This is a genomic window from Janthinobacterium lyxosi (assembly GCF_051380665.1).
Classification (GTDB): domain Bacteria; phylum Pseudomonadota; class Gammaproteobacteria; order Burkholderiales; family Burkholderiaceae_D; genus Janthinobacterium.
Genome location: NZ_JBNYXM010000004.1, coordinates 1 through 57,671, shown reverse-complemented (window position 1 = coordinate 57,671; position 57,671 = coordinate 1). Strand labels below are relative to the sequence as shown.

The following is a 57,671-nucleotide window of genomic DNA, read 5'->3' as shown; positions in this document are numbered from 1 at the left end:
TAATGCCGACGGTCTGCGCCAGATACCACGCGCCGAGCAAGATGAGTAAAAGGGCAACACCCAGCGGTTTTGCGTTAATGTCATTGCGCAGGCGCAGGGAGGAGGTGGCGATATCGGACATGGGGCGAAGGTGCGCAGGACGCGAGAAAGGGAGGATGTCATTTTGCCCTGTTTTGCTGTTTTCTGCCAGAAAGTGCCCGGATCTCCTGGCATATTCGTTCGCACTGCAATGGGCAGACTGGAGTGGATGGGCAACTGCATGGCACGAAGGTTTCCGTGTCATGGTGCGCCAGTAGGACATGGCTGGTTATTTATGGGATGCATGCAATATTGACACAGAGCAAGTCGCTCCGTATTCTTGAGTCAAATTACAGACTGAGGATATGGGATGAGCAGCTATTTTGATCCTAATGCATTAGCCCAGGCCAATGGCTACAGCCATGGACGCATCCACGGAGAGCGCGACGGCTACCGAAACGGGCACCGTCAAGGCTACGATGAAGGTTATGAAGCCGGCCAGCGGGACGGCCATGCGCTTGGTGCCGATGCTGGATGGAATGATGCGGTGCAGGTTGCCAATGTTGAGATGGGCAAGCAGGTTGCGTATACCAACCGGCATATCGCTGATAAAAAAGTGCTGACGCAACAACTGAGTGAGCAGGTAGCGTTGATCGAGTCGCTTAAGGCACTGCTAGACGAGGTGGAGAGTGAAAACGACCGTCTGAACACATCGGCCTTTGACATGTGGAATGCTGCAAACGCGCTTCAGGTATCGAATACTGAGCTTTTGGATACCATCGCTTCCTTGCATGCAGAGGTCGCTGAGAAAAAAAATCTGTATCACAATCAACTATGGCATCACAATCGGATCGTTATATTAATGAACTCCATGCGCGCCGTGCTGGAGGATTTGATTGCACGCGATGGAGTGGAGGCGCACCACGTTAGAGAGTTATTTGTCCAAAGCTATGCCGAATATCTCAGTACAGGATTACGCAAGGGAACGATCAGCGTGCCGCTAGATCAGGATCAAGCATTTGCAAGTACGCTTCCTCAAAGTCATAAATTCCTTCTCCGCATGCTCAATGGATAGCTGCGTTATTTGCGGACAGGAAGTTTCCCCTGCGGCCGAGATCGCGGCCAAGCCTTTCTGCCATAGCAGGAACGCCTGCCAGGTAGGGGGGAATGATTGCCAGTGAAAATGCAAAAATCGACCTTGTGCTACAACGTGTGTCCAGCCCCTGCGCAGAGTCCCCTCTGGCGCCTTGCTGTATATTCCTGCCCTGATCATCGTTCGCCTCTAGCTCCATGTCCCCAGTCATCCTGTTTGCCGTCGTCCTCGCGTATTTCCTGATCCTGCTGGGCGTGGCGTGGCGCACTTCGCGCCACGCCACCAACGACAGTTTTTTCATCGGCAACAAGGATAGCAACTGGATGCTGGTGGCCTTCGGCATGGTGGGCACCACGCTCACGGGCGTCACTTTCATCAGCGTGCCGGGCGCCGTGGGGCGCGATGGTTTCGGCTACATCCAGCTGATGATCGGTTACGTACTGGGCTACCTGGCCATCACCTTTATTTTGCTGCCGCTGTACTACCGGCTGCAGCTCACGTCGATTTACCGCTACCTGGAATTGCGCCTGGGACGGCGTTCCTACCAGAGCGGGGCGGCGTTCTTCATCCTGTCGCGCCTGCTGGGCGCCACGGCGCGGTTGTATCTGGTGGTCAATATCCTGCAGGCGACGATACTCGACAGCTTCGGCGTGCCGTTCTGGCTGACGGCCGGTGTCGTGCTGCTGCTGATTGTGCTCTACACGTATGAGGGCGGCGTCAAAACCATCGTCTGGACCGATACCTTGCAAACGGCCTGCATGCTGGCGGGGCTGGTGATTTGCAGCGTGTTTTTGCTGCGCGAGATGGACCTGTCCCTCATCGACAGCCTCGAGCGCATGCGCGCGCAGGGACTTACGCGCATGTTCAATGTCGACCCGGACAGCCCCGCGTATGTGTGGAAACACATCGTAGCCGGCATGTTCATCACCATCGCCATGACGGGCATGGACCAGGAAATGATGCAAAAGAATATCTCCGTGCGGACCTTGCGCGACTCGCAAAAGAACATGCTCAGCCTGACCGTGGTACTGACTGGCGTGCTGCTGCTGTTCCTCTTCCTCGGCGGCTTGCTGCACCTGTATGCGCCGCTGGCGGGCGTGACGGCCACAGGAGATAAACTGTTCCCCACCGTGGTGCTCGGGCATTTCCCCGCCGTGGTGCAGCTGATTTTCTTCATCGCCCTCATTTCCGCCCTGTTTCCCAGCGTGGACGGGGCGCTCACTGCCTTGACATCCACCTTCTGCATCGACATCCTGGGCCTGCAGCGGCGGGCGGATTTGAATCCGGCGGCGCAGATGCGCTGGCGCCGCAAGGTGCACCTGGGGTTTTCTGCACTGTTCTTGATCCTGATCATGGCCTTCAAGTGGATCGATAGTCCCAGCATGATCGTCGTCATCCTGAAGTTGGCCAGTTATACCTATGGTCCGCTGCTGGGCTTGTTCGCCTTTGGCCTGCTGAGCCGGCGCGGCGTGCGGGACCGCTGGGTACCGTTGGTGGCCGTGGCCGGGCCACTGCTGTGCGCGCTAATTGAAGGGGAGCAGGCGCTGTTGTTCGCACATTACCGCATCGGCCTGGAATTGCTGATCCTGAATGGCGCCCTGGTACTGGGCGGCCTGTTTCTCATTTCCACGCCGGCAGGGCAGGGGGGCCAAGGCGCGCCACACTTGTCAAAATAAGACGAATCCCAAGACGATCGCAGCCATTTTCAGCTATATTGATTTCCTTTAGGTACATAACCCCACGGAGCATCAATGTCACTCAACCCCTTTCCGCCGCTGCGCCGCGGCTTTGGCGCATTCTGGCGCGCGCTGGACGCCACCCGCCGCGCGGTCATCAATCTGATTTTCCTGCTGATCGTCATCGCCATCCTGATCGCCATCTTTGGCGGCGGCGCCAAGCCCCTGGCGGAAAAGACCACGCTGGTGCTGGACTTGCAAGGCCCGCTGGTCGAGGAAACCCCGGGCGGCGTGCGCGAAGCGGTGCTGGCCAATGTCAGCGGCGAAGTCAAGAAAAGCGTGCAGCTGCGCGACGTGCTGGCGGTGCTCGACACGGCGTCCAAGGACAAGAACATCGGTTCCATGGTGATCCTGCTCGACGAATTGCAGGGCGGCGGCCTGGCGTCGCTGCGCGAAGTGGCGGCCGGCGTGGAGCGCTTCCGCGCCACCGGCAAGAAAGTCACGGCCTGGGGTTCGAGCTACAACCAGCGCCAGTACCTGGTGGCGGTCAAGGCTGACGAGGTATACCTACATCCGATGGGCGGCGTCATGCTGGAAGGCTTTGGCCGCTACCGCAATTACTACCGCGACGCGCTCGACAAAGTGGGTGTGACTGTCAACCTGCTGAAAGTGGGCACGTATAAAAGCGCGGCCGAGCCTTTCATCGCCAACGGCCCCTCCGAAGCGGCGGCCGAAGCGGACCGTTACCTGAACAACGGCTTGTGGACCACCTACACGACGGACGTGGAAAAGGCGCGCAAGCTGCCGGCCGGCGCCATCATGCAAGCTATCGATGCGCTGCCCGCGATGATGACGGCAGCCGGCGGCGACCTGGGCAAGCTGTCGCTGGACGCCAAGCTGGTCGACGGCCTGAAAACGCGCGACGAACTGCGCCAGTTCATGATGGCGCGCGGCGCCAAGAACACGGAAGGCACGAACTTCCGCCAGGTGAACTATACCGATTACCTGGCGCGTTTGCGCCCCGTGCACATCGGCGACGCCGTCGGCGTGGTTATCGCCTCGGGTGAAATCGGCGACGGCATCGCGCCGCCGGGCGCCATCGGTGGCCTGTCCACCTCGCGTTTGATCCGCCAGGCACGCGAAGACAAATCGATCAAGGCCATCGTGCTGCGCGTCGATTCGCCGGGCGGCAGCGCCTTCGGCTCGGAACTGATCCGCCGCGAACTGGAGCTGACGCGCGCCGCCGGCAAGCCGGTGGTCGTCTCGATGGGCAACGTGGCCGCTTCCGGCGGCTACTGGATCAGCACCTCGTCCGATGAAGTGATCGCCGACGCGGCCACTATCACCGGTTCCATCGGCGTGTTCGCGATTTTGCCGACGGCCGACAAGGTGGTGGAAAAGCTGGGCATCCACACGGCCGGTTCGCCCACCACCTGGCTGGCCGACGCGGGCAACCCCTTGCGCCCGCTCGATCCCCGTTTTGCGCAAGTGATCCAGGGCTCGATCAACCACGTGTATGGCGACTTCCTGAAGCTGGCCGCCAAGGCGCGCAAGACCACGCCGGAAAAGATCGATGAAGTGGCGCAGGGCCGCGTCTGGACAGGCTTGCAGGCGAAAGAGCGCAACCTGGTCGACCGCATCGGCAGCTATGGCGATGCGCTGGCGTCGGCCGCCAAGCGCGCCAAGCTGGGCAGCGACTACCGCGTGACCTACCTGGAGCAGGAAACGTCGAACGTGGACCGCCTGATCGGCATGTTCGGCGCCAAGGCCATGGCCACACTGGGTCTGGGCGAGCACGTGAAGCTGGGCCTGGCCAGCACGGGCTTGCCGGCCGATGCGGCGCTGGGCATGGCGCAGGACCTGAGCTGGCTGTCGGGCATCACGCGCGAACGCAAACCGTTCATGGCCCTCACGCACTGCCTGTGCGAGGTGCCCCTGGGCGGCAAGTAACGGCAACATCAACAGCATATCCAAGCCGGCTTCGCCCGGCTTGTTTCATATGAGGAGCAAGGCATGGCCAACGACATGAGTACGCACACCGACACGGCGATCACCATTCGCCCTTGCGTGCAGGGCGATGAACAGGCGCTGGCGCTGGTGGGGCAATCGACCTTCCTGGAGGCGTTTGCCGGCATCCTCGATGGCGCCGACGTCATCGCCCATTGCCAGCGCCAGCATGACGCGCAGCTGTACCGCGACTGGCTGGCGCTGCCGGCCATGCGGCTGTGGCTGGCCGAGGCCACGCCCGGTGGCGCGCCCGTCGGCTACCTGGTGCTCAGTCCCGCCAGCCTGCCGGTGGCCAACCCGCAGCCGGACGACCTGGAAATCAAGCGCATCTACCTGCTGCACCGCTTCCAGGGCCAGCGCGTGGGGCAGCGTTTGATGCAGGCGGCGTTGGCGCAGGCGCGCGCCAGCGGGGCAGGGCGCGTGCTGCTGGGCGTGTACGCGGAAAACCACGATGCGTTGGCGTTTTATGCGCGCTGCGGCTTTGCGCAGCTGGGCCGGCGCACCTTCCGCGTGGGCCGCACCGACTATCAGGATGTCATCCTTGGCATGACACTGTAAAGCCAGGTAAAGAAACGCTGCCGTTTCCCCTCTGAATTCCCTCCGAAAATGCCTGCGCCGGCCCCTGTCAAGGCGGCTGGCGGGAATTTTGTAGCGAGTTTGTATCGACATGCCTGCCGCCCGCCGTGTGCCGCGGCTGCGCCGCCTTGCCCTGCAAGCCTGATTTTTCCATCGTTCCCTCTTGGCGGCCATGCCGCGGCGCCCGCTGGCTGTGCACGGCCGCCTGTGCAATTGTTTCAAGTAGAAATGAAACAGAAACATGACTATGCTAGAGTCGTTTCACGATGGGAGCGCGGCTTTTTCAGCTGATTTTCAGCTCTTGACTCCCGACGCTTTGTAGCGCATTTAACCCCGAAAAACGGTCGTCCGGCCTGAGTGTGTTCCACCTCGGCCGGCACCACAGACTCGCCGTGCCAGCGGCCTATACAAGGATAAGCGATGGATTCGCAGACAGCACCCAATACCCCACGGCGCAGCCGCCGCTCGAAAATCGTCGGCAGCGTCATCGCGCTGGCAGTGATGGCCGCGCTAGGCGGCGCTGCCTGGTATTTGACCCATACGGGCGTCAGCGCACAACCTGGCGCCGGTGGCCCTGGCGGGCCAGGCGGCCCCGGTGGACGCCGCGGCGGCCCCTCGACCACCGTTGGCGTGGCCACGGCCGTGAAGTCCGACTTGCCCGTGCTGCTCGATGCGCTGGGCACCGTGACGGCGGCATCCACCGTGACGGTGCGTCCGCAAGTGTCGGGCATTTTGAAAGAATTGAAATTCAAGGAAGGCGGCATGGTCAAGGCGGGCCAGGTGGTGGCGCAGATCGATCCGGCGCAGTTCGAGATGGCGCTGATGCAGGCCACGGGCCAGCGCCAGCGCGATGAAGCGCAGCTGGAAAACGCGCGCCTGACCCTGAAACGCTATCAAACCCTGCTGGGGCAGGACTCCATCGCGCGCCAGGATGTCGATACGCAGGCCGCCCTGGTCAAACAGCTGGAAGGGACCGTCATGACGGACCGCGCCGCCGAAGGCACGGCCAAACTGAACCTGGGCTATACCAGGGTGGTCTCGCCGATCAGCGGCCGCGCGGGCCTGAAGGTGGTCGATATCGGCAACCTGGTGAGCACCAGCGACGCGGGCGGCGTCGTGGTGGTGACGCAGCTGTCGCCCATCGACGTGCAGTTTTCCGTGCCACAGGATAAAGTGCAGACCATTCAGGAGCGCCTGAATGCCGGTTCGGCCCTGGCGGCGCTGGCGCTGGACCGCACGCGCACGCATACCCTGGACAAGGGCAGCCTGAGCGCGCTCGATAACCAGGTCGACGTGCAGACGGGCACCGTGCGCGCCAAGGCCCGCTACACGAATGACAAGATGGCCCTGTTCCCCAGCCAGTTCGTCAACGTGCGCCTGGAGCTGGGCAATATCACGGGCGCCGTGCTGGTGCCCGTGACGGCCCTGCGCCACAGTAACAATGGCGACTTCGTGTATGTGCTGAAAGCCGACAAGACCGTCACCGTGCGCATGGTCACGCGGGGTCAGGCCACCACCGACATGGTGGAAATCCGCGCCGGCCTGGAAGCGGGAGAGCAAGTCATCACGGAAGGTGCCGACCGTCTGAAGGAAGGCGCGAAAGTCACCCTGGCGGGCGACAAGCCTGCCGCGGGTGGCGCCGGCGCGGCTGGCGCAAACGGCGAACGCCGCCACCGCCGCCAGCACGCTGACGGCGCGGCCGGCGCATCGGCAGCGGCTTCCGCATCCGCACCGGCCAGCGTTCCAGCGGTACCAGCGAAGGGCGCAGCGCAATGAGTCCATCGACTCCCTTCATCAAGCGCCCTGTCGCCACGGCGCTGCTGATGCTGGCCATCGTGCTGGCGGGGCTGGTCGGCTTCAAGTTACTGCCGCTGGCCGCCTTGCCGCAGGTGGACTTCCCCACCATCCAGGTGCAGACGCTGTACCCGGGCGCCAGTCCCGAAGTCATGGGGCAGACCGTGACGGCGCCGCTGGAGCGCCAGTTCGGGCAAATGTCGGGTTTACAGCGCATGAGTTCCACCAGCGCTGCCGGCGTCTCCATCATCACCTTGCAGTTCACCCTGGGCCAGACCCTGGACGTGGCCGAGCAGGAAGTGCAGGCGGCCATCAACGCGGGCGGTTCCCTGCTGCCCACCGACTTGCCGGCACCGCCCGTGTACGCGAAGATCAACCCGGCCGACGCGCCCGTGCTGACGCTTGCCATTACCTCGGACACGATGCCGCTGACGCAGGTGCAGAATATCGTCAACACGCGCCTGGCGCTGAAGATCAGCCAGGTCAGCGGCGTGGGCCTGGTGTCGCTGTCAGGCGGCCAGCGTCCCGCCGTGCGCATCCAGGGCGATACCAAGCTGCTGGCCTCGTACGGCCTGGGCCTCGACAGCCTGCGCACGGCCATCGCGGCGGCCAACGTCAACAGCGCCAAGGGCAGTTTCGACGGCCCCACGCGCTCGTTTACCATCAACGCCAACGATCAGCTGGTGACGGCGGAAGACTACAAGCGCCTGATCATCACCTATAAAAACGGCGCGCCAGTGCGCCTGTCCGACGTGGCGAATGTGGTCGACAGCGCGGAAAACACGCGCCTGGGCGCCTGGTCGGGCAAGCAGCCGGCCATCATCCTGAACGTGCAGCGCCAGCCCGGCGCCAACGTCATCAAGACGGTCGACGCGATCAAGGCCCTGTTGCCCGACCTGCAGGCCAGCCTGCCGGCGGCCATGAAGCTCGACGTGCTGAGCGACCGCACGACGGGCATTCGCGCCTCGGTCGAGCACGTGGAAATGGAACTGTTATTGTCCGTGCTGCTGGTGGTGCTGGTGATCTTCGCCTTTTTGCACAGCCTGCGCGCCACGGTGATCGCCAGCCTGTCCGTGCCGATCTCGCTGATCGGCGCCTGCGGCGTCATGTATTTGCTCGGCTACAGCCTGAACAACCTGTCCCTGATGGCGCTGACGATCGCCACCGGCTTTGTCGTCGACGATGCCATCGTCATGATCGAAAACATCGCCCGCTACATCGAAGAGGGCGAAACACCGATGGCGGCGGCCCTGAAGGGCGCGTCGCAGATCGGCTTTACCATCATCTCGCTGACAGTGTCATTGATCGCCGTGCTCATTCCGCTGCTGTTCATGGGCGACGTGGTGGGCCGATTGTTCCGTGAATTTGCCATGACCCTGGCCATCACGATTTTGATTTCCGGCGTGGTTTCGCTGACCCTGGTGCCGATGATGTCGGCGCGCTGGCTGAAGAGCCGTGCCGATGAAAAGGTCAGCGCCACGGGCCAGCGCATCCAGGCTTTCCTCGACCGTGTCATCGTGCAGTACGACCATGCGCTGGTGTGGGTACTGAAACGCCAGGGACTGACCCTGCTGGTGGCTTTGGTCACCTTGCTGCTGACGGTGATTTTGTACATCATCATCCCGAAAGGCCTGTTCCCCACGCAGGACACGGGGCAGCTGAAGGCGCGCATCGAAACCTCGCAAGCCGTCTCGTACGAACGCATGGCCACCTTGCAGCAGGCTGCCGCCAGCGCGTTGCTGGAAGATCCCGCTGTCGATACCCTGAGTTCCCTGGTGGGCGTCGATGCGGCCAACAATACCATGCTGCACACGGGGAGCATGCTGATCAATCTCAAGCGTCCGCGCAGCGGCAAGCAGGATGACATCATGGAGCGCCTGCGCAACCGCGTGGCCAAGGTGGCTGGCGTGACCCTGTATTTGCAGCCGACGCAGGATTTGACCATCGATGCGGAATCGGGGCCGACGCAATACCGCGTCTCGCTCGAAGGGGCCGACACGGCCACCGTCACCGAGTGGGCCGGCAAGCTGGCGGCGCGCATGCGCGAAAAATCGCAGCTGCGCAACGTGGTCACGGACGCGGGAGCCACGGGCGCCGCCGTCGTGGTGGCCATCGACCGCGACAGCGCCGCGCGCATGTCCGTCACCACGGCCACCGTCGATGACGCGTTGTATAACGCCTTCGGCCAGCGCATCATCTCGACCATTTTCACGGAAACCAACCAGTACCGCGTGATCCTCGAAGCGCAGCCCGGCATCGTCACCACGCCGGCCGACCTGTCGGAACTGCAGGTGCGCACGGGTTCCGGCAAGTCGACGCCGCTGTCTGCTTTTGCCAGCGTCAGCGAAAAACAGGCGCCATTGCAGATCACGCACGTGGCGCAGTATCCGGCCACGACACTCGGCTTCGATACCACGCAAGGCGTGGCGCTGGGCAGCGCTGTCGACGCCATCCGCGCGGCAGCGAAAGACATCGCCTTGCCGCCGTCTGTGACCTTGACCTTCCTGGGCGCGGCCGGCGCGTATGAAAACTCGCTGTCGAACCAGCTGTGGCTCATTCTTGCCGCCGTCGTCTGCGTCTACATCGTGCTGGGCGTGCTGTATGAAAGCTACATCCACCCGCTGACGATTTTGTCGACCCTGCCGTCGGCCGGCGTGGGCGCCTTGCTGGCGCTGATGATTTCCGGGCAAGACCTGGGCGTGATCGGCATCATCGGCATCATCCTGCTGATCGGCATCGTGAAAAAGAACGCCATCATGATGATCGACTTCGCCATCGAGGCCGAGCGCGACGAGGGCAAGAGCCCGCAGGAAGCCATCCACCAGGCGGCGCTGCTGCGTTTCCGCCCTATCCTGATGACGACCCTGGCAGCGCTGTTCGCGGCCGTGCCGCTGATGCTGGGCTGGGGCGAGGGCGCAGAGTTGCGCCGTCCGCTGGGCCTGGCCATCTTCGGCGGCCTGATCGTCAGCCAGGTGCTGACCTTGTTTACCACGCCCGTCATCTACCTGGGCTTCGACCGCCTGGGCCAGCGCTTCGCAAGCAAGGCGAAGAACGGTGTCAGCCTGGACAAACCGGGTGCGGGGAGCGCCGCGTGAACCTGTCCGAACCGTTCGTCAAGCGTCCCATCGCCACCGTGCTGCTGACCATCGGCATCGCGCTGGCGGGCGTCGGCGCCTTCTTCGTGCTGCCCGTCTCGCCGCTGCCGCAGGTCGACTACCCGACCATTTCCGTCAGCGCCAGCCTGCCAGGCGCCAGCCCCGCGACCATGGCCACCTCGGTGGCCACGCCGCTGGAGCGGCGCCTGGGCGTGATTTCCGGGGTCAACGAGATGACGTCGTCGTCGGGCACGGGTTCGGCGCGCATCAATTTGCAGTTCGACCTGAACCGCAAGATCGATTCGGCCGCGCGCGAAGTGCAGGCGGCCATTGCCGCCGCGCGCGTGGACTTGCCGGCCACCCTGCGCAGCAATCCGACCTACCGCAAGGCCAATCCGTCCGACGCGCCCGTGATCATCCTGGCGCTGACGTCAAAGACGCGCACGCCGGGCCAGATCTACGATGCCGTGTCGAACCTGGTGCAGCAGAAAGTGGCGCAAGTGAAGGGCGTGGGCGACGTGGAGCTGGGCGGCGGCTCGCTGCCGGCCGTGCGCGTGGAACTGCTGCCTTACCAGCTCAATCACTATGCCGTGTCGATGGAAGACGTGCGCGCGGCCATCCAGGCCAGCAACGCCAATCGGCCCAAGGGGGCGATCTCCGGGGACGAGCGCAGCCTGCAAATCTATTCGGGCGCCAGCACCGCCTCGGGCGGGCGCAGCGCAGCCGACTACCGCAGCCTGGTGGTGGCCTGGCGCGATGGCGCCGCCATCCGCCTCGACGACGTGGCCGAGGTGGTCGACGGCGTGGAGAACAACAATACCCTGGGCCTGTTCAATGGCGACCCGGCCGTCATCGTGCTGATCACGCGCCAGCCGGGCGCCAACGTCATCGCCACCGTGGACGGCGTGCGCGCACTGCTGCCGCAACTGCAGGCGCAGCTGCCCGGCGACATCAAGCTGCAAGTGGCGTCCGACAGCACCAATTCCATCCGCTCGTCCCTGCACGAGATCGAATTCACGCTGGTCCTCTCCATCGTGCTGGTGGTGCTGGTGGTCAGCGCTTTCCTGCGCAGCGTGCGCGCCACCATCATCCCGGCCGTGGCCACCATCGTCTCCTTGCTGGGCACTTTCGGCGTGATGTACGTGCTGGGGTTCAGCCTGAACAACCTGTCCCTGATGGCGCTCACGGTGGCCACCGGCTTTGTCGTCGACGATGCCATCGTGGTGCTGGAAAACACGCAGCGCCACATCGAGGCCGGCATGGACCGTTTCAAGGCGGCCTTGCTGGGCGCGCGCGAAGTCGGCTTTACCGTGCTGTCGATCAGCCTGTCGCTGGTGGCCGTCTTCATCCCGCTGCTGTTCATGGGCGGCCAGGTGGGGCGCTTGTTCCGCGAATTTGCCGTGACCCTGTCGGCTGCCGTGATGATTTCGCTGGTTATTTCATTGACCACCACGCCGATGATGTGCGCCTGGCTGCTGAAAAGCGGCGAGCAGCACAAGCCGCCGGGTGCCGTGGCGGGCTGGTTCGAGCGGGGCTTCGAGCGCATGCTGAAAATGTATGAGCACTGCCTGGACTGGGCCCTGTCCAGCGCCGCGCTGGTGATGACCATCCTGGTGTTCGTCGTCGGCCTGAACGTGTATCTGTTTGCGGCCGCGCCCAAGGGCTTCTTCCCGCAGCAGGACACGGGCCAGATCAACGGCGGCATGCGTGCCGACCAGAGCATCTCGTTCCAGGCCATGCAGGGCAAGCTGCGCCAGCTGGTCGACATCATCAAGGACGATCCGGCCGTCGCCACCGTCGTCGGGTTTACGGGCGGCGGACGGGCAGGGGGCGGTTTCATGTTCATCGATCTGAAGCCGGCCTCTCAGCGCACCGACAAGGGCCAGGCCGTGATCGCGCGCCTGCGCCCGCAGCTGGCCAAGGTAACGGGGATTTCGCTGTTCCTCAACCCTGTGCAGGATTTGCGCATGGGCGGGCGTTCCAGCAATTCGACCTACCAATACACCCTGATCAGCGACAATCAGGCGGACCTGAAGAAATGGGCAGCGAAACTGGCCGACCAGATGAAGCTGCAGCCAGCCCTGATCGACGTCGACACGGACCAGGCGGAAAACGGCGTGGAAACCTTTGTCAGCATCGACAAGGACCGCGCCACCCAACTGGGCGTGCAGGTGCGCGACATCGACAATGCGCTGTACAACAGCTTCGGCCAGCGCCAGGTGGCGACCATCTACGATGAGCTGAACCAGTACCACGTGATCATGGAAGTGGCGCCGCGCTATGCGCAAAGCCCGGAAGCGCTGCGCTCCGTGTATGTGCCGGCTTCCAACGCGGCCGGCGTCAGCACGACCACCAGCGCCATCACTTCGGCGGTAAGCGCGACGACGTCCAACACGACGGCAGCGCGCGACCCGTCCAGCGGCTCTGCCCTGTCCACCACCCTGGCGCACATGGTGCCGCTGTCGTCGTTCAGCAGTTTTGCCGAAAGCTCGACGGCCACCTCCATCAACCACCAGGGCGGCGAGCTGGCCACCACCGTGTCGTTCAACCTGGCCGACGGCTATCCGCTCAGCGACGGCCAGGCGGCCGTGGCCCAGGCGGAGTCGGAAATCGGCATGCCGGTGAATGTGCGCGGCAGCTTCCAGGGTTCGGCCAAGAGTGCGCAGGACAGCAACAAGGAGCAGCCGCTCCTGATCCTGGCGGCCATCGTGGTGATCTATATCGTGCTGGGCATCCTGTACGAAAGCCTGATCCACCCGATCACCGTGCTGTCAACCTTGCCGTCGGCGGGGGTGGGCGCCGTGCTGGCATTGCTGATGTTCCGCATGGAGTTTTCCATCATCGCCCTGATCGGCGTGTTCCTGTTGATCGGTATCGTCAAGAAAAATGCTATATTGATCATCGACTTCGCGCTGGAGGCCGAGCGTTCGCGCGGGCTGACAGCTGTGGAGGCGGTGCGCGAGGCATGTTTGCTGCGTTTCCGCCCCATTCTGATGACCACCCTGGCGGCGGCGCTTGGCGCCTTGCCGCTGGCGATCGGTTTCGGCGAGGGGTCAGAGCTACGCCAGCCCTTGGGGGTCGCCATCATCGGCGGCCTGATTGCCAGCCAGTTACTCACATTGCTGACCACCCCGGTGGTCTACATCCTGCTCGACAAGCTGCGCACGCGCAGCGCCGACGAGCAGCAATTGAGCCGCATTCCTGGGCCAGATAACCCGAGTACACCATCATGAAGCAAGTAAAACCTATCGTATCCGCCGTACCCGCACGCCACCTGCTGGCGCTGGCCGCCGCTGTTCTGCTGGCCGGCTGCGCCGTCAGTCCCGCATATGAAACGCCGACGGCCGCCGCGCCGCAAACCTTCAAGGAGGCGGCCGGCTGGCAACCGGCCGTGCCGGCCGATACCCTGGAACGTGGCCCCTGGTGGACGCTGTTCGGCGACGCGCAGTTGAACCAGCTGGCCGACAGCATCGACATCTCGAACCAGAACGTGGCGGCAGCCGTCGCCTCGTACGAGCAGGCGCGCGCGCTGGTGCGCGAACAGCGCGCCTCGCTGTTCCCCAGCGTGAACCTGACGGGCAGCGGTGCCCGTTCCGGTGGCGGCGGCGAGCAGCAGACGAACAATGACTTCAAGGCGGCCATCGGCGCGTCGTGGGAACCGGATATATGGGGCCGCCTGCGCGCCGGCGTGACGGGGGCCGATGCCAGCGCCAGCGCCAGCGCGGCCGACCTGGCTGCGGCGCGCCTGTCGGCGCAGGGTGAGCTGGCCACCAATTATTTTTCGCTGCGCCAGAGCGATGCGCAGATCGCGCTGCTGAACGCCACCATAGCTGGCTATAAGCGCGTGCTCGACATCACCAGCAACCGCTTCAATTCCGGCATCGCCGCCAAGTCCGACCTGCTGCAGGCGCAGACGCAGCTGGCCAATGCGCAGATCGACCTGTCCGGCCAGACGCGCGCACGCGCCCAGCTGGAACACGCGATCGCCATCCTCCTGGGCCGCGCACCATCGGATTTCAGCCTGGCCGTGGCGCCGTGGACCCTGACCGTGCCCGAGGTGCCGCTGGGCGTGCCGTCGACCCTGCTGCAGCGCCGACCCGACATCGCCGCCGCCGAGCGCAGGGTCGCCGTGGCCAACGAGCAGATCGGCATCGCCCGCTCCGCCTACTATCCGAGCCTGAACCTGACGGGTTCCTACGGTTCCGGCGCCAGCCGTGTGGGCGACCTGTTCAATGCATCGTCGAGCCTGTGGTCGCTGGGCGTGTCGGCCGCGCAAACCTTGTTCAACGCGGGCGCCACCACGGCCAGCGTGGATGCGGCCAAGGCGGGGCATGAGGCTGCCGTGGCGCGCTACCGTCAGACAGTGCTGGCCGCCTTTGGCGCCGTGGAAGACCAGTTGTCGGCCACGCGCGCGCTGGCCGAACAGCTGGCCTTGCGCCAGCAGGCGTCGTTCGCCGCCGACCAGGTCGAGCAGCAGATGCTGAACCGCTACAACGCGGGCCAGGTCGGTTATACGGACGTGGTGACGGCGCAGGTGACGGCGTTGTCGGCACGCCGTTCGCTGGTGCAGGCGCAGGCGGACCGCCAGACGACGGCCGTGGCCCTGATCCAGTCGCTGGGCGGCGGCTGGCATGTGCCGCCGGCGCAGTAGGGGTAAGCAACCGCGGCGCCAAATTCGCATTTTTGCCGTGCGTCTTGGATGCTAGAATGCAAGATTATTCATCCGCCAGCCTGGCGCACGTGCCGTGGCTGTATTCTTGCCGACGATGACACGCAGCAAACACAGCAAAGCTCCAGCGCATGAGATGGCCACCATCGATTTCCCGGTGGTGGCCATCGGCGCTTCAGCTGGCGGACTCGACCCTATTGTCGCTTTCCTGACCCATGTGCCGCTGGAAAGCGGCATCGCCTATGTGGTGATCCAGCATCTTGATCCCACGCAAAAAGCCCTGTTGCCGGAGCTGCTGCAGCGGGCTACCAGCATTCCCGTCACGGAAATCACGCACCAGGCGCCATTGCGGCCGAACCATATCTATGTGATTCCCTCGAATGCGGACCTGGGCCTGTCGAAGGGCCGTTTCCTGCTCAGCGAGCCGCTGCAGCTGCGCGGACACCGCTTGCCCATCAATGCTTTCTTCGAAAGCCTGGCGGCCGAGCTGGGCGAACTGGCCGTGGGCGTGATCTTGTCCGGCATGGGCAGCGACGGCACGCGCGGCTTGCAGGCCATCAAGCAGGCGGGCGGCCTGACCCTGGCCCAGCATCCCGATACGGCCAAGTTCGACATGATGCCGCAAAGCGCCATCGCCGCCGACGCGGTGGACCTCGTCGATTTTCCCGACAAGATGCCGGAAAAGATTGTCAGTTACCTGTTTCGCAGCAGCTTCCTGGCGTTGCCGGGCAGGGAAGCCAGCGGACGCAATTCCTTGCAGGAAATCGTCGCCTTGCTGTCCGAACATACGGGTAACAGTTTCTCGGACTACAAGATCAATACGGTACTGCGCCGCATCGAGCGCCGCATGAGCTTGTACCAGATGACGTCGATGGAAGAGTACATTCCCTATTTGCGCAACAATCCAGGGGAAATTGACCTGCTGTTCAAGGAGTTGCTGATCGGCGTGACGACTTTTTTCCGCGACCCGAAAGTGTGGGAATACCTGAAGATGGTGGTCTTGCCGCAAATGCTGGCGGCCCACCCGGACGGGCGCGCTTTCAAGGCGTGGATTCCTGCCTGTTCCACGGGAGAGGAAGCGTATTCGCTGGCCATGGTCTTCCATGAAGTGGTGGCCAGCAGCCAGCCGCCGGCGAAGTACAGCCTGCAGATCTTTGCCACCGACCTGTCGGCCGACGCCATCGACCGCGCCCGCCAGGGCTGCTTTCCGCAAACGATAGTCAGCGATGTGTCGGCCGAGCGACTGGAACGGTTTTTCTTGCAGGACAAGAACGATTACCTGGTCAGGAAAGAGATCCGCAACATGATCATCTTTGCCCAGCAAAACATCATTTCGGACCCGCCCTTCACCAAGCTCGATATCCTGTGCTGCCGCAACCTGTTGATTTACCTCAATGCCAAGCTGCAGCAGCGTTTGATTCCCCTGTTTCATTACGCCTTGAACCGCGATGGGATCTTGCTACTCGGCAGCGCCGACACGCCCTGCCACTTTTCCGAGCTGTTCGCGCCCCTGACGACATCCACCCGGCTGTACCGCCGCCTCGACAACCTGGCGCGCCGGCGCTTGCTGACGTACTTCCCCACGAAGGTATCGTCGGCCACTCCTCCTACCCCCAGCGACACGAGAGACGTCAGCATGCCCGGAAAAATCCAATCCCACGTCGAGCAATTATTGCTCCAGAAATATTCGCCTGCGGCCGTGCTGCTGAACCAGGATGGGGATATCTTGTATATCAACGGGCGCACGGGTGCCTTCCTGGAACCGGCTGCAGGCAAGGCTAACTGGAATATCCACGCGATGGCGCGCGACGGTTTGCGCTACGAGCTGGCGGGCCTGATCAAGCAGGCGCTGCAAAGCGACAGCGTGGTGCGCCTGAAAGGCCTGGTACTCAAGGATCACGCAGGGCTGGCGCAGGGTGTGGATTTGACGGCGGAAGCCTTGCGCCAGCCCGAAGCGCTGCGCGGCATGCTCTTCGTCACGTTTGCCAACGTGCCGCTGGCGGCCACCTCGCGCCGGGGCCGCTCGCCAAACCCCAAGGTGCTGGAACTGGAGCAACAGCTGATCCAGGCGCGCAATGAAATCCAGGCCGTGCGCGACGAAATGCAGACCTCGCGCGAAGAACTCAAATCGGCCAACGAGGAATTGCAATCGACCAATGAAGAGTTGCAATCGGCGAACGAAGAGCTCACCACCTCGAAAGAAGAGATGCAGTCGTTGAACGAAGAACTGTACACGGTCAATGCCGAGTTGCAATCGAAGGTCGACGATTTGTCGCTGGTCAACAGCGACATGAAAAATCTGCTCAATAGTACCGATATCGCCACCATTTTCCTCGACAGCGAGCTGCGCATCCGCCGCTTCACGGCGCCGGCCACGCAAATCTACAAGCTGATCCAGACGGACTTGCGCCGTCCGCTCAGCGACATCGTCAACGATCTCGCTTACCCGAACCTTGAGGCGGATGCACTGGAAGTCATCCGTAGCCTGGTGTTTTGCGAACGGCAGGTGGAGACCAAGAACGGGCGTTGGTACAACGTGCGCATCATGCCGTACCGCACGGTGGAAAACGTGATCGATGGCGTGGTGGTGACCTTTATTAACATTACCGAGTCAAAGGTACTGGAAGCCCAGCTGCGCCAGATCCAGTCCGGCGCCGTAGCAGACGGGAAAGCAGGAAAGAGAGCGTCATGAGCGAACCATTCGACGACGGTAGCGTGGCGGCCAGATTGCGAGCGCAGGCGGAGCAATTGGCGCAGCAGCGCCAGCCGATATCGCCGCCGCAGTCGAATGAAGAGGTAATGCGTCAGCTGCATGAGCTGCAGGTCAGCCAGATCGAGCTGGAAATGCAGAGTGCGGCCCTGGCCGAGCTGGAGCAACTGAAGAATGAATTTGAAAGCAGCCGCGACCGTTATGCGCAGCTGTATGAACAGGCGCCCGTCAGCTATTTTTCGCTGGCGCGCGAGGGCGTCATCACACGTGTCAATGTGGCGGCCTGCGGTTTGTTGCAGCGCGACAAGAACCAGCTGCTGGGGCGGCGTTTCGAGCAATTTGTCGCGCCCCAGGCGCAGGGCAGCTTCCGCCGTTTCCTCGACGCCGTCTTCAGCAGCGGCACGCGCCAGGTGCTCGAAGCGCAACTGTTCGAAGGCGAAGTGGGTGGCATGCGCGGCATGGTGCGTATCGAGGCCAATGTCGATGCGGCCAGCGCCACGGCGCGCATGGTGGTGACGGACCTGGGCGACGAGCATGCGCGCGAATCGGCCTTGCGGCGCGCCTTTGTCATCCTCGACAGTATCCGCGAAGGCGTGCTGGTGACCGACAGCGGCAACCGCATCATTTCCGTCAACCCCGCCTTTACCACCATCACCGGCTACCAGGCGGAGGAAGCGATCGGGCGCGATCCGTCCTTTCTCGGCGGCGGCACGCATTTGCCGCATTTCTATGAAGCCATGTGGCGCAGCCTGCACCAGAATGGCAGCTGGTATGGCGAACTGGTGAACCGGCGCAAGAGTGGCGAGCGCTTCGTCGAATCGCTGTCGATCACGCCCATGCGCAATCAGGACGGCGCCATCAGCCATTTTGTCGGCGTGTTTTCCGATATCACCGAGCGCAAGCTGGCCGAGGCGGACTTGCGTGAACTGCACCGCGAGCTGGACCAGCGCGTCATCGAGCGCACGGCCGAATTGCTGCGAGCCAACCAGCATCTGCAGCTGGAAGTGCACCAGCGCGAGCGGGCGCAGGAAGCCTTGCGTGATGCCGAGCGTTTCTTTCACGCCACCATCGATTCGCTGACGGACCGGGTGCTGGTGCTGGACCGGGCCGGCTGCGTCGTGCATGCCAACCAGGCATGCCTGGCCTTCGTGGGGCAAACGCCGCGGCTGCTGCAGTACCTGGAATTTTGCGAAACGGACCCGCGCTGGCAGCGCAGCGCCGGACGCGAGCTGGCCGCCGGCATCCGTTCCGTCATTGCCGGCACTGCCGACACGTTTGCGCTCGAGTATGAATTTGCCACGCGCGCCGGCCCGCGCTGGTCGCAGGCCAGGATCAGCCGTTTCCTTGGCGAAGAGCCGCTGCGCGTGGTGGTGGCGCACACGGACATTACCGAACGCAAGCTGATGGATGGCGCCCTGCGCCAGTCGCACGCGCAGCTGCGCCAGCTGGCGCTGCACCTGGAAACGGCCAAGGAAGACGAGCGCAAGCGCATCTCGCGCGATATCCACGATGAACTGGGGCAAAACCTGCTGGCGCTGCGCATCGATATTTCCATGCTCAGCGCGCGCACCGAGGGTTCCCATCCGCGCCTGCACCGCCGGGTCGGCGCCGTGCTCAGCAATGTCGACACCACCATCAAGAGCGTGCGCGGCATCATGAACGAGCTGCGCCCGATGGCGCTGGACCTGGGCTTGCAGGCCGCCATCGAATGGCAGGTAGGCGATTTCCGCAAGCGCAGCGGCGTCGTTTGCCGCCTGCTGATACGCGACGAGGCCCTGTTTGCCGCCATCGGCAGCCAGGTCGAGATCGTGCTGTTCCGCATCGTGCAGGAAGCGCTCAGCAACGTCATGCGTCACGCCCAGGCCAGCCAGGTCGAGATCGAGCTCAGTTCGGATGCCTGCGCCGTGTACGTGGCCATCAGCGACAACGGCATCGGCATCACGCCACAGCAGCAGCGCAAAAAGCAGTGCTTTGGCCTGATCGGCATTGCCGAGCGGGTGACGGCGCTGGGCGGGCACTTCGAGGTGGGTATGCCGGCGTCGGGCGCCGGTTGCCGCCTGTCCCTGCAAATTCCCTTGCCGGGGGCGGGGCGGCCTGGCGCCTGATACAGAAATTGCAAAGGGTTAATTTTTGCCGACTCAGGCCGCCTGGACAGGCTATACTTTCGCCTGCTATTTATGGAGGGGCATATCTTGTTCAAAACAATCGTTTTACCCGTCGCCTTACTGGGCGCGTTCGCCGGCGCACACGCCGACGAAGGGCAGTGGCAACCACACCAACTGCCACAGCTGAAAGCCGAACTGAAACGGGTCGGCATCGACATTCCTGCAGAAAAACTGGCCGACCTGAGCAAGCATCCGATGAGCGCCATCGTGTCGCTGGGCGGTTGCTCGGCTGCTTTCGTTTCCGACGCGGGCCTGGTGGTGACGAACCACCACTGCGCGTATGGCGCCGTGCAGCGAAATTCCACGCCGGAACACAATTACATCACCAACGGCTTCCTGGCCAAGACGCGCGCTAGCGAGCTGCCGGGCGGTCCGAACAGCCTGGTGTATGTGACGGACAAGGTGGAGAACGTCAGCGAGCGCGTGCTGAAAGGCTTGACGGCCGACATGAGCGGACGCGCGCGCCACGAAGCCGTGGAAAAGCGCGTCAAGGACCTGATCGCCGAATGCGAAACGGACAAGATGTACCGCTGCTCCGTACCCGCCTTCCACCGCGGCCTCGAGTACTACCGCATCCGCCAGATGATGATACGCGACGTGCGCCTGGTGTACGCGCCATCGGACAAGATCGGCAACTTCGGCGGCGACATCGACAACTACGAATGGCCGCGCCACACGGGCGATTATTCGTTCCTGCGCGCCTACGTGGGCAAGGATGGCCGTCCGGCCGACCCGTCGCCCGACAACGTGCCGTACAAATCGAAGGACTTCCTGGTGGTCTCGGCCGAAGGCTTGAAGGCCGGTGACGGCATCTTGCTGGCGGGCTACCCCGGCCGCACCAGCCGCTACAAGCTGCCGGCGGAAATCCGCTTCGCGCGCGATACGGCCTTCCCCCTGAAAGTATCCGAACTGCAAGCTGACCTGGCCGTGATGGCCGACGCCACCAATGGCGATGGGGCCGCTGCCGTGCGCTATGCCAGCGTGGTGAAAGGCATCAACAACGTGCTGAAGAAAACCCAGGGCTTGCTCGACGGTTTCGCCCGCAAGGACATCGCCGCCATCAAGGATGTGCAGGATGCCGAGTTCCGCGCCTGGTACGCCAGGCAGCCGAACGTCTCGACCACCCTGCTGGCCGAACTGGATGCGGCGATCGCCAGCGACATGGCCTTGAGCGAAGAAGAGTTCGCCTGGTCGGTGGCCACCAACAGCGACTTGCTGAAAAGCGCGCGCACCATCTACCGTTTGTCGCTGGAGCGCCAGAAAGCGGACGCCGAGCGCGAATCGGGCTTCCAGCAGCGCGACCTGGCCTTCATCAAGGCCCGTCTGGCGCGTCTGGAGCAGTCGTATGTCAACAAGGTCGACCAGGCGCGTTTTGCCGCGGGCCTGAAGCGTTACGCACAACTGGCGGCGAAGAGCCATCCGCAAGGCCTGGACGCGCTGCTGCCGGCGCCAAGCGCCGTAGCAGCCCTGTACCAGCAGACGCAACTGGCTGACACGGCCAAGCGCCTGGCCTGGCTGGAAAAGGACCAGGCCGCCGTTGCCCAGTCCGACGACGCCTTCATGACGCTGGCCATCAAGCTGCAACCGGTGGACGCGGCGCTGGAAGAGCGCCGCAAGGAAATCGACGGCAACCTGGAGCGCGTGATTCCGCAATACATGCAAGCCGTGATCGCCTGGAAGAAATCGCAAGGCAAGCCGGTCTATCCTGACGCCAATTCGACCCTGCGCGTGACCTACGGCACCGTCTCGCCGTACTCGCCGCGCGACGGCATCACCAAGGGGCCGTTCACGACCGTGGAAGGCATCGTTGAGAAAGTCACGGGCAAGGCCCCGTTCGAAGCGCCGCAAGCGCTGCTCGACGCCGTCAAGGAAAAACGCTATGGCCAGTTCCGCGACCCGGTGCTGGGCACGGTTCCCGTCAACTTTCTCACCAGCGCCGACACCACGGGCGGCAATTCCGGCTCGGCCGTGATGAACAAGCGTGGCGAACTGATCGGCCTGAACTTCGATTCGACGTATGAATCGATCACCAAGGACTGGTACTTCGACACGGCCATCACGCGCGCCATCCACCTCGACATCCGCTACATGCTGTGGGTGATGAAGGAAGTGGACCACGCGGATAACCTGCTGCAGGAAATGACCATCAAGTATCCAAAGGCCGTGAAGTCAGCAAAGAAGTAACTTTCGACGCTAAACAAGCCGCATCCGCCGACTGGGCCGATGCGGCTTTTTTACGTATGGGCAACTAGTTTGAGTTCCATCAATATGCCAGCGTTCACCATGGTTAGCATGGGCTAGGGGAAACAAGTCCGAAGGAGGCAATATGGATGATGGCAAGCTGGCAGCTGATCTGGCGCGCCTTTTCGGAGCGAGCAGGCGAGTCCAGGACAGCCGCTTGCTGCGCATGGATTTTCCGCGCGACGATGGTCCGCCCGATACCAGCGCTGCTGGTCAACAGCTTGCGGGCACATGAGGAAATGTCACGCGACTTCCGCTTCGACGCCGAACTGCTGTCCGACAATCTCCACATTCCCCTGACAGCGATGATGGGACGCATGGTCACGATTTCGATGGTGCGCGATGACGCCAGCTTGCGCCATTTTAATGGTTATGTCGGCGAATTTCGCTTGTTGCGCAGCGATGGCGGTTTCGCGTTCTACCAGATGGTGCTGCAACCCTGGCTGGCGTTTTCCAGGCTGCGCATGGACAACGTCTCGTTCCACGGACGCACGGTCATCGACATCAGCGAAACTACCTTCGATCATTATTTGCAGCGCGACTGGCAAAACCGGCTGCATGAGGAAAAAGCGATATTAACCTGCGCCAACCAGCATAATGAAACCGATTACAACCATCTGCACCGGCGCTGGGAAGACCAGGGTATCCATTATTGGTATGAACATCGCGCCGACGGCCATACGCTCTGTTTGGGCGACAATACCTGGCTGACCGATAGCATCGACCCAAGCGACCGCCATGCCAGCGACGCCGACGAGATGGTGTTTCGCAGCGGCGCGGGCTCGCTGGAGGGCGACGGCATACGCGATTGGCAGGCAATACGGAAGATCGCTTCAGGCTCGCTCACGCTGGCCAGCTTCAACTACAAGCATCCCTATGCCAGCCGCGCCAGCGGCTACGCGCCGCGAACAGGGCGGTGTCAACGAGCGGCGCGAGTGTTTGCAGGGTGTGGCTGCGGACGGTGGGTTCGCCACGCTGAAACCGTATCAGGATTATGCCTGCCGCATCGACGGTGGCCGTGCGCTCATCGCGCTCTACAATAATTTTGCGAAGGCATGGGATCGCGCGGCCGGCGATCGAACTCATGGCGCCGCCAATGCCAGCGTGAGCCGCGAACTGCCACGCGGCAGCCCGCCGGCGCGGCTGTTGCGCAAGGCCGAGCCGGATGACTCCACCGTGCAGATCGTCCTGACGCAGCCCGAGGAACAAGACAAGACGATCAAGGAAACCTATTTTCGCGCGGTAACCCAGGCCAGCCTGGCGGCCGGCTACCTGTATGTGGAAAACCAGTATTTCCAGTATGAAGAATGGGCCCAACACTTGCTGGCCGAGCGCAAGCGCGTCGTCGCCGCCTGGAAGGCCGGCAGTGTCAAGGCGGGCAAGAGTCTTGAAGATATGCCGGTCATGCACGTGCTCATCGTCATCCCGGTGCCGGAGCGGGCGCAGATGGTGCCGCGCACCCACGACACGCTGGCGGCACTGGGGCAGCACGCTGGCATGATGGGGCAAAACACCATGATCGACGACTATAACAAGCGACCGAAAACCCGGCGTGTCAGGGCAGGATTCGGTATTTCCACCGAGGCGGAAGTCAAGTTGCCCGACGTGGTGCAGCATTCCAACGGCATCAACAAACCCGGCGTGATGACGCTTGAAAGCGAATTCGGGCTGAAGGTATCGGTGGCCATGCTCAATGTCAGCGCGTTTGAGAAGGACTGCTGGCGCTACCGCGAAATCTACATCCATTCCAAGCTGATGCTGGTCGACGACGTGTTCATGACGCTGGGCAGCGCCAACCTGAACCAGCGCAGCATGGCTGTCGATAGCGAAATCAATATCGCCACCATCGACCGCCGCGTGGCCCGCGATTTGCGCAAGCGGGTGTGGCGCATGCATAGCGGGGGATTGGTCGATGGCGGGGGCGGGACGAAGGGGGAGATTGTGGATGCTTTTGAAAAGTGGGGAAACTTAATGAAGGCCAATCGGACGAAAAAGCTGGCAAAACAAGGAGGAGCAAAATTAAAAAAAATGATTGGTTTTTTGTTGCCATTAGAAGATAGCCGAAGTTCTACCATACGTCTGGGGTGAGCATGAAACAGTATCAAAATATATTCATTCGCCTGCCATGTTCCGTATTGGTAGTTTTCCTGTGTATCCCTTTATTTGCCTGCAAAATGCCAAACGACAAAGAAGAAGTCTTGCCACGTAACCAAAGCCTGCCGTTTTTCAATCCGCATGTCGCGGATTTCATTTGTGAAATCGAATCGAACAAGGTGCCTCCCATCGATGCGCAAGCGGAAGACTGGCTACTCGAAGCGCGCGCCATGGAAGATCCTGAAATTTTCGTGGAAGACCGCGATTACAAAAAAATTGTCGATCTCACGCGTCAAGCGGCGCAGCGATTGCACTGGAAGGCGATGCTCAACCTGGCCAGCCTGTATGTGGAAGGACGCGATCCTTTATATGGTGAGGAAGAAGCGGTGCAACTGGTGGAAAAGGCGATGCGGCTCGGGATACCGGCAGCGTATGACAGGATGGGGACATATTATGCGAACAGCACCGGTGTTGACGGCGACATCACTCGCGCCTATGCATTCTGGCAAAAGGCTGCTGTCATGGGAAATCCTCAGGCGATGGCATTTTTAGGAGAGAAATTAAGAGCGGGAACAGACGGTGCTATACCTGGATATTGGGCCAATATTCCTGTAGCGATAAAAATGATGGCATGTGCGCTTTCTCAAGGATACGGGCCTGCTGCGTTTAACCTGCACTATTTGTATGCAATACCAAGAGCTGCGAATGGCGATGAGATTGGCGATCGAACTCCTACAACCAAACAGCGTGCTCTAAATGTATTGCATGAGGGAGTCAAGTTTGGCTGCGCAGAATGTGCGAGCGCATTGGCAATTGAATTTGGTTCACCTTTTGATCTTGCCGATATGCTGGCGCCATATGTGGACAAGGCTCGCGGTGAACGTTACGGCGTACTTAATCGTGCCCTCGGCTTCAACCCCAATCGCCGCTTTCCGAACCTCGATAAAATCTTGCCATTGCCGCCGGCCGATCTGCCGCCGTGGGATGGTCAACGAAAGAGCCTGCTCGACGCCGCCATGGGTGTCCGCCCGCCGCCAGCCATCCCGCAACCAAGCGCCGCCTCGCTGTTACAAAAACCATATTTCCTGGCCGCCGACTATGCGCTGCATCCCACCGGCTTGCACAGCGATGCGCCGACTGCGCCATTTTCCGCATATTGGCAACCCGCCGGTGGGCAGGGTTTGACGGAGCCGGCCCGGCTATTTCGCAAAGGCGAAGAGTTCCGCCATTTCGGCTTGCGGGATGCCGCTGGCAAGGTACGTTATGGCAGCGTGACATGGGAGCAGTGCCTGACGATACGGCATAACCATGGGGCAGTGGAGCTGCGCGCGGCGCGCGGCTTGCTGCGCGAGGTGGCGCGTCCCGAGCCATGGTTGAGCTGCGTTTGCGGGCAAGCGTGTCCGGTCAGCGGCGTCTGGCAACCGTGGGTAGCGGCCGACCATCCGCTGCAGGCGATCGTCAACCAGTACTGGCGCCAGGCTTGGCTGAACCAGGGCGCGTCGTTCCCGCAACCGCGCCGCGACTGGCTGCTGGATTTGCCAGACGACGACGTGACCTGGCATTTGATGGATGCGTCCCTTCCTGATCTTGGGTAACGCAAACTGGAGAGACCATGCCGGATTCAGGACAGCGGTGCTGGCGTCAGCGCCTCCACCGGCAACTGAAAAAAGCGCGGCACCATCGCCGGCGACAAATCGTCGCCACCGTCGGCCATGGCCAGGCGCCCGCTCAGCAGCAGCATCACGTAGCCGTGGCCCAGCGACCAGCCGGCGCTGGCGGCGGCCTTGTCCCAGCGGGGAGCTAGGCCCGCTTCGCGCACGGCTGCGCCGGCCGTTTGCAGCACATACTGAAAGCATGCTTGCGCCGCTTCCTGCAGGGCGGGGAACTGGCGCACGTCCTGGTGTTCGAACATCAGCCGGTAGTGGGCGGGCGCGGCCAGGGCGAATTCGATGTATTGCTGGCCCAGCAACTGAAAACGCTGTTCCGCCGGCAGGCTGCCTGGCGGCGGCAGTTCAGTCTCCCATTTGGCGATCAGGCTGGCGAAGCCGGCCGCCGCCACCTCGGCCAGCAAGGCTTCCTTGCTGGGGAAGTGGCGGTACACGGCGGCAACCGACACGCCCACCGTGCGCGCCAGTTCGCGCAGGGAGAGGGCGGCGTCGCTTTGCTGCGCCAGTTGCGCGATGGCGGTGGCGACCAGGGTGTCGCGCAAGTTGCCGTGATGATAGGTACTCGTTGTTGTCATTCTATGTTATCGCTGTTCACATTGTCGTGTATGATGCTCATGTTATCACTGAACACATGGAGAGCACATGCAAGAGATGAACATCGCCGTCCGCGCCGTGGCCTTGCCGCCTGGCGCCAGCATCGCCCCCTTATACCCGGGCAGCAACCTGGCCGATGCGTATGCCGTCGACCTGCCGAACGCGCGTGCCCGCGAGCTGGACATGGAAAGCCTGGCGCGCCAGCTGCTGGGCAGCCAGCCGGGCTGGGCGCGGAGCCTGATGGTGCTGCGCGACGCCATCGTGGCGCGCTTCGGCATCAAGACAGCCAGGCAGATGGAAGCCAGGCCAGGCGAGCGCATCGGCATTTTTCGCATCTATGCGCGCAGTGTTGATGAAATCATCCTGGGCGAGGATGATAGCCACCTGGATTTTCGCCTGTCGGTGCTGCGCAGCAAGCAAGAAGGCAGGCATGGCTGCGTGACCGTGGCCAGCGTCGTGCATTGCCATAATGGAGTGGGACGTGCCTACATCCTGCTGATCCGGCCTTTCCACAAGCTGATCGTGCAGCGCTCGCTGGCGCGCGCCGTCAAGGGTGGCTTTGCCTGAGCGGGCCGAGGAGGGAAGGGGCGTGACGGTGCGGGCAATCTTGCTTATTCATGGCCGGTATTGCATACTGCACCACCAGCCTCATCACGATTCCCATGAACGATACGCTTCTCCTGCTGGGTTTTGCCACCACGCCGCTTGAACTGATTTCCTTTGTCCTGGCACTGACAACCGTTGCGCTGAATATTCGCCAGAATCACTGGGCGTGGCTGTTCGCCATCATTTCCTCGGCCGCTTACGGTTTCGTCTTTTTCGAGTCGCGCCTGTATGGCGACATGGCCTTGCAACTGCTGTTCATCAGCGTCTCGTTCTGGGGCTGGTACCAGTGGCTGCATCCGGCCAGCGGCGGCAAGACCCTGCCCGTCACGCGCCTCGATGGGCGCGGCTGGCTGGCTTGCGCCGCGGGCTGGCTGGTCGGCTTCCTGCTCATTGCCTGGCTGCTGACGACGACGGACACGGACGTGCCCCATGCGGACGGTTTCCTCACGGCAGGCAGCCTCGTCGGGCAATTCCTGCTGTCGCGCAAAAAGCTGGAAAACTGGATCGCCTGGATCATCGTCGACGTGCTGTATGTCTGGCTGTACCTGCACAAGGGCCTGACCCTGACGGCCGTGCTGTACGCCTTCTTCGTGGTGATGGCCATCATCGGCTTGCTGGCGTGGAGAAAGTCGGCCCCGGCCGCGCCCGGCGCCATGGTCCTCAAGTGATGGAGCCTTGCGTGCGCGTGGCGATCCTGGGCGCGGAATCGTCGGGCAAGTCGACCCTGGCGGCCGCCCTGGCCGAGTGCTACGGCACCGTCTGGGTGCCGGAATACTTGCGCGAATTCGTGGCAACGCAGGGCCGGGTGCCCGTCGCGGCGGACCAGTATGGTATTGCTCGTACGCAAGTCGAACGCGAAGCGGCAGCCGCCGCGCAAGCGCGTCACTTCCTGTTTTGCGACACGACACCCTTGATGACGATGGTCTACAGCCGCCATTATTTTGATGGCGCGGACGCGCAGCTGGCGGCGCTGGCCGATGCCACGCAGTACGATGTGACGTTGGTGACGGCGCCCGACAGCCCGTGGGTGGCCGACGGCTTGCAGCGCGAGTCGGAAGGCGTGCGCCAGTTGATCTACCGCTACCTGCTCGACGAGCTCGACGCGCGTGGCATCGCCTACCACGTGTTGCACGACAGCCTGGAGGCGCGCCTGGCACAGGCGGCGCCTTTGTTGCAGCAGGCGCTCGATGCGGCGCCTGCCGTTTCTTCTACTTAATTAAAAGTCGAACTGCGCCGACACCTTCAAGGTGCGGCTTGCGCCCGGGAACAGGTAGCCGCCTGCTTCCGGCGTCACGTCGCGCCAGTAGAACTTGTCCGTCACGTTGTTGACGGTGGCGCGCAGCACGGCCGGTGTGCCGGCCAGGCGCGCGGCGTAGGCGGCGCCCAGGTTGAACACGCTGTATGACGGCACGAAGGTAGTGTTGTTGTTTTCGAATGCCTTTTTGCCCGCATATTCCCAGCTGCCATTGACGCTCAAGCCCGCCACCTGTTGCACGGCGTAGTCGGCGCGCACGGCGGCCTTGAAGGACGGCACGTTGGGTACGCGCTTGCCATCGTAGTCCGCACTGCCCGTATCCGACTGCTGGCTGTTCAGTGCCGTCACGGACGCGCCCAGGTTCAGGTTGGCCGATGCCTTGCCCTGGGCCGACAATTCCAGTCCCCGGTGCTGGGCTTGGCCTTCGCGCACGAAGTTGTACTTTTCCGGTTCCGATGCCAGCGGCTGGTTGAATTCCAGGCCCTTGCGGATCTGGAACAGGGTGGCGGCGACCATGAAGTCCGGCGTCAGGTCCGCCTTCACGCCCACTTCGATCTGCTTCGAGCGGCTCGGCGTCAGTTCCACATTGGCGTTTTCCGCGTAGCGGTCGGCCGTGCCGCCGTGTTCCATGCCCTGCGAGTACGACGCGTACACGGCGATATTGTCTTGCGGGTTGTACACCAGCGCCACGTTCGGCAGCAGGAAGTCGTGCTTGGCGCGGATTTCCTTGTCTGCCTTCAGTACATACTGGTAGCCATCCACATCGATATGGCGCACGCCGCCATGCAGCTTCCAGCTTGGCGCCAGGCTGACGATGTCCTGCACGAAGACGGATTTTTCCTTGTCGTTGCGCACCAGGCGCACGGGACCCGTGACACCGTCGGATGGGGCGACGATGACGGGACGGTAGATATTGCTGATGCCCACTTCGTCGTAGACGTACTTGCCGGCCCGGTCCTTGCGGTTGAAGTAGGAGACGCCGGCCGTGAATTCATGGCGCAGGCTACCCGTGGCGAATTTGCCCTGGATCATGGCTTGCGCGCTCAGCGGCTTTTTCGTCTCGCCCAGGCTGCGGAAGTCCCACACGGAAAAATCGCCATTGCTGCAGAACACAGGAGTCCAGCCTTCCGGGCTGCAACCATACGGGTAGGCCGTATAGTCGTCCCGCTTGAACGAGTGCTGGTTGGCCGACAAGGTGGCGTGCCAGTCGTCATTGAAAGCGTACTGGAAACGCAGGCCGATATTGCTGGTGACGGTTTCCACGGGATGTGTCCACGGTTGCTTGTTGAGCATGGCGTCGGCGCTGACGTTGGCGGGCAGGCTGCCATTGCTCAGCAACTGGAAACCGGGCGCCGTCACTTGCGCCTTGTCCTGGTAGTCGGCGTCCAGTTGCAGCAGGGCCTGCGGCGAAATCTGCCAGTCGAAGGCGCCGGAAATGAACTTGCGGTTGCCGTCCGCGCCCTTGATGTAGGAGCGCAGGCGCTCGGCCGCTACGTTGACCCTGTAGCCGAAGCGCTTGTCTTCCAGGCGTCCGCCCAGGTCGACGGCGCCGTACAGGGTGCCCCGTTCGCGCGCTTCCACGGTGACGGTGCGCAATGGCGCGTTGGTCGGGCGCTTGACGATGAAGTCGATCACTCCGCCCGGCGCGGCCACGCCTGCCTGCAAGCCGGCCAGGCCTTTCAGTACTTCGATGCGTTCCTTGTTTTCCAGCGGAATTTGCGTATCGCCGGGAATGGCCACGCCATCCTTGCGGTAGCTGGAGTTCGTATCGAGCTTGAAGCCTCGGATGGTGAACTGCTCCGCATAGCCGACGGCGTTGTACGACTCGTTGATACTGGCGTCGAGCTTGACGGCGTCGCTGAGGTTGCGGATTTGCAGGTCCTGTATTTCCTTTTGCCCGATGACGGTAACGGCGGCCGGCGTTTGCAGCAGTGGCGCGTCGAAAAAGCCGCCCACGGAGGCGCGCTTGGCGGCCGGCGCCTTGCTGGCCGTGACGACCACTTCAGCCATGCTTTGGGCTTGCGGGTCGGCGGATTCGGAGGTGTCATTCGCGGCCAGGGCGGGCGCGGCAAACGCGTGCAGGATGGCCAGGGTCAAAACAGAAATAGATAAATTCGGTGTGGACATAGATTGCTCGTGGTTCAAGCCGTCTCTTGGGAAAGAGCACGGCAGGCTGCTTGTTCGGCTGGCGCCAACGCAGGAGCTATCAAAGGAGGGAGGTACTTTGCGCTTTCCTTCGCTGGCATTATCCAGATCAGGTACGAAGGGTATCTCTCACCCGGATGACTGCTCCAGGACCCCTAGCGGTTGACAGCTTAGCATGAAGCACGGCCAGCTGTCCCCTTGGCTGACCGTTTTACAACAGTGCAGACCGAATCTACAGACTCAGTTCCAGCACCTTGCGGCTGACGGCGGGTGTTACTTCGCGCTGTTCGCCCAGCGCCGTCATGCCGTGCGCTTCCAGGGCGGCCACGACGGCATCCACGCTGGCATGGTTCAGGCCGTAGTCGGCCAGGCGCGTCTTGACGCCCATGTGGCGGAAGAAGAATTCCGTGCGGGCAATGGCCGCTTCGATGCGGCCATCCTCGTCGCCGCCATCGAGTCCCCACACGCGGGCCGCGTACTGCAGCAGCTTGGCGCGTTTGGCCTGCTTGCGCACGCGCAGCATGCTGGGCAGGATGATGGCCAGGGTTTGCGCGTGATCGAGCTCGTACAGGGCCGTCAATTCGTGGCCGATGGCGTGCGTGGACCAGTCCTGCGGCACGCCCACGCCGATCAGGCCGTTCAAGGCCAGGGTGGCGCTCCACATCACGTTGGCGCGCACATCGTAGTCATCCGGGTGCGACAGGGCTTTCGGGCCTTCTTCGATCAAGGTCAACAGAATGCCTTCGGCGAAGCGGTCTTGCACCGACGCATTCACGGGGTAGGTCAAATACTGTTCCATGACATGTGCAAACGCATCGACGACGCCATTGCCCACCTGGCGCAGCGGCAAGGTAAATGTTTTCGACGGGTCCAGCACGGAAAATTTCGGATACACCTTGCGGCTCATGAACGAGCGCTTTTCCTGCGTGGCCTTGCGCGTGATCACGGCCGAGCCATTCATTTCGGAACCCGTGGCCGGCAAAGTGAGCACTGTGCCGAAGGGCAGGGCGGCCTCGACGATCTTGCCGCCTTTCGCCAGGATGTCCCAGGCCTCGCCCTCATGCAGGGCGGCGGCGGCGATGAACTTCGTGCCGTCGACCACGGAGCCGCCGCCGACGGCCAGCAGGAAGTCGATGCGCTCGCTTTTCACCATGGCCACGGCCTGCATCAGGGTTTCATAGCTGGGATTGGGTTCGATGCCGGCAAATTCCAGCACCGTGTGGCCGGCCAGCGCCGCCCTGACTTCATCGTAGACGCCGTTCTGCTTGATGCTGCCGCCGCCGTAGGTCATCAGGACCCGCGCCTGCGGCGGAATCAGGCTGGCGATGGCGGCGATCTGGCCTTGGCCGAAGAGGATTTGCGTCGGATTGTAAAAGTCGAAATTGAACATGGGGCTCCTGCCGCTGAGGTTTAGGCTGTTGCTGAGCCATGATTATGGCCGAATGGGTGGAAACGTGTCGTGGACGCTTGAGCTTTTCGCCCGCGCGGTGGAGAATGCAGCCGATGTCACCACCACGCGAAAAGGAATGCGCATGACCACCGTCCCACTGGAAGAAGCGGGTTTGCCGGCCACGGCACTCGACATGCACCGCGCCATCGGCGCCACCATCGCCGCACTGCAGGCGCTGGACTTGAACAGCCAGCGCTTCGAGGCGTGCACGGACCCGGAACTGCGCCGCGTGCTGGCGCATGCGGGCGACACCAGCCGCAAGGAAGCGGCCATGCTGCTCGAATGGATGCGCCGCCGCGACGCGCGCCTGGACGCGGCCATGAAGGAAGCGCTGTTCAAGGCGGGGCCGATTGTTGCCCAGTATCACTATGATGAGAAAATAGTGTAACTATTGGTTTGTTGCTGTGGCGTACCATGCGCCACTTTCGCCTTGCTTCGCGTAGACTGTGCCCCGAACACGATTTTGGGAGAGTTTGCAACGATGAGATCATTACCATACCGAGAAGGCAGCTGGTTTGCCGTGCCCTTGCCGGGCGGCGGCTATGCCGTCGGCGTGGTGGCGCGCCGGGCGCCTGCCGGGCGCATCATGCTGGCGTATATGTTCGGGCCGAAGCGCGACAGCTTGCCTGCGCTGGAAGAACTGGAAGGCTTGCGGCCGGAACAGGCCCTGCGCCGCCTGCGCACGGGCGACATGGCCCTGCTCAACGAACGCTGGCCCCTGCTGGGCGACAGCGGCCACTGGGAGCGCGATGCCTGGCCCATGCCGGCCTTTATCCGCCGCAATGAATCCCTGCAGCGCGCCTGGCGCGCCAGCTATGCGGACGCCGACCCTGCCAAGCTGAACCGTGAGGAATCGATTCCCTTCGATACGCCGGGCATGGAAAGCGATTCGCTGTACGGTTACGGGGCGACGGAATTGTTGATGAATAAATTGCTGGGGCCGGAACGGGCGTCCGCCTGAAAGGCAGGGAGCGGCTCAGCCGTGCCGTTCCCCTTCGTTTATACCGCTGGCAAGCTGATCTGAAACGCCAGGCCGCCGCCTTCGCGGTTGCGCACTTGTAAGTCAGCGCCATGGCGCAGCAGCACGCGGTCGACGATGGCCAGGCCCAGGCCGGCGCCATTTGCCTGCCCGCGCGCCGTGTCGAGGCGGGTGAACGGTTTCATCAATTGCTCGATCTTTTCCGCCGGCACGCCGGTGCCGTGATCTTGCACCTCGATAATCACCTTTTTCACGCCATGGCTGGTGCGCACCTGGCAGGCGATGTCGATTTCCGTCATGTCGCTGCCTGGCGTCTTGCCATAGCGGCGCGCATTTTCGATCAGGTTGTTGAGCACGCGGCGCAAATCGGTGGGGTTGCCCATCGCATGCGCGCCTTCGGCGATGCTGGCGTTGATCTTCAGGTCCGGCAAGCGCATCGCCTCGCGCGTCATGTCGCTCAGCAAGCCGCTCAGGTCGATATCCGTAAAGCTCGACGCTTCCGTCGGCTTGGCATAGTCGAGGAACTGGCCGATGATGGCGTCCATTTGTCCGATATCGGACTGGATGCCTAAGCGTGCCTCGTCCGACAGGTTCGCCATTTCCACTTCCAGCTGCATGCGCGCCAGCGGTGTGCGCAAGTCGTGCGAAATGCCCGCCAAAATCACGGCGCGGTCCGATTCCACCTGCTTCAAATCGTCGACCATCTGGTTGAAGCTGCGGTTCGCCTCGATGATTTCGATCGGACCCTTTTCCGGCAGCGGCGCCGGCTGCTTGCCCTTGGCGATGTCGCGCGCGGCCGCCGTCAAACGCGACAGCGGCAAATTGATCAGGCTGGAAATGATGGCCGCTCCCAGCAGGGATAGCAGGGACACCAGGCTGGCCCAGCCCAGCCACTGGAAGCCCGTCAGGCCGCGCAGGCGCTCGCGGTCCAGCATCAGCCAGTATTCATCGTCGTCGATCTTGAAGCTGACCCAGAAACCGGCCACGCCGTTGACGCGCGCGGAAAAGCGCGTGTCCTTGTCCAGCTTGGCTTTCACCTGCGCCTCGATCTCGGGCATCAGGTAATTGTCGGGCGGCGGCTCGATGCGGTCGTCCTCTTCCAGCGAGAAGATGCGGATGCCTTCGTTGCTGACGAGGTCGAACAGCAGCTCGCGCCGCAGCTCGGGCGCCGAGTGCGTCAGTGCCGCATGCGTGATGGTGACGACGGAAATGATCTGGGCGGAAATCTGCTGCGCCTGCGGCTCGCGCTGGATGACGGAAATCATGCCGATCCAGGTGATCATGCTGACCGTGGTCAAGGTGCCGAGCAGCAAAAAGGTGCGCCAGAACAGGCCGCTTTTCAGCCGCGCCAGGCTGATATCGGGAACAAGCTTCATCATGCCTTGCCTGCGATCAGCGCGGCTGTCCGTCCGGGATGAAGACGTAACCCAGGCCCCACACGGTCTGGATGAACAGCGGGCTCGACGGATCGGGTTCGATCAGCTTGCGCAGGCGCGAGATTTGCACGTCCAGGCTGCGGTCGAATACTTCGTATTCGCGGCCACGCGCCAGTTCCATCAGTTTTTCACGCGACAGCGGCTGGCGCGCATGGCGGGCAAACACTTTCAGCACGGAAAACTCGCCCGTTGTCAGGGGCACCGTTTCGCCATTCTTTTTCAGGGTGCGCGTGCCCAGGTCCAGCACGAAGTCGCCGAATTCGAAGGTTTGCGGCGTTTCCGATGGCGCGCCCGGGATTTCATCGGGACCCTTGCGGCGCAGCACGGCGCCGATGCGGGCCACCAGTTCGCGCGGATTGAACGGTTTCGGCAGGTAGTCGTCGGCGCCCATTTCCAGGCCGACGATGCGGTCCACGTCTTCGCCCTTGGCCGTCAGCATGATGATCGGTGTCTGGTCACCCGCGCCGCGCAGGCGGCGGCAGATCGACAGGCCGTCTTCGCCGGGCAGCATCAAATCGAGCACCAGCAAGTCGTAGCGTTCGCGCAGCCACAGTTTGTTCATGGCCGTCGCGCTCTCTGCCGTGAAGACATTGAAACCCTGTTCAGTCAGGTAGCGGCGCAGCAGGTCGCGCAGGCGCACATCGTCATCGACCACCATGATTTTTGCCTGGTGGCCGTGGATCGATTGCGTAGTCGTGTTGCTGCCGGAAGTGGAGGTTGTGGTCATTTAGGGTGTCGTGTTATCTTATATTAGTTGCTATAGTAACGCCTCGCGCGGCGTCGGCAAGGGGCTGTGGCGACCCATTACAAAGTGTTACAAACTTTACCCAATTACTCTTACTGCACCGTGTAAAGCATCATACACTGGGGCCACAGTGGAAATCAGCTTTAAGTTTATACGGCATCGCGGAAGAGGAAACCAATGAATATCTTTACTAAAAAAATTCACGCCGCTCCCAGCGCAGCTATTGCCGCACGTACGACTGTGCTGTCCGCATTTGCCGTTTGCTCCGTGTTTGCCGCCAGCCTGGCGCTGGCACAAAACCAGCCGCCGCCACGCCGTGACGACCAGCAGCAAGTGCAGGCCCAGCGCTATGAACAGGTACAGCGCAGCAATAGCAATGATACGCGACTGCGCGAACAGCGTGACGCACGCAGTTTCGACACGCGCGCCGAAGAGCAGCGCCGCGCCAACGAGGGCGCCGACGCCTCGCGCCGCACGGGCCGCATGACGCCCGACGAGCGCCGCGACCTGCGCCGCCAGATCAACGAAGTGGGCCAGGATATATATTCCAACCCGCCGCGCCGCTAGGTATCGCGCACCCCATCCGACAGGGCCATCTCGCAAGACATGGCCCTGTTTGCATCTGGCAGCCCGCTTTTTTGCTCATTTATGCTCAGTCAGGCACGCCGCCCCGCCCCGTGATATTGTGCTAATGCACTGAGGCAATTCTCTGAATGTGTTGCTGGAGGAGGCAAGTGGTGAGCGACGACGACACGCCCGTTCCTGATGCTGCCCAAGCGGGCAGCTTGCCGCATGGCCTGGTCTCGCGTGACGAGGGCGTGTGCCTGGACCTGTCTCTGGCGCCCGCGCAGTTGCGCGCCGCCGTCGACCAGCTGTTCCAGTCGGGGCTGCTGCTGGCCGGCCTCGATTACGCTTTGTTCCTGCTGACCCTGTTCCATGCCCCCGCGCCCCGCGCCGCGCCCAAGAGCGACGCCTTGCTGCGCATCGCCGCCCGCGTGGCGCCATTCCCACCCCAGCGCCGCGCGCTGTATAAGCAAGTCAAGATCCGTGGCGACAGCGCCGAGTTTTACTTCGAAGTGCTGTCGCCGGACGCGGAGGGCCAAGTGCCGGCGCGCCGCGAGTTTGACGAGCTGGTGGCAGACCTGTGGTGCAAGGGCGTGCACTATGGCATCGATGGCGCGGCCGTACGCGCCATTCTTGGCAGCGGCAAGGCCGAGCGCATCACGGTGGCGCGGGTACTGCCGCCGCAGCCGGGGCGCGACGCCCAGCTAGTTGAAGTGTCGCAAGGCATCCACCGCGACGACGCGCCGCGCGAACGCTCCGACGGTCGCCTCGATTTGCTCAGCTTCAAGAACCGTTTCCCGCAAGTGAAAAAACACGCGCGCCTGCTGCGGCTGCTGCCTGGTGCGCCCGGCTTGCCCGGCTACGACCTGGCCGGCACGCTGCTGCCGCCGCCCGCGCCGCTGGAGCTGGACCTGGCGGCGGTGGCAGGTGTGGGTACGGCGGTCGAGCGCTTCAGCGATGGCGATTACGTCGTGGCCACCCAGGATGGCTATGTGAGTGTCGATGAACACGGCAAGATCTCCATCGAAAACAAGATCGTCAGCCGCGAAGGCGTCAGCAGCCGCACCACGGGCAATCTGAAGCTGCGCGCTGCGTACGAGGAATATGGCGAAGTGCAGGAGCAGCGCCAGCTCGACGGCAGCGACATCACCATCCATGGCGACGTGTATGGCCATCTGCACTCGCATGGCGGGCTGATCTTATTGCACCGCAACCTGGTGGGCGGTACGGCGTTGAATGAACACGGCGACGTGCGCGTCGAGGGCGTGGCTTCCGGTTCCGTGTTGCAGGCGCTGAGCGGCGAAGTGCATGTGAAGCGGGCCGAAAGCTGCGTCATCGCCGGCACGCGCGTGGTGATCGAGCATGCCAGCAATTGCGAGATCATCGCCGACGAGGTTGTCATCGAGCTGGCCGAAGGCTGCGCCGTGGCGGCACGCACCATTCGCATCGGCAGCGCCGGTCCGCGCAGGCAGGTGGAGATGCTGCTGTTCCCGCTGGTGCCCGATTTGAGCGCGCTGGAGCAAAGGATTGCGGAAAGCCTGGAGAAGGCGGCCCAGTACCAGCAGGCGCAGCACAAGCGCCAGCAGGAAATCGATGCCATTGCGCAATTGCCCGAGGTGCGCAACTACCTGACCCTGGCGGGCCAGCTGCGGCGTGGCGAATTGCAGCTGCAGCCGGCGCAGCAACTGCAGTACGACAAGCTGGCCGCGCGCATCGCCCCCGTGCTGAAGGAAGTGGCGCGCCTGCGCGTGGAGGTGAAACAGTCGGAAATCCTGCAGGCGCAAATGCTGTCGCTGGTGGCGCAAGTGCGCCAGCAGCGGCAAGCGACGGCCGGCCAGTCGCGCTGCAGCCTGGGCCTGGTCGACGGCGAAACGGCGGTGCGCACGATGGTCGTGCCGCCCGGGCCGGCCAAGGTCTACGACCGGCCGCCGAAAGAGATCAAGGCGCTGTTGCGCAGCGCCACGCCAGCCACGCAGCCCGTGTTTGCGGACAGCACAGGCAGCCTTGAGTGGACCTACCAGCCACCACCCTGATCAGTCGATAACCTTGCCGCGAGATTGCTTGAGGACGCTATGCGTGCTCTTGCTGTCGAGGCGGCGCCGTTGCGAGCTGCGCGTGGGCTTGGTGGCGCGGCGCACGGCGGGCAGGAAGGTCACGCTGTCGATGATTTCCTGCAAGCGCCGCAAGGCTTCTTCCTTGTTCTGTTCCTGGCTGCGCGATTGTTGCGCCTTGAGCACCAGCACGCCATCCTTGCTGATGCGGCTGTCGCGCAAGGCCAGCAGCCGCTCCTTGTACGCTTCCGGCAGCGACGAGGCGGCGATGGGAAAGCGCAAATGGATGGCGCTGGAGACCTTGTTGACGTTCTGCCCGCCCGGGCCCTGGGCGCGGATGGCGGAAAATTCAACTTCAGCGGGATTGACGAGGTGTTGCATGGTCTGCCTGTGGGGAAATGATGCCCGTATTGTAAGGGAAGATGGCTGCGCCGGCGCAAGGCCGGGCGCTGAGTGTCAGCATGCCTCCTGGGAAAGTTGATGTTTCTCAACGCCGCCTGCGGCGATGCTGGTTAGCATGGGGCCAACGTTGCGCCACTGCGTATCCTGGCAGCGCTTACCGGATGAAAGGAACATCATGCAGCCCACGACGACGCCTGGCGCCGCAGCAACGGCGGAACATAGCACCCTGCAATACCTGACGCAGTACTTGAGCTTCCGGCTGGGTGGCCTGGAATACGGCCTCGATTACCGTCGTGTGCGGGAATTGCGTCCGCTGAAGGAGCTCGACCGCTTCTCCTCGGAAGGGGAAGTGTTGCACAGCGTGGCTGTCTCGCGCGGCATGATCATCCCCATCGTCGACATGCGCGCCGCGTTCGGCAGCGCCCGGGGCGCGCCCGACCCGTCCATCGACGTGATCATCCTGCAGCTGAGCAATGGCGTGATGGGCATGGTGGTCGATGGCGTCACCGATATCGTCAGCCTGGCACCCGCTGACATCGCCGCCGTGCCCGGCCTGGGCGAGGCGGAAGCCGATTATTTGCTGGGCCTGGGCACGGTGGGGGGCCGCCGGCTGATCCTCGTCGACATCGACCGCCTGATGGCGATCCGCAGCCCCAGCCCCATGCAGGCGGCCTAAAAAAAGACGACCCGGAAGTCGTCTTTGTGTTTTGCGTTAGCCGAGTTTCTCGAGCTGGTCTTGCAAGTCCAGCCATTCCGCTTCCAGCTGCGCCAGGTCCTTGGTGAAGAAGGTCTGGTCAGCCAGCAATTGCTTCAGCTTGGCCTTGTTGGCCGCGTCGTAGATGGTCGGTTCGCCCAGCTTGGCTTCCGTTTCCGCCTTTTGTGCGTTGCGCTTGGCGATCTGCTCTTCCTGGCGCTTGATCTTGTTTTCGATCGGCTTGCGCAAGGCTGCTGCCTTCTGGCGGTCTTCCGCTTCCTGGCGCTTGTCGCGCACGGGCGCGGCAGGGGCGGCAGGGGCTACCGGCGAAGGTACGGAAGAAGTCACGGGGAAGTCCGTCTTGTTGGCCTTGCCGGCGGCCGGCAGCACGTCCGTGCCCTTGCCCAGCTTGGTCTTGAACAGCCAATCCTTGTAGTCGTCCAGGTCGCCGTCGAACGGCTGCAGCTTGCCGTCGGCAACGATGATGAATTCATCGGTGGTAGCGCGCAGCAAGTGGCGATCATGGGAAACGACGACCAGCGTGCCTTCGAACTGGGCCAGCGCTTCCGTCAGTGCTTCGCGTGTTTCCAGATCCAGATGGTTGGTCGGTTCATCGAGCAGCAGCAAGTTCGGACGCTGCCAGACGATCAGCGCCAGCGCCAAACGGGCTTTTTCGCCGCCCGAGAATGGTGCGATCGAGGCGGTGACCATGTTGCCGGGGAAGTTGAAACCACCCAGGAAGTTGCGCAGTTCCTGCTCGCGCACGGTCGGCGCGATCTTGGCCAGATGCCACAGTGGCGATTCGTCGTGGCGCAGCATTTCCACCTGGTGCTGGGCGAAGTAGCCGATGTTGAGGCCCTTGCCCATGGTGGCGTCGCCCGTCAGCGGCATCAGTTCGCCGGCGATGGTCTTGATCAGGGTCGACTTGCCGGCGCCGTTCTGGCCCAGCAGGCCGATGCGCTGGCCGATCTGCAGCGAAAACTTGATGCCGTTGACGATGGTCTTGTGCGTGATTTCGCCCGTGGCTTCGTTTTCGATCTTGTAGCCCGCGTCGACGTCTTCCATCACCATCAGCGGATTCGGTGCGCTCAAAGGCTCGCGGAATTCGAACGAGAATTCGGCGGCGGCGCGCAAGGGCGCCAGCTCTTCCATCTTCGCCAGCGCCTTCATGCGGCTTTGCGCCTGGCGGGCTTTCGAGGCTTGCGCCTTGAAGCGGTTGACGAACGATTCCAGGTGGGCACGCTTGCGCTGTTGCTTTTCCAGCGCGCCGGCAGCCAGGATCATCTGCGCCGCGCGTTGGCGCTCGAAGCTCGAGTAGTTGCCCGAATAGCGCTTCAGCTTGCGCTCGTCGATATGCACGACGACGTTGACCACTTCATCGAGGAAGTCGCGGTCATGGGAAATGATCAGCAAGGTGCCGGCATAGCGCTTCAGCCAGTCTTCAAGCCAGATGATGGCGTCCAGATCCAAGTGATTGGTCGGTTCATCGAGCAGCAGCAGGTCGGACGGGCACATCAGCGCCTGCGCCAGGTTCAAACGCATGCGCCAGCCGCCGGAGAAGCTGGCGACAGGTTGCTGCATCTGGTCCAGGGTAAAACCCAGGCCCAGCAGCAATTGCTCGCCGCGCGACTGCACCGTGTAGGCGTCGGCATCGGCCAGCGCGCTGTACATGTTGCCGATGGCGATGCCGTTTTCCGTGCTTTCCGGTTGCGACTCGAGATGCGCCAGTTCAGCTTCCAGTTTGCGCAAGGTGGCGTCGCCATCGATCGCATAGTCGAGCGCGGCACGGTCCAGCGGCGGTGTTTCCTGCGCCACGTAAGCCACGCGCCACTTGGCCGGGAAATCGATCTCGCCCTGGTCAGGGTGCAATTCGCCGCGCATCATGGCGAACAGGCTCGATTTGCCCGCGCCATTGGCGCCGATCAGGCCGATCTTGTCGCCCGGGTTGAGGGTGACATCGACTTGTTCGAGCAACGGTTTGATGCCGCGCATCAGGCTTACTTGTAGGAAACGTATCATTTTTTTCTTTGTGTTGTAAATTAAGGCGCTGTGCCGCTTACGCCAGCGCTTATGCCAGCTTGAGCTGCTCGGCCGTCAGCAGGAATACCATGTCGTCGCCGGCGCTCGTCGTCAGCCAGGTCAGGCCCAGCTCGCCGAAGGCCGCTTCCGCGTATGCGCGTTCGTTGCCGATTTCAATCATCAGGATGCCATCGTCCGTCAGGCGTTCGGCCGCGCCGGCGATGATCTTGCGTACCAGGTCCATGCCGTCGCTGCCGCCGTCGAGGGCGATTTGCGGTTCGGCCAGGTATTCCTGGGGCAGGGCGCCCATCGACGCGGAATTCACGTATGGCGGGTTGCTGATGATCAAATCATATTTCTTGGCCGGCACGTTCGCGTACAGGTCCGATTCGATCAAGGTGACGCGATCCTGCAATTTATACGTGTCGACGTTGCGCTTGGCCACGGCCAGCGCGTCGGCGGAAATGTCCACCGCGTCCACTGCGGCGTTCGGGAAGGCGTCGGCCATCATGATGGACAGGCAGCCCGAGCCGGTGCACAGTTCCAGGATGTTTTCCACCGCTTCCGGTTCCGCCACCCAGGGCGAGAAGTATTCAGGGATCAGCTCGGCGATGAAGGAGCGGGGCACGATCACGCGCTCGTCGACGTAAAAGTTGTACGTGCCCAGCCAGCCTTCCTTGGTGATGTAGGCAGCTGGCACGCGGTCGATGCTGCGGCGGTCGATGACCGTCATCACGCTGGCCACTTCCGACGGCAGCAATTTGGCGTCGAGAAACGGTTCGAGCTTGTCGAGTGGCAACTTCAAGGTGTGCAGGATCAGATAGGCCGCTTCGTCGAACGCTTCGGCGCTGCCGTGGCCGAAAAACAGCTTGGCGGTATTAAAACGGGTAACGGCGTAGCGCAGCAGGTCGCGTGGCGTGGAAAACGGGTTCGGGGTCATGGCATTCTCGAAAAGACGGTGTTCTGGCCCGCCGTGACGGGCCTCGGTATTCTGGTTCAGACGGGCAGCAAATGCTCCAGCGTGCGCCGGTAAATATTCTTCAGGGGATCGATGTGGCGCAGTTCGATGTGCTCGTCGATCTTGTGAATACTGGCATTGGGCGGCCCGAATTCTATCACTTGGGGGCAGATTTGCGCGATAAACCGGCCATCCGAGGTGCCGCCCGTGGTCGATAACTGCGTCACAATGCCCGTTTCCGCGTGAATCGCGGACGACAGCGCATTGGAGAGGGTGCCGCGTGGCGTGAGGAAGGGCAGGCCGCTCAGGGTCCACTGTAAAGCGTATTGCAAGTCATGCCTGTCGAGGATGGCGTGCACGCGTTCCTGCAGGTTTTCCGCCGTGCTGGCCGTGGAAAAGCGGAAATTGAAATCGATCACCATATCGCCCGGAATCACGTTGTTGGCGCCCGTGCCTGCGTTGATATTCGACATTTGCCAGGAGGTCGGCAGGTAGTACTCATTGCCTGCATCCCATTTTTCCTCGACCAGGTCGGCCAGCGCCTGCGCCGCTTCGTGGATGGGGTTTTTCGCCAGGTGCGGGTAGGCGATATGGCCTTGCACGCCCTTGATCGTCAATCGGCCCGACAGCGAACCGCGGCGGCCATTCTTGATCATGTCGCCCAGTTGCGCGCTTGACGTCGGCTCGCCCACCAGGCAATAGTCGATCTGCTCGCCCCGCGCCTTCAGTTGCTCGCAGACGATGACGGTGCCGTCCGTGGCCGGGCCTTCCTCGTCGCTGGTGATCAGGAAGGCGATCGAGCCCGTGTGCTCGGGCGTGGCGGCGATGAACTCTTCGCAGGCTACCACCATGGCGGCAATCGACGTCTTCATGTCGGCCGCGCCACGGCCGTACAGCTTGCCGTCGCGCTGGGTGGGGATGAAGGGCTGCGAGCGCCATTGCTCGACGGGACCCGTGGGTACCACATCCGTATGGCCGGCAAAGACGAACACGGGGGAGGTCGTGCCGCGCCGCGCCCATAGGTTGGTGACGTCGTTCGACTGTATCGTCTCGCAGGCAAAACCCAGCGGCGTGAGGAGGTCGATCAGGTGCTGCTGGCAGCCCTTGTCATCGGGCGTGACCGAGGACAGGGCAATCAGTTTTTCGGTCAGGGCGAGGGTTTTGGAGGTGGTCATGGTGTAGAGCGGGGTCGTACCCTTGGGTGCGACCCCAGCCTTGCAGGTGTCGGGTTTAAACTGAAAAAATGGCTGAATACTGCGCATCGGAAAACGCCACGCTGAACTTTCCATCCTTGTCCAGCACGGGACGCTTGATGATGGACGGGTTTTCCAGCATCAGTTCCAGGGCGCTGGCCGCGTCGACGGTGGCGGCTTTGCGCTCGTCGGACAGGGCGCGCCAGGTCGTGCCTTTCTTGTTGACCAGTACATCACATGGCAATTGCTGCAGCCACGCTTCCACGGTGGCGCGTTCCAGGCCCTGTTTCTTGAAGTCGTGGAAGGTGAAATCGAGTTGCTGTGCGGCCAGCCAGGTGCGGGCCTTTTTGACGGTATCGCAATTGGGGATACCGTAGAGTGTAATGGTCGTCATGGGTAGGGCTAAGGGGGATGAATGCGGTTCGCTTGATCGCGGCGCTTGCGCCAGAGCAAAATGCGATGTTAGCCGCCATTATACAGTCGATGCGCAGTCGATGCGGCGCTGCAACACGGCCCTGTGATTCCCCTACACGGGCCTTGGCGCCGCCTTGCCTGATTCTGCCGGACCGAAATGCAGGCCCAGGCGCAAGGCCAGGGCGCGCAGGGCGCCGCTTTCCTGCTGGTGCAGGGCCAGCGCGATATGGCCGTCGGGGCGCACGAGGTAGGCCGCGTCGCGGCCCAGGCCGGCCAGCTTGGCGGCCACGTTATACGTGTAGCAATGCACGGGCAGCTTCAGCACACGCGCTTCGCCAAGCAGCTCGGGCGCCGCTTCGCCATAGATGTGCAATTGCCAATCCATGCTGCGCAAGGCCGTGAAATTGTCTTGCGTGCCATCCGAGAACCACGGCAGGCGGTCGCCACCGCGCAGGTATTGCGCGTGGCCTGCGGAAAGGGCGCTGTCTTCATAGCTGATCTGGATTTGCGACACGGTCTGGAACAGCAAACGGCGCGCCCTCCCGAAGCCCGAGAGGAAGGGCAGCGCATGCGGCACCAGCCAGCGCCTGAGGAATTGCCCGGCCATGCCTTGCGCGACGATGGCCTGGAAGGCGCGGTCGGTGGTGGCGACGAGTTTGCGGGCAAACACGATGCGCTCGCTTTCATAGGTGTCGAGCAAGGCGTCGTTGCTCTGCCCCCGCAGCTTTTGCGCCAGTTTCCAGGCCAGGTTGACGGCGTCGCCCAGGCCCGTGTTCATGCCCTGGCCACCCACGGGGCTGTGCAGATGGGCCGCGTCGCCCAGGATGAAGCAGCGCCGTTCGCGAAACTGCGCCGCCACCCGGTGGTGGACTTTATAGGTGGAAAACCAGTTCACATGCTCGACCTGGATGCCCAGCAAGGCTTGCACCTGTTCGCGCACGTCGTCGAAGACGGGCGCCGGCGCGCCATCGGGGCGGTCGGGCAGGATGCCGATCAGGCGCTGCATGCCGCTGGTGCGCACCGGCAACATCAGCGCAAACGCGTTCGCGCCCAGGTGGGCGTGCAAATCCGTATTGCTGCCGGCCACTTGCGCATCGGCCACGTAGTACAGGTGATCGTAGGTGCCGCCGGAGAATTCAAAGCCGGCGATCTCGCGGACCTTGCTGCGGGCGCCGTCGCAGCCGCAGATATAATCAAACGTACAATATTGTCTTTCGCCATTGCTGAGCAGGATGGCTTGCACTTCGCTATCGTCCTGCGTCCACAGGTCCAGCGCGACATTCCATTCCACATGCACGCCGGCCGCCGCCAGTTTGCTGATAAGAAAGCGTTCATGCTCGTCCTGGGGCAGGCTCAGCACGAAAGGGTAGGGGCTCAGCCCTTCGCCGATCTCGCCCAGGGCCAGTTTCACCAGCTCTTCTCCCCCTTCATGGATGTGCATGGCATTGATCTTGATGCCCAGGCTGACCAGCTCATCGGCAAAGCCCAGCTGCTGGTAAAACTCCAGAGTGCGCGCATGCACGGCCATGGCCCGCGACGCCTGCCCGGGACCGCTGTTCTTGTCGATGATGCGGCAATCGACGCCATGGCGCGCCAGGCGCAGGGCAAGCATGAGGCCGGTAGGACCGGCGCCGATGATCAATACGGGAGGAGTATTCATGCCATTCAGTATAGGACAGGATGGCGTAAGGCTGCGGGACGATTGAAGTTGCTAACCGGAAATGAAAATGTCCCGCCTAAGCGGGACATTCAGGGTGCTGCGTGCGCCTTGCAGCGCGCAGATTAAATGCCGCGCAGCAACTCGTTGATGCCTGTTTTTGCGCGGGTTTTTGCATCCACGCGCTTGACGATGACGGCGCAGTACAGCGAGTACTTGCCGTCTTCCGAAGGCAGGTTGCCCGAGACCACGACGGAACCGGCTGGCACGCGGCCGTACGTCACTTCGCCCGTGGCGCGGTCGTAGATCTTGGTCGATTGGCCGATGTAGACGCCCATCGAGATGACCGAGTTTTCTTCGACGATCACGCCTTCGACGATTTCCGAACGGGCGCCGATGAAGCAGTTGTCTTCGATGATGGTCGGGTTCGCTTGCATTGGTTCCAGCACGCCGCCGATGCCGACGCCGCCGGACAGGTGGACGTTCTTGCCGATCTGGGCGCAGGAGCCGACGGTGGCCCAGGTGTCGACCATGGCGCCTTCATCGACGTAGGCGCCGATGTTGACGTAGGACGGCATCAGCACGACGTTCTTGGCGATGAAGCTGCCGCGGCGGGCGACGGCTGGCGGCACCACGCGGAAACCGCCCTTGGCGAAGTCTTCCTGGGTGTAGTTGGCGAACTTGGTCGGGACCTTGTCGTAGAACTGCATCGTGCCATCCGATGGCAGGACGACGTTGTCTTCCAGGCGGAACGACAGCAGCACGGCTTTCTTGACCCACTGGTTGACAACCCAGTCGCCCGAGGTTTTTTCCGCCACGCGGATGCTGCCGTTGTCCAGGCCATTGATGACGTGGGACACGGCGTCGCGCAGTTCGGCCGTGCCGTTGCCTGGATTGATTTCGGCGCGGTTTTCCCAGGCCTGGTCGATGATGTTTTGCAATTGTTGGCTCATGATGATGTCTTGTTTATGTAGGGTTAATGCGTGGTTGATGAGGATGCGGAAAGCTGCTGGCAGAATTTTACTATGCGCAATGCCGCTTCCAGCCCTTCGGCCGTTTCGGCCACCAAGGCCATGCGGATGCGGTTGCGGCCCGGATTGATGCCGTGCGCGTCGCGCGCCAGGTAACTGCCAGGCAATACCGTCACATTATATTCGGCGTACAGGCGTTGCGCGAATTGCGTGTCGGACAGTCCCGTGCGGCTGACGTCGGCCCACAGGTAGAAACCGGCGTCCGGCAATTGCACGTCCATCACCGCTTGCAGCAGCGGCGTGATGGCGTCGAACTTGGCGCGGTACTTGGCGCGATTTTCCTCGACATGGGTTTCGTCGTTCCAGGCCGCGACGGAGGCCGCCTGCACGGCAGGGCTCATGGCGCCGCCGTGGTAGGTTCGGTAGAGCAGGAATTTTTTCAGTACTTCCGCGTCGCCGGCGACGAAGCCCGAGCGCATGCCCGGCACGTTCGAACGCTTCGACAGGCTGGAAAACACCACCAGGCGCGCATACGGGCGCTCGACTGTGGACAGGCCCAGCATGTGCGCCGCCTGCAGCGCACCCAGCGGGGGCGTGTCGCCGTGGTAAATCTCGGAATAGCACTCGTCGGCGGCGATGACGAAATCGTAGCGCTCGGACAGGGCGAACAGGTGTTCCCAGTCCGTCAGGGTCAGCACGGCGCCCGTCGGGTTGCCGGGCGAACACAGGAGCAGCAGCTTGACCTTTTCCCACACGGAGGTAGGCACGCTGTCGTAGTCGCAGCCGAAATTGCGCGCCGGGTCGGAGTTGACGAAATACGGTTCGGCGCCGGCCAGGTAGGCCGCGCCTTCATAGATCTGGTAAAACGGATTCGGGCTGATCACCAGCGAACCGGCCGACGGATCGATTACCGTTTGCGCCAGCGCAAACAGCGCTTCGCGCGAACCGTTCACGGGCAGGATTTGCGTGGCAGGATTGAGCTTGGGGATGTCGTAGCGGCGTTCCAGCCAGCCGGCAATGGCGCTGCGCAAGGCTTCCGAGCCGATGGTGGTCGGATAGCTGGCCAGGCCGTGGATATTGTCGACCAATGCCTGCTCGATGAAGGCCGGCGTCGGGTGCTTGGGTTCGCCCATGCCCAGGCTGATGGGCGCATACTCGGGATTGACCGTCACGCCGGCAAACAGCTGGCGCAGCTTTTCAAATGGATATGGTTGCAGTTTAGCAAGAAGTGGATTCACGGAGCGGACCAGGGCAAGAGTGGAAAGACGATGTTTCTCAGCGACTACTTGGCGCGGCAGACTTGATGCCCGTCAAATAATAAGCTGCGTCTTTCATTATAGCCGTCCTCGCGGGCCCGCTGTGCAAGCCGCATCGGCCTGAGGGCTGCCCGGCTTGCCACGGCATGCCGTAGCGGGGAGTGCCGCAGCATGGCGCGGCAAGGTAAAATACGCCATGCCTATCTTACTTCCCACCCTGCTTGCTATTGAAACCTCGTCCGAACTCGCCTCCTGCGCCTTGTTGCGCGGCGATGTCGTCCTGTTCCGTGCCTCGTCGGGCGTGCGTACCCATTCCCAGTCGATCTTGCCGATGGTGCAGGAATTGCTGGCTGAAGCGGGTGTGACCCTGGCGGACGTGGACGCCATTGCCTACGGCGCCGGCCCAGGCTCGTTTACGGGCGTGCGCACGGCCTGCGGCATCGCGCAAGGCCTGGCCTACGGCGCCAATTTGCCCGTCGTGCCTGTCGTCACCCTCGACGCCATGGCGCTGGCGTGCCACCAGCAGCATGGCGCGCAGCGCATCGTGACCGTGCTCGACGCCCGCATGGGCGAAGTGTACTGGGCGCAATATGACTATCAGGATGGCTTGCAGGCCGTGTTGCCACCGGCCCTGAGCGCGCCGGCCGGCGTGGTGCCGCAAGGCGACGTCGTCGGCTGCGGCAACGGCTTTGCGGCCTATGCCGAGGCGCTGGCCGCGCTGCCATGCGCCGCCAACGCGGACGCCGCCATCATGCCGCACGCCGAGCAGGTGGCGCAGCTGGCGCGCATCGCCTTTGCCGCCGGTCAGTTCGTGACGGCGGCCGAGGCGCAGCCTTTGTATTTGCGTAACAAGATCGCCTACACGAGCGCGGAACGGCACGAGATGCAACAGGCCAAGGCCGCTGCAGAGTCCGCGCAATGAGCGTAGCGGGCAAAGGTACGGACAAGTGCAAGGACAGCGTCGCAGACTGGGACTTGCTGCGGCTTGATTATCAGCCGATGCGTGAGGCGGATCTGTTGGAGGTGCTGGCGCTGGAGCAGCGCGTGTATCCGCATCCCTGGACGCACGGCAATTTCGTCGATTCGCTCAAGAGCGGCTACCCGGCCTGGGTCTTGCGCGACGTGGACGGCACCTTGCTTGGCTATTTTCTGCTGATGCTGGTCGTCGACGAGGCGCACTTGCTCAACGTGGCCGTCGAGGGCGCCATCCAGGGCCAGGGACTGGGCCGCTTCCTGCTGAACCAGTCCTGCGCCTGCGCGCGCCAGCTGGGCATGGAGTCGATGCTGCTGGAAGTGCGCCCGTCGAACGTGCGCGCACTCGATATTTACCAGCGCTATGGATTTGAACAGATCGGCCGGCGCAAGGGATACTATCCGGCCAGCAACTCGCAACGTGAGGACGCCATCGTGATGCGTTATACCCTATGAGCCGCAGCGCCGTTTTCCTCGATGAAATGGGCGTCGGTCCCTTGTGGCGTTTACGCCAGGGGGCTGCGCCCGAGGCTGTTGACGTCGTCGCCGAGGCTGCCGTGGAGATGGACGTCGCCGTGGCGGCGCCCGTGGCCGAAGCCGTTGATGTCGTGATTGAGGTAGTCACCGAGGTGGCAGCTGAGTCGGTCGCCGAGGTGCGGGCCGAAGCGCCCGTCGCCGTTGCCGCTACGCCAGTTCCCGCCGCCGCGCCTGACGACACGGCCTGGTTCGACGATGCGCCGCCACCGCCACCGCCACCGCCGCCGGCGAAGCAGCTGAGCGACACCGATATTGCCGCCCTCGACTGGGAAGGCTTGACGGCCGCCGTGGCCAAGTGCGCGCGCTGCGATTTGTGCAAAACGCGCAAGGGCGTCGTCATGGGCCGTGGCGACCGCCAGGGCGCTTGGCTGATGCTGGCCAGCAGCCCGTCGCGCCTGGAAGAACGCGAAGGGCGCGCCTTGCCGGGCGAGCAGGGGAAATTGCTCGACAATATGCTCAAAGCCATAGCCGTCGATGCGGGCCATGACGTGTACATCACCCACTTGCTGAAATGCCGTCCGCTCGACGAGGCGGGGCAGGAACGCTTGCCGACAGAGGCCGAGTCTGACGCCTGCCGCCCATATTTTGACCGCGAACTGGCCCTGCTGCAGCCGTGCACCATCGTCACCCTGGGTTCGATGGCCGCTGCCGGCATCAATCCCGGTGAAAAACCCGTGCGCGGCAAGATGCGCCAGCTGGGCAAGGCCTCGCTTGTCGCCACCTTCCATCCGGAAATGCTGCTGCAGGACGAGACGGGCAAGGCCAAGGCGGGCGCCTGGGCCGACCTGTGCCTGGCGAAAAGCACGCACGGTGATTGATACGGCCGTCGGCTCCTTCCAGTCCCGCTTCGAGCGGCGCTGGGGGCATTTGACGCACCCCCGCGTGCGTGCGCTGGCCTGGCTGCTCGACTCGCCCGATTTGCTGGACCCGTCCAGCCCCCACTGGGGCGGGCGCATCGCCAGCCTGGCGCCCGTCGCGCCTGCCGTGGCGGCGTGGCTGGGGGCGCTGCAAGAGGATCCATCGCCGCTCGATGCGGCGTTGGGGCCGAAATTCTATTCCCGCCTGGGTCTGTATGCTGAAAAGTTGCTGGCCTTTTATTTTGAACAGCATGGCTTATTGCAAGCGCATGGCTTGCAAGTGCAAGTCAACCGCAACGACACGGTGGGCGAGTTCGATTTCCTGCTGCGTGACGGGACGAATGGTAATGCGTTGTTGCACTGGGAGTTTGCCACCAAGTTCTACCTGCTTGAAGGGGCGCCCGATCCCGGCGTGTTCAATCACCTGATCGGCCCCAACCTGGCCGACACCTTGGGATTGAAGATGCGCAAGATTCTCGACAAGCAACTGGCTTTGTCTCGCCATCCGGCCGCGCAAAGCCTGCTGGCGCACCCCGTGCGGGCGGCGCAGGCGCTGGTCAAGGGCTGGCTGTTTTATGCGGCAGGCGCCACGCCCGGCATGGACGGTATTTCCCAAGAGCATGGACACGGCTTCTGGTGCACGCCAGCCCAGCTCCCGGAGCAGCGCTATATCGTGTTGCCACGCTTGCAATGGCTGGCGCCGTTCAAGGGACAAGGCGTGGAAGCGCTGGATGTCAATGCCTTGCGCTCGCAGTTGTTTGATCTGGCGCAACCGGTAATGGTGGCCACGGTGGAGCATGTCGACGGCTGGGAGGTGGAACGCACGCGCGGTTTTGTCGTGCCCCCTGACTGGACGGAGCAGGCTGCCGCGCGGCGGATAACAGGCACGCTACCTGCGTAATCGGCACCACCGTTAATGCTTTTGCTCGCCAATCAGCGACAAATTGTCGTGTTCCAGTTGGTTCAGCTTGTGCCTGCGCATGATCATGTACATGGTGCCGGCGACGAACAGGCCGAACAGGGTGATGATGATATTGAGCGGCAGGTGCAAACGGATCATGATGGAATACACGGCCAGCATGGTGAGAATCGACAGGTTTTCATTGAAGTTCTGCACGGCGATGGAATGGCCCGCGCTCATCAGGACGTGGCCGCGATGTTGCAGCAGGGCATTCATGGGCACGACGAAAAAGCCGGACAGGGCGCCGATCAGTATCAGCAGCGGGTAGGCGATCCACACGGAGTGTACTTGCGTCATCATCATGACGATCACGCCCATGGCGATACCCAGCGGAATGACGGTCAGCGACTTGCGCAGCGGAATGAAGCGCGCCGACAGCACGGCGCCGGCGGCCACGCCGATGGCGACCACGCCCACCAGGCTGGTTGCCTTGTCGAACGGCATGTTCAGCGACTGCTTGGCCCATTCCAGCACGATCAGTTGCAAGGTGGCGCCAGCGCCCCAGAAAAGGGTGGTCACGGCGAGGGTGATCTGACCCAGCTTGTCTTTCCACAGAATGGAATAGCAATTGGCAAAATCGGAAATCAGTTTGATAGGATTGCGTTCCTGGTGTGGATACACGCAGCCCGTGTCGGGAATCTTCAGGTTGGCCAGGGTTGCCAGCACATAAATGCCCACCACCACGCATAGGGCCGCTTCCGTCTTGTTGGCGATGCCCGTGTCGATCAGGGGGATGTCGATGGACAGCAGCATGTCGGACACGTGGCCGCTGACGAGTGCGCCGCCCATGACGGTGCCGAGGATGATGGAGGTGACGGTCAAGCCTTCGATCCAGCCATTCGCCGCCACGAGCTTTTCCGGTGGCAGCAATTCCGTCAGGATGCCGTACTTGGCGGGCGAATACACGGCCGCGCCAAAGCCCACGACGGCGTAGGCCAGCAAGGGGTGTACATGGAAGAAGACGAGGGCGCAGCCGAAGATCTTGACCAGGTTGGCGATGAACATGACCTTGCCTTTCGGCAATGCATCCGCGAAGGCGCCGACAAAAGCGGCCAACAGCACATAAAACAGCACGAACGACAATTTGAGCAGCGGCGTGATCCACGCCGGGGATTTCATGGACACCAATAAATCGACGGCGACAAAAAAGAGGGCGTTATCTGCCAGCGAGGAAAAGAACTGCGCCGCCATGATGGTATAAAAACCACGATTCATTCTGGAATGCCTGAAATCATATCTGGCTTGCTTTATACCACGAAAAAACGGCAAACCCCAAGTTTGGGCAGGGTCGCTTTGCATAGTCTTGCCTAAGCGAAGCTTAATTTTTCTGCCGTAGAAAAATACATCACATGTGAGCATTTTATACATGCTGTCGTGGGCGACTATCACGACACTCGCACCTGTCCGCCTTGCAGGCTTGTCGCCCGCATCGTGCCCATCCGGTAAAATACGGCATTCCCACCCGCCGTGAACGACGCATATGCCCAGGCCCCTCATCGCCACCATCCATCTCGATGCCATGCAACACAATCTGGCGCGCGCGCGCGCCTATGCCCGAGGCGCCAACGTATGGGCCGTCGTCAAGGCGAATGCCTATGGTCACGGCCTGGAACGGGCCATGCGGGGCTTTGCCGGGGCCGATGGCCTGGCGCTGGTCGAGGTCGATTACGCCGTGCGCTTGCGCGAACTGGGCTGGACCAAGCCTATCCTGCTGCTGGAAGGCTTTTTCGACGCCAGCGATTTACTTGTCATGGCGCAGCACAAGCTGAATGGCAGCGTGCATTGCGAAGAACAGATCGCCATGCTGGCAGCGGCGCGTCTGCCGCACGCCATCGATGTGCACCTGAAGATGAACACGGGCATGAACCGCCTGGGCTTCACGCCGCAAGCCATCGCCGCCGCGTATGCGCGCCTGCGCGCCATGCCGCACATCGGCACGATCACCCTGATGACGCATTTCGCGAATGCGGATGAGGCGGGGCCCACGCGCTTGCCTTTGGCCCAGCAGATGCTGCGCTTTGAAGCCGGCGCGGCCAGCATCGGCACGCGCTTGCCGCGCAGCCTGTGCAATTCGGCCGGCCTGCTGCTGCACCAGCTCGACAGCGACTGGGTACGCCCCGGCATCATGCTGTACGGCGGCACACCCAGCGGCGCTCCCGGCGGCACCTCCGCGCAAGCGTTCGGCTTGCTGCCCAGCATGACCTTGCGCAGCAGCATTATCGGCATCCAGGATATCGCCGCCGGTGAAGTGGTGGGCTATGGCAGCCGCTACGCAGCGGCCGGCAATATCGAGGTGGGCGTGGTGGCTTGCGGCTATGCGGATGGCTATCCGCGCCATGCGCCCGAAGGCACGCCCGTGCTGGTCGACGGCGTGCGCACGGGGCTCATCGGCAGGGTCTCGATGGACATGCTGATGGTGGACTTGACGCACGTGCCGGGCGCACGGGTCGGCAGCAGCGTGACCTTGTGGGGCCAGGGCATGCCGATCGACGAGGTGGCCCTGACCGCCGGCACCATCGGCTACGAGCTGATGTGCGCACTGGCGCCGCGCGTGCCTGTGGTCGACGCGACACAGTGACGCCGGCACGCCGTTTGTATATACTGTGAATTCACTGTACATATAAACAGCATTTTCACCTTACCCGGGCAAAGTACACCATGGCAAAAGTCAAGACCATCTACACCTGCAGCGATTGCGGCGCCATCAGCAATAAATGGATGGGGCAGTGCACCTCGTGCAACCAGTGGAACACCATGGTGGAAACCCTGCCCGAGACGGGCGGCAACAACCGCTATTCGAACCCGCAGCACATGTCGCTGGCACAGACGGCGCCCGTGCTGTCGCTCGACGATATCGACGCCATCGACGTGCCCCGCTTCGGCACGGGCATCGAGGAATTCGACCGCGTGCTGGGCGGCGGCATGGTGGCGGGCGGCGTGGTGCTGATCGGCGGCGATCCCGGCATCGGCAAGTCGACCCTGCTGCTGCAGGCGTTGGCCAATATGTCGCACCACAAGCGCGTGCTGTATGTCAGTGGTGAAGAGTCCGGCGCGCAGATCGCCTTGCGCGCCAAGCGCCTGGTCATCGATGCCAAGGAATTGAAATTGCAGGCGGAGATCCAGCTGGAAAAGATCCTGTCTACCTTGAACGACCTGAAACCGGAAGTGGTGGTGATCGACTCGATCCAGACCGTGTATTCGGACGCGCTCAGCTCGGCGCCCGGTTCCGTGGCGCAAGTGCGCGAATGCGCGGCGCAGCTGACGCGGGCGGCCAAGCAGACGGGCGTGACCATCATTTTGGTGGGCCACGTGACGAAGGAGGGCGCGCTGGCCGGCCCCCGCGTGCTCGAACACATCGTCGACACGGTGCTGTATTTCGAGGGCGACGCCCATTCCAGCTTCCGCCTGGTGCGCGCCATCAAGAACCGTTTCGGCGCCGTCAACGAGCTGGGCGTGTTTGCCATGACGGAAAAGGGGCTGAAAGGAGTGTCGAACCCGTCCGCCCTGTTCCTGTCGCAGCACGACAACCAGGTGCCCGGCTCGTGTGTGATGGTGACGCAGGAAGGCACGCGCCCCTTGCTGGTGGAAATCCAGGCCCTGGTCGATACCAGCCATTTGCCGAATGCGCGCCGGCTGTCCGTCGGCCTGGAGCAGAACCGTCTGGCCATGCTGCTGGCCGTGGCGCACCGCCACGCGGGCATCGCCGCGTTCGACCAGGATGTCTTTATCAACGCGGTGGGCGGCGTGAAGATCACGGAGCCGGCGGCCGACCTGGCCGTGTTGCTGGCGATTAACTCGTCGATGCGCAACAAACCCTTGCCGCGGGGACTCGTGGTGTTTGGCGAAGTGGGCCTGGCCGGCGAGATCCGTCCCGCGCCACGGGGCCAGGAGCGCTTGCGCGAAGCGGCCAAACTGGGCTTTACCCTGGCCGTGGTGCCCAAGTCCAACCTGCCCAAGCAAGCCATCGAGGGTCTCAAGGTCATCGGTGTCGAGCGCATCGACGAAGCGTTTAATAAATTACGCGACCTGGAGTAAAAGTTGGCATGGTGTAAATGCCAAGCTTGAGACAAGTCAAACAAAATTTCCGTTTAGAACTATAATATTTGTCTGATGGATTCGTCTCATGAATCCGCATCGACAATGCATAGCTAGAGAAGCGGAATATAGTGTCAGTTGAGCAAAGGCAGGGCGCACGCAAGATATTGCGTGCCAAGGCAATGTTGGTAATCGATGGCGCGGGCCCCGTGGCGGCGCGCACCCTCGATGTGGGGCCGGGCGGCATGGCGGCCGTCATCGCTGAACCGGTACCGACAGGCAAGCAGGGCAAGGTGCTGTTCGAGTTGTTTTACGATGGCTCGGCGCACATCATCGAGGCGCGCGTGTCCGTCTCGCACTGCATTTTCAGCAGTGCAGGTTTCAAGGTGGGACTCATTTTCCTGCAGCTGGACATGGCTGTCAGCAGCGCCATCTCGAAATTTATGCGCTGAGGCAACCCCGGAGAGGGGGCATGTGAAATGCGCTAAAATGGTGCATATGGGTTTGCAGTCAGGAAAAACCTGTTCTGTTCGCTGTTTTGATATTCCAGTAATACTGCATAATTATCAACCAGAAGAAGGGCCTTGCCGCGCCATGCGCGCCTGCCGTCCATTTCCAGCGCAGCGCGGTCATGACCTGAACCGTGTGCCATGACCTTACACCCGACGGGAATGCCTACCATGTTTAATTCGACCATCAATAGCAGGGCTTACACCAACAACACGCAGCAAACGACGCAGGGCAATATCTCGGCCGATGTGTATGCGAAGGTGGAGCGCCAGATGCAGTCGCAGAACACGGGCGTCGTCAAGCTCAATGCCAACCTGGCGCGCGACCAGGCCAAATTCTCGGGCCTGGGCCAGCTGCAATCGGCGCTGGCGAAATTCCAGACCGTGGCCAAGAACATGGCCGGCAGCGGCTTGGCTACCTCGGCCACGTCGAGCGCCAAGGATGTCCTGAGCGCCACCACCACCGACAAGGCTGTCAGCGGCAGCCATGAGCTGAACGTCAAGCAGTTGGCGCAGGGACAGACCTTGCTCAGCGGCGCGCAGAAATCCTCGAGCGCGGCCATCGGCACGGGTGCTCCCGCACTGGTGAAAATCGAAGTGGGTACGGCCGACGGCAAGCAATTTACCCCCGGCAGCGGCAAGATCATTTCGCTGACCATCGACAGCAGCAACAATAGTCTCGACGGCATCGCCGCCGCGCTGAAGCAGCAGGGCATCGACGCCAGCGTGGTGAAGGGCGCCGATGGCTATTCGCTGGCCCTGAACGGCAAGAGCGGCGCCGACAGCAGCATGCGCATCAGCGTGTCCGGCGACGCGGCCGTGAGCAACCTGCTGAGCTATGCGCCCGGCGCCGGTAAGGGCCTGCAGCAAACGGCCGCCGCACAGGACGCGCTGCTCACCGTCGACGGCAAGGACATCAAGAGCGCCACGAATACCTTGACGACGGCTGTCGAGGGCGCCACCATCGAATTGAAGAAAAAAGGCACGACCGACCTCGTCATCGCCAAGGACAGCAGCCAGATCGCCAGCAACGTGGCCAGCTTCGTCACGGCCTACAATGAGCTCAACAGCAAGCTGCAAAGCCTGCAGCAGGGCGATTTGAAGTCCGACACGGCCCTGGGCCAGGTGCGTTCGCAGATGGAGCAAGTGCTGCGCACCGCCAGCACGGGCGTGCCCGCTTCCATACTGGGCAGCGCTGGCGTCACCCTGGGCAAGAGCGGCGAGCTGGTGCTCGACGATAAAAAGCTCAAGGCGGCCATCGCCGCCGATCCGGACGCCGTCAGCAAGCTGTTTACGAATAACGGCAAGGGCGTGGCGGATCAGTTCTCCAGCAAGATCGGTGAACTGACGGGCGAAACGAGCATCATCCGCAAGGAAGTGCAGACGGTCGGCAAGGACATCACCACCTTGACCAACAAGAAAGCCGTGCTGGCCAAGGCACTGACGGCGCAGGCGCAGGCGCTGGTGAAAGCGTATTCGGCCCAGGAACAGATGGGAACGAACTCGGCCTTGCCGGGCTACACAGGCAAGAATTCCCTGTTTGATTTCATGGCCTGAAGCGCGGCGCGCTTTTGACTACCCTCTGGCGCCCTGCGCAAAAAACGCCGATGGCGAACTGCCGAAGGTCTTCTTGAACATGGCGGAAAAGGCCGACTGGCTGGCGTAGCCCAGTTCTTCGGCCACCTGCGACAGCGGCACGCCGCGCGCGATCAGGGGCGCCGCGTGCGCCAGGCGCACCTGCTGGCGCCACTGGCCAAAACTCATGCCCAACTCCCGTTCGAACAGCCGCGCCAGGGTACGCTCCGAGGCGCCGACCAGCTGCGCCCAGTGTTCCAGGGTCTGGTTACCGCCCGGTTTCTCGATCAGGCTGTCGCACAGGGTTTTCAGGCGCTTGTCGCCAGGCAAGGGGACGCGGATGGGGCGCGTGGCCGAACGTTTCAATTCATCGAGTATCAATTCGGCCAGCAATGCCTCACGCGCCGGTTCCTGGCCCGGGTCCAGCTGTTCCAGCGCCATGATCAGCTGGCGCAGCAGGCTCGACACTTCAAGCACCTTGCAGTCGTGGCCCGCGAATGGTGCGCGCGCGGCATGGATGCACAGGGGGCGCAAGCGGGTTTTTTCCAGTATCGTGACGGCATGCTCCACGTTGGGTGCGATCCAGATGGCGCGCATGGGCGGCAGCACCCAGCTGCTGTTGTTGGCGGTGATGCGCAGCACGCCTTCGAGCGCCATGGTGACCTGGCCCCAGGGATGGCTGTGCGGTAATAGAAATTCATCGGGCTGGAGGTCGCGCGCGATCATCGTCACGGGGATAGTCGCGCTGGGCGCTTCCCGCGGCGGACACATGCGGGTATGGTGGAGGATAGGTACACCCATCAGCTTGGCCTTAATTCGATAAATTATGTCGTTCTGTCGGAAAACAGACGATGGTATTTTGCATACACTTGAGCTTCACCAGTATAAGAACCTGTTCACAATCTCCTGAGCAGCATTGCCAAGAAAGCTAAGTGGATGAACTGCAAGCTGGTGTTAAGCCATCGTTCGCAGTTTTTCCACAGTCGCCTGTTTTTTTCCAACCAGGCGAAGCTGCGCTCGACCACCCAGCG

General features: G+C 62.6%; 48 protein-coding genes and 1 riboswitch (1 of these 49 running past the window's edge). Of the genes, 30 read left to right on the top strand and 18 right to left on the bottom strand.

The window, feature by feature from the left end; all coding sequences use genetic code 11:
• Positions 1–121, bottom strand: the beginning of a protein-coding gene (locus ACQ4WP_RS04925) for a YeeE/YedE family protein (RefSeq protein WP_436518944.1). The gene continues 1,097 nt to the left of window position 1, outside the view; only the first 121 of its 1,218 coding nucleotides appear in the window; its start codon is at positions 119–121; the stop codon falls past the left edge of the window.
• A 267-nt stretch (positions 122–388) separates the two neighbouring features.
• On the opposite strand from ACQ4WP_RS04925, the gene ACQ4WP_RS04920 reads away from it, so the two are divergent.
• From ACQ4WP_RS04920 to ACQ4WP_RS04855, 14 genes are all read left to right on the top strand, one after another.
• Positions 389–1,093: a FliH/SctL family protein gene (locus tag ACQ4WP_RS04920; RefSeq protein WP_436518943.1), complete on the top strand. Its 705-nt coding sequence runs from the start codon at positions 389–391 to the stop codon at positions 1,091–1,093.
• A 215-nt stretch (positions 1,094–1,308) separates the two neighbouring features.
• Positions 1,309–2,787 carry a sodium:solute symporter gene (locus tag ACQ4WP_RS04915; protein WP_436518942.1) on the top strand — a complete coding sequence of 493 codons (1,479 nt, stop codon included), beginning with the start codon at positions 1,309–1,311 and terminating at the stop codon, positions 2,785–2,787.
• Positions 2,788–2,862: 75 nt separating this feature from the next.
• Positions 2,863–4,737, top strand: coding sequence for a signal peptide peptidase SppA (gene sppA / locus ACQ4WP_RS04910; protein WP_436518941.1), 1,875 nt, complete (start codon positions 2,863–2,865; stop codon positions 4,735–4,737).
• Between the two features lie 63 nt (positions 4,738–4,800).
• Entirely contained in the window at positions 4,801–5,352 is a 552-nt protein-coding gene (locus tag ACQ4WP_RS04905; protein WP_436518940.1) for a GNAT family N-acetyltransferase, read from the top strand.
• 438 nt (positions 5,353–5,790) lie between these two features.
• Positions 5,791–7,146: an efflux RND transporter periplasmic adaptor subunit gene (locus tag ACQ4WP_RS04900; protein ID WP_436518939.1), complete on the top strand. Its 1,356-nt coding sequence runs from the start codon at positions 5,791–5,793 to the stop codon at positions 7,144–7,146.
• Positions 7,143–10,259, top strand: a complete 3,117-nt coding sequence (locus ACQ4WP_RS04895) for an efflux RND transporter permease subunit (protein ID WP_436518938.1) — start codon at positions 7,143–7,145, stop codon at positions 10,257–10,259. Before ACQ4WP_RS04900 ends, ACQ4WP_RS04895 begins: the two co-directional genes overlap by 4 nt.
• Complete coding sequence (locus tag ACQ4WP_RS04890; RefSeq protein WP_436518937.1) at positions 10,256–13,492, top strand: efflux RND transporter permease subunit; 3,237 nt, start codon at positions 10,256–10,258, stop codon at positions 13,490–13,492. Before ACQ4WP_RS04895 ends, ACQ4WP_RS04890 begins: the two co-directional genes overlap by 4 nt.
• Positions 13,489–14,910, top strand: a complete 1,422-nt coding sequence (locus tag ACQ4WP_RS04885; protein ID WP_436518936.1) for an efflux transporter outer membrane subunit — start codon at positions 13,489–13,491, stop codon at positions 14,908–14,910. Before ACQ4WP_RS04890 ends, ACQ4WP_RS04885 begins: the two co-directional genes overlap by 4 nt.
• A gap of 154 nt (positions 14,911–15,064) precedes the next feature.
• Positions 15,065–17,620 carry a chemotaxis protein CheB gene (locus tag ACQ4WP_RS04880; protein WP_436518935.1) on the top strand — a complete coding sequence of 852 codons (2,556 nt, stop codon included), beginning with the start codon at positions 15,065–15,067 and terminating at the stop codon, positions 17,618–17,620.
• Positions 17,617–19,743: a PAS domain-containing sensor histidine kinase gene (locus ACQ4WP_RS04875; RefSeq protein ID WP_436518934.1), complete on the top strand. Its 2,127-nt coding sequence runs from the start codon at positions 17,617–17,619 to the stop codon at positions 19,741–19,743. Before ACQ4WP_RS04880 ends, ACQ4WP_RS04875 begins: the two co-directional genes overlap by 4 nt.
• Before the next feature lie 87 nt (positions 19,744–19,830).
• Positions 19,831–21,987 (top strand): S46 family peptidase, encoded by a 2,157-nt coding sequence (locus ACQ4WP_RS04870; RefSeq protein WP_436518933.1) that lies wholly within the window; start codon positions 19,831–19,833, stop codon positions 21,985–21,987.
• A gap of 146 nt (positions 21,988–22,133) precedes the next feature.
• Positions 22,134–23,087, top strand: coding sequence for a type VI secretion system Vgr family protein (locus tag ACQ4WP_RS04865; protein ID WP_436518932.1), 954 nt, complete (start codon positions 22,134–22,136; stop codon positions 23,085–23,087).
• Positions 23,088–23,439: 352 nt separating this feature from the next.
• Positions 23,440–24,132 carry a phospholipase D-like domain-containing protein gene (locus ACQ4WP_RS04860; protein WP_436519136.1) on the top strand — a complete coding sequence of 231 codons (693 nt, stop codon included), beginning with the start codon at positions 23,440–23,442 and terminating at the stop codon, positions 24,130–24,132.
• Positions 24,133–24,134: 2 nt separating this feature from the next.
• Positions 24,135–25,733: a tetratricopeptide repeat protein gene (locus ACQ4WP_RS04855; protein ID WP_436518931.1), complete on the top strand. Its 1,599-nt coding sequence runs from the start codon at positions 24,135–24,137 to the stop codon at positions 25,731–25,733.
• Between the two features lie 26 nt (positions 25,734–25,759).
• On the opposite strand, the gene ACQ4WP_RS04850 is transcribed toward ACQ4WP_RS04855, so the two are convergent.
• Positions 25,760–26,380, bottom strand: a complete 621-nt coding sequence (locus ACQ4WP_RS04850) for a TetR/AcrR family transcriptional regulator (RefSeq protein ID WP_436518930.1) — start codon at positions 26,378–26,380, stop codon at positions 25,760–25,762.
• Positions 26,381–26,447: 67 nt separating this feature from the next.
• Between ACQ4WP_RS04850 and ACQ4WP_RS04845 the strand changes: the two genes are divergently transcribed.
• From ACQ4WP_RS04845 to ACQ4WP_RS04835, 3 genes are all read left to right on the top strand, one after another.
• The gene (locus ACQ4WP_RS04845) at positions 26,448–26,966 is read left to right on the top strand and encodes a DUF2867 domain-containing protein (RefSeq protein WP_436518929.1); all 519 of its coding nucleotides are present in this window, start codon (positions 26,448–26,450) and stop codon (positions 26,964–26,966) included.
• A gap of 95 nt (positions 26,967–27,061) precedes the next feature.
• The gene (gene pnuC / locus ACQ4WP_RS04840; RefSeq protein WP_436518928.1) at positions 27,062–27,673 is read left to right on the top strand and encodes a nicotinamide riboside transporter PnuC; all 612 of its coding nucleotides are present in this window, start codon (positions 27,062–27,064) and stop codon (positions 27,671–27,673) included.
• Positions 27,673–28,221 (top strand): AAA family ATPase, encoded by a 549-nt coding sequence (locus ACQ4WP_RS04835; RefSeq protein ID WP_436519135.1) that lies wholly within the window; start codon positions 27,673–27,675, stop codon positions 28,219–28,221. The genes pnuC and ACQ4WP_RS04835 overlap by 1 nt, the downstream gene beginning before the upstream one ends.
• Here ACQ4WP_RS04835 and ACQ4WP_RS04830 read toward each other — a convergent pair whose 3' ends face one another.
• Complete coding sequence (locus tag ACQ4WP_RS04830) at positions 28,222–30,387, bottom strand: TonB-dependent siderophore receptor (protein WP_436518927.1); 2,166 nt, start codon at positions 30,385–30,387, stop codon at positions 28,222–28,224.
• An 87-nt stretch (positions 30,388–30,474) separates the two neighbouring features.
• A riboswitch (TPP riboswitch) is annotated at positions 30,475–30,572 on the bottom strand.
• A gap of 65 nt (positions 30,573–30,637) precedes the next feature.
• The gene (locus ACQ4WP_RS04825) at positions 30,638–31,795 is read right to left on the bottom strand and encodes an iron-containing alcohol dehydrogenase (protein ID WP_436518926.1); all 1,158 of its coding nucleotides are present in this window, start codon (positions 31,793–31,795) and stop codon (positions 30,638–30,640) included.
• A gap of 142 nt (positions 31,796–31,937) precedes the next feature.
• On the opposite strand from ACQ4WP_RS04825, the gene ACQ4WP_RS04820 reads away from it, so the two are divergent.
• Positions 31,938–32,243 carry a ferritin family protein gene (locus ACQ4WP_RS04820; protein ID WP_436518925.1) on the top strand — a complete coding sequence of 102 codons (306 nt, stop codon included), beginning with the start codon at positions 31,938–31,940 and terminating at the stop codon, positions 32,241–32,243.
• Positions 32,244–32,336: 93 nt separating this feature from the next.
• Entirely contained in the window at positions 32,337–32,816 is a 480-nt protein-coding gene (locus ACQ4WP_RS04815) for an Imm26 family immunity protein (RefSeq protein ID WP_436518924.1), read from the top strand.
• Between the two features lie 38 nt (positions 32,817–32,854).
• Here the strand turns inward: ACQ4WP_RS04815 and ACQ4WP_RS04810 are convergent, their stop codons facing one another.
• Both ACQ4WP_RS04810 and ompR read right to left on the bottom strand, forming a co-directional pair.
• Entirely contained in the window at positions 32,855–34,213 is a 1,359-nt protein-coding gene (locus ACQ4WP_RS04810) for a sensor histidine kinase family protein (protein WP_436518923.1), read from the bottom strand.
• A 13-nt stretch (positions 34,214–34,226) separates the two neighbouring features.
• Positions 34,227–34,928 carry an osmolarity response regulator transcription factor OmpR gene (gene ompR / locus ACQ4WP_RS04805; protein ID WP_223278807.1) on the bottom strand — a complete coding sequence of 234 codons (702 nt, stop codon included), beginning with the start codon at positions 34,926–34,928 and terminating at the stop codon, positions 34,227–34,229.
• A 264-nt stretch (positions 34,929–35,192) separates the two neighbouring features.
• Between ompR and ACQ4WP_RS04800 the strand changes: the two genes are divergently transcribed.
• Both ACQ4WP_RS04800 and ACQ4WP_RS04795 read left to right on the top strand, forming a co-directional pair.
• On the top strand, positions 35,193–35,582 hold the full coding sequence (locus ACQ4WP_RS04800) for a hypothetical protein (RefSeq protein WP_436518922.1): 390 nt from the start codon (positions 35,193–35,195) through the stop codon (positions 35,580–35,582).
• A 170-nt stretch (positions 35,583–35,752) separates the two neighbouring features.
• Positions 35,753–37,612, top strand: coding sequence for a flagellar assembly protein A (locus tag ACQ4WP_RS04795; protein ID WP_436518921.1), 1,860 nt, complete (start codon positions 35,753–35,755; stop codon positions 37,610–37,612).
• On the opposite strand, the gene arfB is transcribed toward ACQ4WP_RS04795, so the two are convergent.
• The gene (gene arfB, locus ACQ4WP_RS04790; protein ID WP_034779396.1) at positions 37,613–38,011 is read right to left on the bottom strand and encodes an alternative ribosome rescue aminoacyl-tRNA hydrolase ArfB; all 399 of its coding nucleotides are present in this window, start codon (positions 38,009–38,011) and stop codon (positions 37,613–37,615) included.
• Between the two features lie 196 nt (positions 38,012–38,207).
• On the opposite strand from arfB, the gene ACQ4WP_RS04785 reads away from it, so the two are divergent.
• A complete protein-coding gene (locus ACQ4WP_RS04785; RefSeq protein ID WP_436518920.1) occupies positions 38,208–38,708 on the top strand; it encodes a chemotaxis protein CheW in 501 nt (166 codons plus the stop codon).
• A 36-nt stretch (positions 38,709–38,744) separates the two neighbouring features.
• Here ACQ4WP_RS04785 and ACQ4WP_RS04780 read toward each other — a convergent pair whose 3' ends face one another.
• The 7 genes from ACQ4WP_RS04780 to dapC form a co-directional block, all read right to left on the bottom strand.
• A complete protein-coding gene (locus tag ACQ4WP_RS04780; RefSeq protein WP_436518919.1) occupies positions 38,745–40,745 on the bottom strand; it encodes an ATP-binding cassette domain-containing protein in 2,001 nt (666 codons plus the stop codon).
• A gap of 49 nt (positions 40,746–40,794) precedes the next feature.
• The gene (gene prmB, locus ACQ4WP_RS04775) at positions 40,795–41,685 is read right to left on the bottom strand and encodes a 50S ribosomal protein L3 N(5)-glutamine methyltransferase (protein WP_131687273.1); all 891 of its coding nucleotides are present in this window, start codon (positions 41,683–41,685) and stop codon (positions 40,795–40,797) included.
• A gap of 56 nt (positions 41,686–41,741) precedes the next feature.
• Entirely contained in the window at positions 41,742–42,878 is a 1,137-nt protein-coding gene (dapE, locus tag ACQ4WP_RS04770; protein WP_436518918.1) for a succinyl-diaminopimelate desuccinylase, read from the bottom strand.
• Positions 42,879–42,933: 55 nt separating this feature from the next.
• Complete coding sequence (locus tag ACQ4WP_RS04765; protein ID WP_436518917.1) at positions 42,934–43,290, bottom strand: ArsC family reductase; 357 nt, start codon at positions 43,288–43,290, stop codon at positions 42,934–42,936.
• A gap of 132 nt (positions 43,291–43,422) precedes the next feature.
• Positions 43,423–44,970, bottom strand: a complete 1,548-nt coding sequence (locus tag ACQ4WP_RS04760; RefSeq protein ID WP_436518916.1) for an FAD-dependent oxidoreductase — start codon at positions 44,968–44,970, stop codon at positions 43,423–43,425.
• 122 nt (positions 44,971–45,092) lie between these two features.
• Positions 45,093–45,920: a 2,3,4,5-tetrahydropyridine-2,6-dicarboxylate N-succinyltransferase gene (dapD, locus tag ACQ4WP_RS04755; protein ID WP_151096474.1), complete on the bottom strand. Its 828-nt coding sequence runs from the start codon at positions 45,918–45,920 to the stop codon at positions 45,093–45,095.
• Between the two features lie 23 nt (positions 45,921–45,943).
• Positions 45,944–47,176 carry a succinyldiaminopimelate transaminase gene (gene dapC, locus ACQ4WP_RS04750; RefSeq protein WP_436518915.1) on the bottom strand — a complete coding sequence of 411 codons (1,233 nt, stop codon included), beginning with the start codon at positions 47,174–47,176 and terminating at the stop codon, positions 45,944–45,946.
• Positions 47,177–47,390: 214 nt separating this feature from the next.
• Between dapC and tsaB the strand changes: the two genes are divergently transcribed.
• Genes tsaB through ACQ4WP_RS04730 form a run of 4 tightly spaced genes read left to right on the top strand, consistent with a single transcriptional unit; the run spans position 47,391 to position 50,461 of the window.
• The gene (gene tsaB, locus ACQ4WP_RS04745; RefSeq protein WP_436518914.1) at positions 47,391–48,116 is read left to right on the top strand and encodes a tRNA (adenosine(37)-N6)-threonylcarbamoyltransferase complex dimerization subunit type 1 TsaB; all 726 of its coding nucleotides are present in this window, start codon (positions 47,391–47,393) and stop codon (positions 48,114–48,116) included.
• A complete protein-coding gene (gene rimI, locus ACQ4WP_RS04740) occupies positions 48,113–48,622 on the top strand; it encodes a ribosomal protein S18-alanine N-acetyltransferase (RefSeq protein WP_436518913.1) in 510 nt (169 codons plus the stop codon). Before tsaB ends, rimI begins: the two co-directional genes overlap by 4 nt.
• Positions 48,619–49,521 (top strand): uracil-DNA glycosylase, encoded by a 903-nt coding sequence (locus ACQ4WP_RS04735; protein WP_436518912.1) that lies wholly within the window; start codon positions 48,619–48,621, stop codon positions 49,519–49,521. The genes rimI and ACQ4WP_RS04735 overlap by 4 nt, the downstream gene beginning before the upstream one ends.
• Positions 49,517–50,461, top strand: coding sequence for a DUF1853 family protein (locus tag ACQ4WP_RS04730; RefSeq protein ID WP_436519134.1), 945 nt, complete (start codon positions 49,517–49,519; stop codon positions 50,459–50,461). The genes ACQ4WP_RS04735 and ACQ4WP_RS04730 overlap by 5 nt, the downstream gene beginning before the upstream one ends.
• 12 nt (positions 50,462–50,473) lie before the next feature.
• Here the strand turns inward: ACQ4WP_RS04730 and lplT are convergent, their stop codons facing one another.
• Positions 50,474–51,736 carry a lysophospholipid transporter LplT gene (gene lplT / locus ACQ4WP_RS04725; protein ID WP_436518911.1) on the bottom strand — a complete coding sequence of 421 codons (1,263 nt, stop codon included), beginning with the start codon at positions 51,734–51,736 and terminating at the stop codon, positions 50,474–50,476.
• A gap of 265 nt (positions 51,737–52,001) precedes the next feature.
• Here lplT and alr point away from each other — a divergent pair, with 265 nt between their 5' ends.
• The 3 genes from alr (at position 52,002) to ACQ4WP_RS04710 (ending at position 55,008) form a co-directional block, all read left to right on the top strand.
• The gene (gene alr, locus ACQ4WP_RS04720; RefSeq protein ID WP_436518910.1) at positions 52,002–53,099 is read left to right on the top strand and encodes an alanine racemase; all 1,098 of its coding nucleotides are present in this window, start codon (positions 52,002–52,004) and stop codon (positions 53,097–53,099) included.
• An 80-nt stretch (positions 53,100–53,179) separates the two neighbouring features.
• A complete protein-coding gene (gene radA, locus ACQ4WP_RS04715) occupies positions 53,180–54,556 on the top strand; it encodes a DNA repair protein RadA (RefSeq protein ID WP_101482026.1) in 1,377 nt (458 codons plus the stop codon).
• 131 nt (positions 54,557–54,687) lie between these two features.
• Positions 54,688–55,008 carry a PilZ domain-containing protein gene (locus ACQ4WP_RS04710; protein WP_436518909.1) on the top strand — a complete coding sequence of 107 codons (321 nt, stop codon included), beginning with the start codon at positions 54,688–54,690 and terminating at the stop codon, positions 55,006–55,008.
• Positions 55,009–55,040: 32 nt separating this feature from the next.
• Here ACQ4WP_RS04710 and ACQ4WP_RS04705 read toward each other — a convergent pair whose 3' ends face one another.
• Positions 55,041–55,208: a hypothetical protein gene (locus ACQ4WP_RS04705; protein WP_436518908.1), complete on the bottom strand. Its 168-nt coding sequence runs from the start codon at positions 55,206–55,208 to the stop codon at positions 55,041–55,043.
• Between the two features lie 28 nt (positions 55,209–55,236).
• Here ACQ4WP_RS04705 and fliD point away from each other — a divergent pair, with 28 nt between their 5' ends.
• A complete protein-coding gene (fliD, locus tag ACQ4WP_RS04700) occupies positions 55,237–56,622 on the top strand; it encodes a flagellar filament capping protein FliD (RefSeq protein WP_436518907.1) in 1,386 nt (461 codons plus the stop codon).
• Positions 56,623–56,640: 18 nt separating this feature from the next.
• On the opposite strand, the gene ACQ4WP_RS04695 is transcribed toward fliD, so the two are convergent.
• Together ACQ4WP_RS04695 and ACQ4WP_RS04690 are read right to left on the bottom strand one after the other, a co-directional pair.
• Complete coding sequence (locus tag ACQ4WP_RS04695; RefSeq protein ID WP_436518906.1) at positions 56,641–57,441, bottom strand: AraC family transcriptional regulator; 801 nt, start codon at positions 57,439–57,441, stop codon at positions 56,641–56,643.
• 95 nt (positions 57,442–57,536) lie between these two features.
• Positions 57,537–57,671: transposase (locus ACQ4WP_RS04690; protein ID WP_436519133.1), on the bottom strand; the 135-nt coding region annotated here is incomplete at its 5' end.

What these genes read in the sequence shown, in the direction of transcription:
- ACQ4WP_RS04855 (WP_436518931.1), top strand. Translation starts at nt 24,135, where the DNA reads ATGAAACAGTATCAAAATATATTCATTCGCCTGCCATGTTCCGTATTG.
- ACQ4WP_RS04820 (WP_436518925.1), top strand. Translation starts at nt 31,938, where the DNA reads ATGACCACCGTCCCACTGGAAGAAGCGGGTTTGCCGGCCACGGCACTC.
- ACQ4WP_RS04905 (WP_436518940.1), top strand. Translation starts at nt 4,801, where the DNA reads ATGGCCAACGACATGAGTACGCACACCGACACGGCGATCACCATTCGC.
- ACQ4WP_RS04830 (WP_436518927.1), bottom strand. Translation starts at nt 30,387, where the DNA reads ATGTCCACACCGAATTTATCTATTTCTGTTTTGACCCTGGCCATCCTG.
- ACQ4WP_RS04880 (WP_436518935.1), top strand. Translation starts at nt 15,065, where the DNA reads ATGGCCACCATCGATTTCCCGGTGGTGGCCATCGGCGCTTCAGCTGGC.
- ACQ4WP_RS04900 (WP_436518939.1), top strand. Translation starts at nt 5,791, where the DNA reads ATGGATTCGCAGACAGCACCCAATACCCCACGGCGCAGCCGCCGCTCG.
- ACQ4WP_RS04865 (WP_436518932.1), top strand. Translation starts at nt 22,134, where the DNA reads ATGATGGCAAGCTGGCAGCTGATCTGGCGCGCCTTTTCGGAGCGAGCA.
- ACQ4WP_RS04885 (WP_436518936.1), top strand. Translation starts at nt 13,489, where the DNA reads ATGAAGCAAGTAAAACCTATCGTATCCGCCGTACCCGCACGCCACCTG.
- sppA (WP_436518941.1), top strand. Translation starts at nt 2,863, where the DNA reads ATGTCACTCAACCCCTTTCCGCCGCTGCGCCGCGGCTTTGGCGCATTC.
- ACQ4WP_RS04695 (WP_436518906.1), bottom strand. Translation starts at nt 57,441, where the DNA reads ATGGGTGTACCTATCCTCCACCATACCCGCATGTGTCCGCCGCGGGAA.
- ACQ4WP_RS04845 (WP_436518929.1), top strand. Translation starts at nt 26,448, where the DNA reads ATGCAAGAGATGAACATCGCCGTCCGCGCCGTGGCCTTGCCGCCTGGC.
- fliD (WP_436518907.1), top strand. Translation starts at nt 55,237, where the DNA reads ATGTTTAATTCGACCATCAATAGCAGGGCTTACACCAACAACACGCAG.
- dapD (WP_151096474.1), bottom strand. Translation starts at nt 45,920, where the DNA reads ATGAGCCAACAATTGCAAAACATCATCGACCAGGCCTGGGAAAACCGC.
- lplT (WP_436518911.1), bottom strand. Translation starts at nt 51,736, where the DNA reads ATGAATCGTGGTTTTTATACCATCATGGCGGCGCAGTTCTTTTCCTCG.
- dapE (WP_436518918.1), bottom strand. Translation starts at nt 42,878, where the DNA reads ATGACCACCTCCAAAACCCTCGCCCTGACCGAAAAACTGATTGCCCTG.
- alr (WP_436518910.1), top strand. Translation starts at nt 52,002, where the DNA reads ATGCCCAGGCCCCTCATCGCCACCATCCATCTCGATGCCATGCAACAC.
- radA (WP_101482026.1), top strand. Translation starts at nt 53,180, where the DNA reads ATGGCAAAAGTCAAGACCATCTACACCTGCAGCGATTGCGGCGCCATC.
- ACQ4WP_RS04915 (WP_436518942.1), top strand. Translation starts at nt 1,309, where the DNA reads ATGTCCCCAGTCATCCTGTTTGCCGTCGTCCTCGCGTATTTCCTGATC.
- ACQ4WP_RS04835 (WP_436519135.1), top strand. Translation starts at nt 27,673, where the DNA reads ATGGAGCCTTGCGTGCGCGTGGCGATCCTGGGCGCGGAATCGTCGGGC.
- prmB (WP_131687273.1), bottom strand. Translation starts at nt 41,685, where the DNA reads ATGACCCCGAACCCGTTTTCCACGCCACGCGACCTGCTGCGCTACGCC.
- ACQ4WP_RS04895 (WP_436518938.1), top strand. Translation starts at nt 7,143, where the DNA reads ATGAGTCCATCGACTCCCTTCATCAAGCGCCCTGTCGCCACGGCGCTG.
- arfB (WP_034779396.1), bottom strand. Translation starts at nt 38,011, where the DNA reads ATGCAACACCTCGTCAATCCCGCTGAAGTTGAATTTTCCGCCATCCGC.
- ACQ4WP_RS04850 (WP_436518930.1), bottom strand. Translation starts at nt 26,380, where the DNA reads ATGACAACAACGAGTACCTATCATCACGGCAACTTGCGCGACACCCTG.
- ACQ4WP_RS04785 (WP_436518920.1), top strand. Translation starts at nt 38,208, where the DNA reads ATGCAGCCCACGACGACGCCTGGCGCCGCAGCAACGGCGGAACATAGC.
- ACQ4WP_RS04920 (WP_436518943.1), top strand. Translation starts at nt 389, where the DNA reads ATGAGCAGCTATTTTGATCCTAATGCATTAGCCCAGGCCAATGGCTAC.
- ACQ4WP_RS04760 (WP_436518916.1), bottom strand. Translation starts at nt 44,970, where the DNA reads ATGAATACTCCTCCCGTATTGATCATCGGCGCCGGTCCTACCGGCCTC.
- ACQ4WP_RS04780 (WP_436518919.1), bottom strand. Translation starts at nt 40,745, where the DNA reads ATGATACGTTTCCTACAAGTAAGCCTGATGCGCGGCATCAAACCGTTG.
- ACQ4WP_RS04765 (WP_436518917.1), bottom strand. Translation starts at nt 43,290, where the DNA reads ATGACGACCATTACACTCTACGGTATCCCCAATTGCGATACCGTCAAA.
- ACQ4WP_RS04875 (WP_436518934.1), top strand. Translation starts at nt 17,617, where the DNA reads ATGAGCGAACCATTCGACGACGGTAGCGTGGCGGCCAGATTGCGAGCG.
- ompR (WP_223278807.1), bottom strand. Translation starts at nt 34,928, where the DNA reads ATGGTGGTCGATGACGATGTGCGCCTGCGCGACCTGCTGCGCCGCTAC.
- ACQ4WP_RS04810 (WP_436518923.1), bottom strand. Translation starts at nt 34,213, where the DNA reads ATGATGAAGCTTGTTCCCGATATCAGCCTGGCGCGGCTGAAAAGCGGC.
- ACQ4WP_RS04860 (WP_436519136.1), top strand. Translation starts at nt 23,440, where the DNA reads ATGCCGGTCATGCACGTGCTCATCGTCATCCCGGTGCCGGAGCGGGCG.
- ACQ4WP_RS04800 (WP_436518922.1), top strand. Translation starts at nt 35,193, where the DNA reads ATGAATATCTTTACTAAAAAAATTCACGCCGCTCCCAGCGCAGCTATT.
- tsaB (WP_436518914.1), top strand. Translation starts at nt 47,391, where the DNA reads ATGCCTATCTTACTTCCCACCCTGCTTGCTATTGAAACCTCGTCCGAA.
- pnuC (WP_436518928.1), top strand. Translation starts at nt 27,062, where the DNA reads ATGAACGATACGCTTCTCCTGCTGGGTTTTGCCACCACGCCGCTTGAA.
- ACQ4WP_RS04735 (WP_436518912.1), top strand. Translation starts at nt 48,619, where the DNA reads ATGAGCCGCAGCGCCGTTTTCCTCGATGAAATGGGCGTCGGTCCCTTG.
- ACQ4WP_RS04815 (WP_436518924.1), top strand. Translation starts at nt 32,337, where the DNA reads ATGAGATCATTACCATACCGAGAAGGCAGCTGGTTTGCCGTGCCCTTG.
- ACQ4WP_RS04825 (WP_436518926.1), bottom strand. Translation starts at nt 31,795, where the DNA reads ATGTTCAATTTCGACTTTTACAATCCGACGCAAATCCTCTTCGGCCAA.
- rimI (WP_436518913.1), top strand. Translation starts at nt 48,113, where the DNA reads ATGAGCGTAGCGGGCAAAGGTACGGACAAGTGCAAGGACAGCGTCGCA.
- ACQ4WP_RS04705 (WP_436518908.1), bottom strand. Translation starts at nt 55,208, where the DNA reads ATGGCACACGGTTCAGGTCATGACCGCGCTGCGCTGGAAATGGACGGC.